Source organism: Altererythrobacter aquiaggeris (assembly GCF_037154015.1).
Taxonomy (GTDB): domain Bacteria; phylum Pseudomonadota; class Alphaproteobacteria; order Sphingomonadales; family Sphingomonadaceae; genus Aestuarierythrobacter; species Aestuarierythrobacter aquiaggeris.
Map to the genome: position 1 here is coordinate 1995927 of NZ_JBANRL010000001.1, position 54938 is coordinate 2050864.

Here is a 54938-nt window from a genome sequence, read left to right on the forward strand (position 1 = left end):
TGGTCTGCGCAGGGGGAAGAACCACCGCCAGGCCGGCGAGCGCCGGATCAATTGCGGCGCCATTTTCAATTCGCGACAGGATCGGCGTTCTGTTGCCGATGGTCGGAGTAGTCTTGGGGTCTTTCTTGCCGACAATGCCGCAGCCCGTGACAGCGAATGCAAGCGTGAGCGCGGCTGTGGCCTGCGCTAATGTTTTGACAGCTTTACGGCTAATCATACGATATTCCTTAGAAAGTTCCGGCTCAGGATTCAGGCTGCGGGGCGACAGGGACTGCCGCACCCCCGGCATTATCCAGTACATCATCAACATCGTCGATCGCATCTACGCCCAGCAGACCCGCCAGTTGCCGCGCCCGGCTGCGGATAGTATCAGGCACGGTTTCATCGCGCGCCATCGAAGCAAACAAAGTGCCCGCCTCGGCATTTTGGCCCTGCTCCATATAGGCAATGGCGAGCAACTCACCCGCGCTCCCGAAAAACGGGGCGCCCGGTACAGCCAGCGGTCGCAGTTTTGCAACAATGTCTGCCGGCTTCATCGCATCGAAATTACTGGCGACTTCGCGAATGCGCGCAATCGATCGATAGGCTTCGGGGGCATCTTCGTCATTCGCCACAGCGGCAAACAATTTGACGGCCTCAGCCTTTTTGCCCTGCTCGAGCGCAAGGCTCGCGCTTAGCATTTGAGCTGCGGATTTGGTTGCCCCCGAACCGTCAGCGATTAGTGGCTGCAATGCATCATTACCGCTTTGCAAATTGCGCGCCTCGATCTGGTCGAGCGCCTGCACCAGCTGTTCGCTGCGCTTTTCGTCATTGCCCGCGCGCTGTCCTTGCCAGAACAGATAGCCGGCAAACGCCGCCAGGCCGAGCACCAGCAGGGCTATTGCAGGCGCGCCATAGCGTTTGGCCGCAGTGGCATATTGGTCCTGCCTGACAGCATCATCGACTTCGCGCAGCAACACATCTTCCGATGCTGCCTGCTTCTCAGCCAGTTTTTCTTCGCGGGATTTAGTTTCTGGTTTCTTGGCCACGCGGCGCTTTCCGATTGGTCTTAAGGGATTGGCGGCTGTTTAGCCTATGGTAGGCGCGATGCAATGCGCGATTGCCTGAGTGTCCCCGGTAGCGTGAACAGGCAATTAAGCGTTACAGCCACGTTATACAGCCAATCCGGTAATGCCCAACCAGCGACCGTATAATCTGCCATAAGCGCGAATCATTTCCTTCTCGTCGAAAGACTCCCGTGCCCTGGCCTGGTTTGCCGCCCCGATCGTTTTGCGCAGCCCGGTATCTTCCGCCAGCGCGAACAGGCTTTGCGACAGGTCCGCATCGCTTCCGGCTGGAGTGATGAAGCGTTTGTTTTCAGCGGACACAATCTGCCTGACATCGCCGACATCCGGGGATGCAACGGGTAAACCCGCTGCCATCGCCTCGACCACCGAGAGCGGGAACTGCTCGCTATCGGATGACAGTGCAAAAATGTCGAACAGGCCGGCGGCGATTGACGGGTCACTGATAAAACCGGGCAAATGCACCCGGTGCGAAACACCCAGCGCATCGGCGGCATCCCTGATTGCCTGTCTTTCCGGCCCTTCCCCGACAATGACGAGTTGCCAATTGGCGGGAAGCGGCGCGAATGCGCGGACGAGCCGGGGCAGGTTTTTTACCTCTCTCAAGCCCGCAACGGTGCCCACCCAAAACTCGCCCTTGCGTTTCACAACCCCGCGAATCGCGTCCACCCGCGGCCTTTTCGTATATTCACCGGTCGCGATACCATTGGGGATGCGGGTGACGCGGCCAATGGGTTGCTGCCAGTCAGTCAGCGCAATTGCCTCCAACCGTTCTGACGGAACCACCAGTGTCGCGGTTCTGCCCAAGGCGATCCGGCGAAACCACGTTCGCGTCAGCTTCAATTTATCCATCTCGTCGGCATTAAATCCGTCTTCGTGGTGAACCAGCGGGGGTAGCGCCATGCTTTCTGCGAAAAGCGTATGCGCCAGAACGGCATCCATTGCCCCCCAATTATAGGTCAGCACAAGATCGTACGCTTTCATGGCTTTTGCCATTTTGAGCAACCGGCCCGGTAGCGGCTTGCCTTTCAATGGCGGGAAATCGGCGGGGTAATCAACCCGGATCGCCCGATCGATCCGCTGGGCCGCCTCAAAATGGTCAGGCTCCCCCGAAACGAGCGAATGGTTCAATTTGCGGCCAAAAGCGTTCATCAGCCGGACTGCCCGCAACTCCTTGCCGCCGGCGTTGAATGTGGAATGGAGATGGAGAACACGCGGCACGCTATCGCCGGTCGGGCTCACCGCACACGCTCTAGCAGACGATCAATCGCTGCGACCGACGCCGGCTCATCCAGAAACGGTGCATGGCCAACGCGCGGCACGGTAACGCAGTCGGCGTCCGCGATACGGCGGCACATATCCTCGAAGGTTTGCTGCGAGAACAAGTCGGACAATTCGCCGCGCAGGATTGTAACCGGCCGCCCGGACAACGCTTCATAAGCGGGCCAGAGGTCTGGCGGAGCAGCGTTGCTCTTGTCGGCAGCGATCGGCTCGGCGATTTTCATGTCATAATCAAAAGCAATCCTGCCATTGCTGCCGACGCACATGTTTCGCTTCGCCATTGTGAGCCAGTCATTGATGTCGAAATCAGGAAACAGGTCGCCCTGCCCGACTCCCAATGCGCGCGCAGCATGCATCCAAGTCTCGAAGCTGCGGCCTTGTCCCACATAACCACTGATGCGCGCCAACCCTGCCGGATCAAGCTCCGGTCCGATATCGTTGAGCAGGACCCCCGCCAGCCTGGACGGGTCCATCGCCGCCAGCAGCATCGTCATCAATCCGCCCAGCGACGTGCCGATAGATACGAATTTTGTAATCCGTTCCTGTTCCAGCAGCGCCAAAAGATCACTCACATAGGTCACCGGATTGTAAGTCGCGCTGTCTTTGGCATAATCGCTTTCGGCGCGGCCGCGATTATCGACGCAGATTACTCGCCAGTCGCCCGAAATACGATCGGCTAGGTCGGCGAAGTCACGCGCATTGCGTGTCAGACCGGGCAAGCAGATGACCGGCGGCCTGTCTTCCCGGCCAGGATAATCACGGAAATGCAGCTTCAGCCCGTCGGGACTTGTCCAGAAACCGTCGGTATATTTTTGATCCATCGCTAGGCCTACATCCCTGTTGCGCTTGACGCGGCTTGCTTAGTGCGCTGCTTGGCCCCACTTATCGCCTTATGCCCTGCGAACCGCAAGCCGCCGATTATATCCCTGACCCGGCAATTTCAGAAATTTCCGATTGGCTCGCCGATCCGGTGAAAGCTGCAGTATTTCCAGAGACGCGGCTGCGGTTCCGCAACCGGCGGTGGGACAAGGCGGTCGGTCTGGGAGATTTTTCCGACGAACAATTTGTCAGGCATTTCGGTTGCTTCGAACCACTTGAACAGAATCTACCCGAACCGCTTGCCATGCGTTATCACGGCCATCAGTTCCGCACATACAATCCCGACATCGGCGATGGGCGCGGCTTCCTGTTCGGGCAGCTGCGCGATGGATCAGGCCGTCTGCTCGATCTTGGAACCAAGGGATCAGGAACCACGCCTTACAGCCGGACCGCGGACGGGCGTCTTACTCTCAAGGGCGGCGTGCGCGAAATTCTTGCTACCGAAATGCTTGAGGCATTGGGTGTAAATACCTCCAAAACACTTGCAATTATCGAAACCGGTGAAGAATTGGAACGCGGCGACGAACCTTCGCCAACACGCTCTGCAGTTATGACGCGGCTGAGCCACGGACATATCAGGATCGGCAGCTTTCAGCGCCTTTTCGTGCTGCAGGAAGAAAATCATCTGCGCGAATTGATCAGCTATTGCGTCAAGCAATACCCCGGCTCTCTGCCGCCAGCCGAATCTGCCGGCGGAGATGAACCCGCGATAATCTTGCTGCATCAGGTCGTTGAACGCATGGCCGATCTGGCGGCAGCTTATATGGTGGCCGGTTTTGTTCACGGCGTCCTCAATACCGATAATATGAATATCAGCGGTGAAAGTTTCGATTACGGGCCGTGGCGCTGGCTGCCAAGTTGGAACCCCGGCTTTACCGCGGCATATTTCGATCAAACCGGGCTGTATTCGTTTGCGCGCCAGCCCGAGGCCATTCATTGGAACTGCGGCCAGTTGGCAATTGCTTTCAGCCAGGTTGCGCCGCGCGACGGATTGGCGATGGCTCTGCAGCGGTTTGGCCCGCTTTACCAGGCAGCGATGGGCCGCCGATGGATCTGGCGGCTGGGTCTGATATCGCGGGGCGCCACAAACGACGCAACGGTCCTCGAAGCATCGGAACAGACCATGCGCGAAAGCCGTATCGGACCTGACGAGTTTTTCTTCCGGCACCGCGGCGGCCGCGATGCGGCAGGAGCTCTGGCCCGAGCAATAGCCGGTTATGAAGCTGTCAGCGATACGCATGATTACTGGTCTGGCGGAGCGCCGCAATCCATGCTGATCGACGAGGTTGAAACAATCTGGAGCGCAATTGCGGATCGGGACGACTGGGGTCCGCTAAATGCCAAGGTGGAGGCGGTACGCGCCATGGGATACGCGATGGGCGATAGCCCCGCACTGTCAACTAGAGAATAATTCCAGCGCATTTATCGCCGCCGCACTGGTGAAATACCTTTACCATCGCTATCAGCCTTTGACGAAGTCTCTGTTGCGAAATTTTCCAACCCGTAGGGCGTATCTTTAGATGAGCGACAATCTTATCATCTCTTCGGAGCCTGCCACCGGTGTCGAGCTGTGGCGAGCGCCCAGGGGCGATGTCGAAGCTACGGTTGACCGGGCGCGGCGCGCGTGGCCAGCATGGGCTGCCCAGTCGCTGACAACCCGGATGGAACTGATGCGTCGCTTCGCGAATGAAGTGCGCAAGGAAAACGAAAAACTGGCCGAACTGATTGCCCGCGAGACGGGTAAGCCGATGTGGGAAGCCCGCACCGAAGTCGAAGCGGTGGTCAACAAGGTCGAGATATCAATTCGCGCCTATTCGGACCGGACGGGACAAAAAAAGCTCGACAGTGCGCTGCAAGGCACCGCCGCACTGCGCCACAAACCGCACGGCGTGATGGCTGTTCTTGGGCCGTATAATTTTCCTGCCCATTTGCCCAATGGTCACATTGTTCCGGCATTGATCGCCGGTAATGCGGTGATTTTCAAACCCAGCGAAAAAACCCCCGCGGTCGGTGAATTGCTGCTGCAGTGTTTCCACCGTGCAGGCGTTTCGTCAGCCGTGGTCCAACTGCTGGTCGGCGGCCCGGATGAAGGCAAGGCGCTGGTCGCGCATCGCGGCGTTGACGGCGTGTTGTTCACCGGCTCTGCACAGGCCGGAATTGCCATCAACAAAAAGCTGGCCAGCCAGCCGGGCAAAATTGTCGCGCTGGAAATGGGCGGCAATAATCCGATCGTCGTGTGGGACACGCCAAAAATCAGCGATGTCGCTGCTTTGGTTATCCAATCGGCATTCACTACGGCCGGCCAGCGGTGCAGCGCCGCGCGGCGTCTGATTGTCAAATCGACCATGTATGATTCGGTGATTGAGGAGGTGAAAAAGCTCGCCGACCGCATCATCGTGGGCGCACCGTTTGATGAACCGCAACCTTACATGGGGCCGGTGATCGATAACAATGCAGCCGATCAATTGACCGAGAGCTTTCTTTATCTGTTGTCCAATGGCGGCAAGGCCATCAAACATATGCGCAAGGCAGACGATAAATTGCCCTTCCTGTCGCCCGCGATCATCGACACGACCGCGATGAAGGACCGCCCCGACGTCGAACTTTTCGGACCGCTCCTGCAGGTCATAAGAGTTGACGATTTCGATGCGGCAATCGCGGAGGCAAACAACACCCGGTTCGGCCTTGCGGCTTCGCTGGTCGGCGGCAGTCCGCAGGAATACAACCGGTTCTGGGCAAATATCCGTGCCGGCATCGTAAACTGGAACAGGCCGACCAACGGCGCATCATCAGCAGCGCCGTTTGGCGGTGTTGGCCTGTCGGGCAACCACCGTCCAAGCGCGTTCTACGCCGCGGATTATTGTGCCTACCCCGTCGCCAGCACCGAAATGGAACAGCCCCGCGCAACGGTTGGCGTGGGTTTCAGGGAATCCTGACCGGGGTTATTCGCCCTTCATTTCACCCGTCATTTCGCCCGGTGAACCAGATCGACTTCGGTCAAACCGTTCGCCAGTGTGTCGGCATACATCGCAAACATTGCGCTGCCTTTTGTGGCGCTGAGAACAATAGTATCCCCCTGCATAATCACACCGGGTGAAAAGCCCGCTGCGCGCGCGGTGGTAAAGTAGAAATCCACGACCTCGCCCCGCGGTACTGGCGTTCTGAATTTGACAGCCTGGAAATCACAGCCCTCGAAATTTGCGCCGGAGGCCGCCTGCACAGCGCCGCGCGGATAAATCTGCGGCGTATCGGGCAATCGCGCTGCCCAGATCGCACGGTTACTTGCCCTGTCCGTGCAATTATCGCTCAAATCCAGCAGCACCTGTGCACGGGCCAGCACAGTGATCCGGTGATGCAGCGGCGCAATATCTTCGGCTCTTGCAGGTGCCGGCGCCGCCAGCATTTCGGTAGTTCCACCAACCAGTGCGGCGGCGTCTGCCCGCGCACGGCCGATCGCATCCGGCGATATGTCCAGCAGCGGCACAGAGCCATCGGCCAACCCGTCGGAAATTACCGAATTGGCCCGGTTTTGTCCGGTCAGATCGGGATCGGACATCAAATTTTCATTGAGTGCCGCAGATACCATAGGATCGACGTCCGTAGTGGACGCCTGGTCCACCGGATCGCCGCCGCAGCCCGCCAGCAGGCCATATCCCGCGAAAGCCAGTATGGGCCGCAAGAGGTTAAACGAAAATCTGGCCATACTTCCAACTATACATCCGGAAACGGTTAAGGAAGCGGTGTATCCGTGTCAGCCCGCCTCCACGCAACGAAGAAGGCGCCCCGCTCCAGAGGAGAGAGACGCCTTCACACGGATGGTGCAGTCCGCGTAACCGGCCCTACGGTGGCGTATGACCGGAAACTTGTATTTAGCGGCAGCGCGAATTGCTGCGGTCGATCGAACGTCCGAGGATCGCGCCCCCGGCAGCGCCGATAATCGCGCCCAGCGTCCGGTCGCCGCGGCCGGCCACTTCATTGCCGATCAATCCGCCTACCGCAGCGCCGATCAACAGGCCGGTCGTGCCGTTTTCGCGGCGGCAGTAATAACGGCCGTCATCGCCGCGCCAGATACGCGTGTCACGGTAAACCGGTTCGCCGTAAGTGCGATAATCGCGGTTGTAATCCCTATTGCCATATGCGTGACCATGTCCGCGGTTTCGCTTCCAGCGTTTGTCCTTGCGTCCATGCTCAAAGATTTCGGTGCCAAGGACCGACGCAGATTGCGCTGGTGCGTGGGTTACCGCAGCCGCGTGCTGCGCGGGCTGGATTGCAGTGGCGGCGGCCGCAGGCATTGCCAACGCAAGGCAGGGTGCGGCCAGGGTCAGCGCAACTGCTCTAATTTTAATGGTGCTCATAATAATTCCCTTTCTGCACTTCGCCCGGAGGTCTCAAAATGCTTGGCTTCAATCGACCTGTTCATTCTTAGGGTTACTTTCCTGAACGGTTCGCAACCGAAAATACAGGAAAGAAATTTGGCGACGAGTTGTGCCGTTCCAGCCGACGAAGCGAGTGTTGCCGGGTGATTTCGCAGCGCCTAAGCGCTGATATCGCCGTTGGAGTTTCCCATTTGCCGCTTTCAGTTGCCGCGAATCACCAAACAGGACCGGATCGCCGCGGACTGTTTGCAGCGTTTGGTGCTTATCTCATGTGGGGCTTCCTGCCGCTGTACCTCATTCTGGTGCAAGCTGTCCCATCGGCTGAATTCGTCGCGTGGCGGATAATCTTCACTGTGCCGATCTGCCTGCTCATTATCATGGTGAGAAAACAGATGCCCGAGATCCGCGCCGCTATGGCCAACCGGCGTGTCCTTCTCACACTGTTTTGCACCGCCATTCTGATTGCGATTAACTGGTTTGTATATGTCTGGGCGATCCAGAACGGCCATGTTTATGCGGCCAGTCTTGGCTATTATATCAACCCGCTGCTGAATGTCGTTCTGGGGACATTCTTTCTGGGCGAAACACTTTCGCGCCGGCAGTGGTTTGCCGTAGCACTGGCCGCTTCGGGGATTGCGCTGTTGCTGGGCGGTGCGCTTACGACCTTGTGGATCAGCCTGACGCTGGCCAGCAGCTTTGCAACGTACGGATTGCTGCGCAAGACGGTCGCGGTCGGATCGCTACCCGGCCTGACCATCGAATCGGTGCTGCTGCTTCCCCTCGCTTTCGGCATAGCCTGGGTATTTGCGTCCGGCGCTTCAGGCTCAGCCATAACAGTCAGCCCGGAACTCACCACCGCAATATTTCTTGGCGGCGTATTGACTGCTGTTCCGCTTCTTCTATTCGCCATCGCGGCGCGGATGATGGATTATTCGACGCTTGGCTTCATCCAGTTTCTGGCACCGACGATTGTCTTTATCCTCGGCCTAACGGTTTTTGGTGAAGAGCTTCAGATGCTGCAACTGGCGTGCTTTGTCATGATCTGGAGTGCCGCGGCGATTTTCGTATGGGATCTGGTTCAGCGGAGCAGGCGCCCGGCCTAGCTTTTCAGCCGCCAGGCTATTTCCTCGCCCGCGTGAAACGGAACGACCGGGGTGCCATTGGCGTCAATCACGTCCGGCACCGTGTGCGAAACTCGCTCCAGCGTCACCGTATCCTGATTGGGCGGCATCCCGTAAAATCCGGGCCCGTGTTCGCTGGCAAACCCTTCGAACTTGTCGAGCGCGTTTTCTTCATCGAATACGCTAGCGTAGCTTTCCAGTGCATAGGGCGCATTGAAAATACCTGCGCATCCGCAGGCGCTCTGCTTCGCTTCCACAGAGTGCGGTGCGCTGTCGGTCCCCAGAAAGTATTTGCGCGAACCGGATGTAGCTGCAGCACGCAACGCCAGCCGATGCCGTTCGCGTTTTGCCACAGGCAGGCAATAGGCATGCGGCCGGATACCGCCCACCAGCATGGCATTGCGATTGATGTGCAGATGCTGGGGCGTAATCGTGGCCGCGACCAGCGGACCGCAATCATCAATAAACTGGACGGCATCGGCAGTCGTAATATGCTCGAAGACCACTTTGAGCGCCGGGAAGTCGCGGATGATCCCGCGCATGGTGCGTTCGATGAATACTGCCTCGCGGTCAAAGATATCTACATCCTCGTCCGTCACCTCGCCGTGTACCAGCAATGGCATGCCGATTTCCTGCATTTTTTCCAGTGCAGGCCGGGTTGCGGCGATGTTGCTTACGCCTTGCGCGGAATTCGTCGTCGCATTGGCGGGATACAGTTTGGCGGCCACAAACGCGCCATCGGCGTAACCTTCCGCAATGTCTGCCGGATCGCTGGAATCTGTCAGATAACAGGTCATCAGCGGCGTAAAACCCGCATCCGGCGCAATCGCAGCGCGGATTCTGGCGCCGTAATCACGCGCCGCTGCGGCGCTGGTCACCGGGGGCGACAGGTTCGGCATCACGATGGCGCGCGCAAACTGGCTGGCGGTGAACCCGACAACGCCCTTCATGATTTTCCCGTCGCGCAGATGGACGTGCCAATCGTCGGGACGGCGCAGAGTGATCGAATCTTTTGCGATAAGGGCCATACCCTTCCCTTAAGGTCCCGCACACCTATCTGTCACCTATGACTGCAACCCGACTGCTCAATCGCGCCGTAATTCGCATCGCTCCTCAGGAGGATAGCGAGAATGTCGCGGATTTTCTGCAAGGGTTGGTAACCAACGACGTTACAGGCATATTGCCGGTTTGGGCCGCCTTGCTGACACCGCAGGGAAAAGCCCTTTTCGATTTTATCATCTGGCCGGGCGAAAGCGGCACGCTGTTGCTTGATTGCGAAGCGCAGGCCGCACCTGCACTGGTCAGGCGGCTGTCGCTGTACCGTTTGCGGCGCAAAATTTCGATCCTGGTGGACCCCTTGGTTAGTGTGCATTGGCAAAGGGGCCCGGGCGATGCCGGCGCGCCGGATCCACGTCTGGCCGTATTGGGAACACGATGGCTGGCAGCAGCCTCTGACCAGGACCAGCACCACGACCAGGGCGCGGATCGGGAATGGCTGGCACACCGGCTGTCGCTAGGTGTGGCGGAGGGCAGCGCCGAACTGGGCGACGGACAGACATTGTGGCTGGAATGCAATGCAGCGGAACTTCAAGGCGTGAGTTTCGACAAGGGATGCTACGTCGGTCAGGAAAATACCGCGCGGATGAACTGGCGGCAAAAAATAACCAGGCGGTTGATTGTCGTGCCGCTGGAGAAGTCAGATGAGAATCGCCGCCGGATGGCCTATCCAGAATTGGGCTATGCGGTCGATCACTTGCAGGTGGCCAAAATCGAGGCGGCGCTCTTGCCAAGCTGGCTCGAACTCTAGCCGATCAGCAGACCGTTTTCCTCGATTGACCGATCCAGCATTGCTTCGGCAGCCTTGCGTGCCTCATCTCGCGGCAGCCCCAGCGCCTGCGACATCGCAGACCCCATCAGCGCATCGCCCAGTGCCATCAAAACCAGCGTAAGCGTCGTCTTGTGAAGCCCGGCAGTCCCCTCGTGCCCGCCGGCCAGCTCGTCTACCAGTTCGTGGATGGTTTCTACAATCGGATCGAGCGCATCCTCATTGCCCGATATCTGCATCCACGAAGCAAGCGCCCCGCCCCCCTCCCGGTCAAACGCATCGAATGTCAGATCGACAATTTCCCTCGGGCTGCCAAGTCCGGCGCGCTGGGCCAGAACCGCTTCGCGGATTGTCGAACAGATCGACGCGGCGAGATGTTTTGCCAGCGCCTTTTGCAAACCCGACGCAGACCCGAAATGGTGCAAAAGATTTGCGTGGGTCCGGCCGATCCGCGCTGCAACAGCTTTAAGCGTGACCGACTGGGGGCCGGTTTCGATCAGCAATGCGCGCGACGCCTCCAAAGCGGCCTTGCGGCTTTCTTCAGGGCTCAAGCGTCGGCGGCTAGACATTTTGTTCCATACCTAATAAATTGTTAACATGGCCGAACATAAAACCGTCGATCAAGTTGAAGCCGGGGAACTAGAACGCCCCGTTACCGCCCGCAAGGGCGCAGGCACCCCTGAAGAACATCTGTTGATTGTCCGTGACGACCGGCATTGCCGCGTTGACGACATTCCGCGGTGGTGGATGAATAATGATCCGGTGGCCACTGCCTGGTATAATTCGGTCAGTGCCAGCCTTCCTCGCGGTGAGGCATTTTTCGTCGAGACAATGCGGTATTTCAAAGATCACGTCCCACCCAGGATGGCGCAGGAATTGCGTAGTTTTATCCGGCAGGAAGTGAACCATTCGCGCGAACATATCGCGTTCAACCGGATGGCGCAGGACCATGGCTACGATATCGAGAGTATCGACAAGGGCATTCGCGAAATGTTGGCTTTGACCGAAGGCCGCGACATCGAGCTGAATCTGGCCGTCACGATAACGCTGGAACATTTTGCTGCCTGCATCAGCCACGAACTGCTGTCCGATCCGCGCTATCTGGAGAAGGCTGATCCGCGGGTGGCGGAAATGTGGCGCTGGCATTCAGCCGAAGAAATCGAACATAAGGGCATCACTTACGATGTGTGGACCCATGCGACGCGCGACTGGACAGCGTGGCGCCGCTGGAAAGTGAAAGCACTGATCGGCGGGCTGATAACGCTGAAATATTTCAAAAACCGCCGCAAGGATGCGTATCACCTTATGGCGCAGGACGGTATCGGACCGGTGCGCGCAAGATGGGAATTGTTCAGGCATCTCTGGATAGAGCCGGGCATGATGCGCAAAATGTTGCCCGCCGTTTTGTCGCAATTCCTTCCCGGATTTCACCCCTGGAAACACGACAATCGCAAATTGATCGGACTTTACGAAAGTCCGTATTCCGATGCCGTCATGCCGGCTGAATAAGCGTGATTTGCAAAACTGCGCGCGGTGTTTAAGCCGCGCGCGTCGCCTCACACTCATCTGCGACCTCATCCAGAAAACATTCGTAATGCAGACTTGGCGCCTCCTCCCCGCGTGCGCAGCTGAATAGCGGGCTGATTTCTCCGGTCGAGCGGAAGCCCAGTTTCAGCAGAACCCTGCCAGACGCCGGGTTGTCCAAGAAATGGCCCGCAAAAATCCGTCTGTGTCCCAGCATATGCGCAGCGCGAAGTATTGCAGCCCCGGCTTCACTGGCGATCCCTCGGCCCCAATATGGGCGTGCAATCCAGTATCCAAGCTGTGTTTCCTCGCCGTGTGCATCAGGGTTCAAGCCCAGCCCGATCTGGCCAACGATCGGCGCGCCGGCCGAATCGGGCATCGTGATGACGAATCCGGGCCGCCATGGATCCTGTGCCCGAGCGGCGAATATCTTCGCATCACTGGCACGGTAAGGCCACGGCGCGCGCGCCAGATTACGCACGATCCCCTCGTCGGCTATACGGTCATACATCGCTTCCCAGTCCTCTGAAAAAGAGGGCCGGAGAAACAACCTTTCGGTACGGATAAACACTTCTTCACTCCTTCCCGCATCGCATCTGCGCGGATAACGCAACTGCGTGACGGTTTCATTGCGAGGGAGCCTGAAATGCGGCGAGGGAGACAGGTCACCCTCCAAAGGTGGCCCCATCTCCCTCGCAGCGCCAATTCGTTGATCGGCGGGGCCATCCTGTGGACGGCCCTGTTTTGGGTCGTCCGGTTATTCGGCGGCTTGCGCCATCACATCGACAGACACGAATTTGCGACCAAGTTTGCCCTTGTGGAATCGCACGCGGCCACCGGAAAGCGCGAACAAGGTATGGTCCTTGCCCATGCCGACATTGGTGCCGGGATAGAATTTGGTTCCGCGCTGGCGCACGATAATGTTGCCTGGAATCACTTCCTGGCTGCCGAATTTCTTTACGCCAAGGCGGCGGCCTGCCGAATCGCGACCGTTACGCGATGAGCCGCCTGCTTTTTTATGTGCCATTGCAAAATGCTCCGAATTCTATTGAGGCCTCAATCGGCCTTCTTTTTGGCTGCGGTTTTCTTCGCGGCCGGTTTCTTGGCTGCGGCCTTCTCTGGCGCGGCTTCCTTCTTGGGAGCGGCCTTCTTGGCTGCCGGCTTGTCGTCAGCCTTGGGTGCCGTTTTTTTCGCTGGCGCCTTTTTGGCTGCTTCCTTCTTGGGAGCAGCATCTTTCTTCGGCGCAGAAGCGTTCGCGTCCTTTTCAGGAGCTTTTTCGGGCTTCTCAGCAGCAGCCTTCTTCGGGGCCTTCGAATCGCCCACAGACATGATCCGCAGCAAGGTCATCTGCTGGCGGTGTCCGGCTTTCCGGCGATAATTGTGACGGCGACGTTTTTTGAAAACGATCACCTTCTCGCTTTTCGCCTGGGCGATAATTTCGGCCGACACGGCAACCTTGGCCGCGTCCTTAACGCCGTCACCGTCGCCAGCCATCAGTACGTCGCCCAGCGATATGGTGTCGCCCGCTTCACCTGCCAGCTTTTCAACTGCGATTTTGTCTCCGGCAGCAACCCGATATTGTTTGCCGCCCGTGCGCACTACTGCGAACATGGTGTTCTATCCGTTCATTGTCGTGTGTCGCACTATCCAGCAAAACGAACCTTACGATGCGTTTCGCGCAGACAATGCGCCAGCAGCCCGCAAAGGGTGCCGGAAAGATGGGAGCCGATAAGCGAAGCTACCCGGTGTGTCAACTTTAGCGGGCAGATTTCATGCCCTCTTTTTCGTGCTGCTGGCATGATGGGTCAAGCCTGCTATGCAATTCGCATGATACACAAAGTTCTTTTGATTGGCAGCATTCTTTCTTTGACCGCATGTTCCGGCGATCAAAGCCGCTACCCTTCGCTGGCGATCCGCGATGTTGAAAGGGTCGGCGGGGCATTTGGTCCAGCTAGCGGGCCAACCGATATTACGCCCGCCGAACAGCCCGGCGCGGAAACATTGGACAGGTTGGAAGGCCTGCGCGAATCGGCAATTGCCATCCACCGGGAATTCGTCGCCGCCCGGCCTGTAACTGCCCGCACCGTCACTTCTGCGCGCAGCGCCGATGTGGCAAGTGATCGCTGGGCAAGTGCGCAAGTGGCCCTATCCGATCTGGAATCGATTCGCAGCCGCGCCGCGGTGGCGCTGGCTGATATCGATTTGCTGTATGTCGATGCCACAACAGACGGTAGGCAGCTTGACCGGATTTCCCAGGCAAGAGCCGATGTGCTGGCCTTGATCGACGATGAGGACGCCGCACTTGGCGTCCTTCGGGCTCAAATGGCCCGGTAAGTGAAACGGATATGAGCCTTGCCTGCGAAACTTGTCCGGTCAGGGACAGCGCAGCATGTGCCGTGCTGAGCGATGCAGAACGCCGCGCGCTGTCCGCAGCAGGGCGAACGCGTATTCTGGAACGCGGCGAAACCCTGTTTGCCGCCGGCGATACCAATGCCGCCTGTGCGACGCTGATTTCCGGGGCGCTTAAAATCAGCTCGACAGATATCGACGGAAATGAACGAATTCTGGCCCTGGTCCACCCGTCGGGGTTCGTGGGCGAGATGTTTTCGCCTTTTGCGCATTACGATGTGATCGCGCTGACCGGCAGTGAATTATGCACGTTTGCGAAGACAGATCTGGCGAACGCGCTGGAAATCTACCCGGCGCTCGCTCGCGCGTTGCTGCGCCGTTCGCAAGAGGATCTCCACGCAAGCCGCGAGTTGATCGAAATGTCCGGCAAAAACAGCGCAAAAGACACCGTCGGCACTTTTCTCTTGGCGTTGGCCAGTGCAGCCAGTGCATCGCCCTGTCATCCCGCCGACCAGTTCGACATCCCGCTTAGCCGCGGCGACATGGCCAATATGCTCGGCTTGACTATCGAAACCGTCAGCCGGCAAATCACCGGATTTGAAAAAGCGGGGGCCATCAGGCGCAAAGGGGGGCGCCGCATAGAACTGCTCGATCCTGCGCTGCTGACCCGCGACTGACGAGCGCGCCCAAATGCCGTTTCAAACCAGTGCGACAATCAATGAAACGGCCAAACCCCAGACGACTATCAGCACCGGCAACATCACCATCTGGACCGCAGCTTCGTGTCCGGCAAGATGGCCGGTGTTGGTCATGATCCCGCGGGCCTTCAGCTGACCCCAGCTCTTGGCAAGGCCGCCCGATTCGGGGGTTTGGCGTAAGATAACGGTCGGGGCAGCGAAGAACATCCCGATAAAAACGGTACAGATACCCAGCGGTACGATCAGCCCGGGGCTCGCAACCGTGGCCGCCATGATTGCAAGGAAAGCAAGATAACAAAACGCCGTCACCAGATAGAGACCGCGGGGCGATTCGAAACTGCGGTCGGGTCCCTGAAATCCGCGAACGACGCTGCGATCGTGGATCTTTGCTTGACGGGCGATTACTTCGCTATGTGTACGCTGCGACATCTGGCATCTCCTCAATGATGCCGCGATTATGTGTCCGCGTTCGATAGTTTGCTTTGATCCAGATCAAACCGGATCGATTTTTTTGCTCCATCTTGCAAGGTCGGCGTGATCTTGCGCGCGCGGCTCAATCCAGTGCCAGCCATCCGCCCGCAATTCGCGTTTCCAGAACCAGGCGCGGCTTTTGAGATGATCCATGCAGAAGTCGGTTGCCTGAATCGCGCAGCGCCGATGGACCGAGGCAGCCGACACACAGACAATCGGCTCGCCGGGATAAAGCCGGCCAACCCGGTGAACCATGAGCAGGCCCGTCAAATCGAACCGATCAAGCGCCTGATCGGCAAGTTCGTTCATGCCCGGCAAGGTGATCGGTCCGTAATGCGACAATTCCAGCGCTTCGACGCCCCCGGCCCCGTCATTACCGCGGACTTCACCCACGAAGGTGCAAATCCCGCCCGCTCGGGGATTGGCCTGCGAAAACGGGCCGATCAACAGTCCGGGCGCGAAAGGCGCGGTCAACAATCGGATATCGCGCATCGCCGTCCGCCTATCCGCCACTTACCGGCGGAAGAAGCGCGACCTCGTCACCGTCTATCGCAGCCAAAGCCGTCTTGTCTGCCAGAACGATGCCGCGGCAGGCGACATTTACTCGTGAAAGTTCAAGCTGTTCAGCGACGCCCGCGGGTACCGCTGCGATTAGCCTCTCCCAGTCGAGCGGCGCCTCGGCCTTGCTTTCTGCACATCCCGCAATATCGGCGAGTGGGCCAAGAAACAGGATGCGGACAGGCATCTCAGTCAGCTGCCACAAGCGGAAGCAGTTGTCCGGTAATTCCCGGTGCCTGCGCCAGCCACGCCAGCGATGCCTCCATCGCGGCATCATCCCCTCCGCTGAGTATGTTGACCCGAACCGGTGCCGCCGCCCGCGCAAGATCCTGCGCTGCGGCACGGCGCCATGCAGTATGGTCATGTGGTGCGCCGGGGAGCACTATTGCCAGAGCATCGGTCGCATCAGCCAGCTGTTTGCGCGCCATGGGAACATACTCCGCATAAAATAACGCGGCGGCCTCAACTGCCTCGGCGGGGAGGGAATCGATGCGGAAAACTGCCTGCATGATATTTAACGCCGGTGCCTGCGCAGGGTTATACCAATCTGTTCGTCGTGTTCGGCGATTGCCAGTTTCACGATCTTGACCGACACCGCCAATACGCCGTCGTTCTGGGCAAACAGCGTGTTGCAGACGTGGTCGGCGACAGCCTCGATCAATTTGAAATGCACATCTTCGGGCAGCGCCGAAGTGACCGCGTCCTTCAAATCCATATAGTTTTTGCTGTCGGTCAGCGGTGTTTCAGCTTGGTAGCCGGCCGCAGGCGTCATTTCGGCCTGAATTGTGAATCGCAGCGGCTGCGCCTTGCCGGTCTCTTCGGAATAGATTCCGGTCAGCACATCGTGTTCGAGATCCGCAACTTCGAGAATGAGGGTGTCGGCCATGTCGGCTCCGGGTTCTGGGACAAGTCGCGGCACTGGCACTGCGCCGCAGGATTCGCAAGACCGTGTTCAGTCGTTGCGCCAGCGGGCGAAAATGGCGGTTGGCAGCAGTCTTGCGCCCTCACCAACCTCTCGCACCGCCAGTTCGCCGTGCTCGATCTTGCCTGAAAGGCCCGCCAGTTTCTCCGATAGCAGCCCGCCTAAAGCCAGGCTGGACATACGGACAGCATAAGCGGTGAGAAACAGAAATCTGCTGTCTTCGTCCAGCAGTGCACCGCAATCAGCCACCAGATCGGGCAGCCCGGTTTCAATGCGCCAAACTTCCCCCCCCGGGCCACGGCCGAATTTGGGAGGATCCAGAATAATCCCGTCATACCGCTTCTCGCGCCGTACTTCGCGCGCGGTGAATTTGGCTGCATCATCCACAAGCCAGCGGATCGGGCGGTCATCCATCCCCGATAGCGCAGCATTTTCGCGGGCCTGGTTCACCGATTTCTTCGAGGCATCGACATGGGTTACGGGCCCGCATTCGCTAAGCGCAAGGCTACCAACACCGGTGTAGCCGAACAGGTTGAGCGAAGATGCAGCGGGCTTGCCGGCCAATTGCGACCGCATCCAATCCCAGACCGGGGCCATGTCGGGGAAAAAGCCGAGGTGGCGAAAGGGAGTGCATTGCGCCGCGAAGCGAACATCACGCCAGCCGATCGGCCAGCCGCTGGGCACCCGCTCGCTGTAATTCCAGCGTCCGCCGCCATCTTCATCGGAACCGGGCACAAACTCGCCCGATGCATCCCAGGTATCAAGCCGCGGTGACCACATGGCCTGCGCTTCGGGCCGGATGAAGCTGCGGTCGCCATATTGTTCCAGTTTTCGCCCGTCGCCGCTATCGACCAGCCGGTAGGAATCCCAGCCTTCGCCGATCATCAACACCGGATCGGTAATCAGTTCGGCCATTATCGCGGGGTCGCATGTTGAGTGACGAAGCTGACGATAGCATCGTAATCGCCTGACAAGGTAGTGAAGCGTTCCTCACGTTCGAACAGTTCGCCAACGCGGCTTGGAAGCGAGGGCCGCTGCCCGGTGGAACGCTCGACTGCATCGCGAAACTTCGCCGGATGCGCCGTAGCCAGCGTGACAACCGGCACATTGGCATCCCGTTCTATCGCGCGCGCCGCGTGCAATCCGATGGCTGTATGGGGATCGATAATCTGCCGTGCATGTTCATTGGCCCAGCGCATGGCCTGCGCCAGCTCTGCCGCATCGCACCGCCTGCTTGTGAACAGACCTGCCGCTTTACCCTGCTGGGCATTGGTAAGGCGCATCGCGCGTGTTTTTTCGAAGCCTGCCATCTGCGCGGCCATCGCTGCACCATCGCGTCCGCCCAAATCGAACAGAAGCCGTTCAAAATTCGAACTGACCTGTATATCCATCGACGGGGCAGCTGTCGGTGTCACCGTGCCAGCCGAATAATCGCCGTCGGTCAACGCACGATGAAGAATGTCATTGATGTTTGTCGCCACGATCAGCTGATGGATCGGCAGCCCCATCTGCGCCGCAACATATCCCGCAAATACATCGCCGAAATTTCCGGTCGGCACCGAAAATGCAACCTCGCGCCTTGGCGCGCCCAATTGCAGGGCTGCGGCGAAATAATATACCACCTGCGCCATCAGACGCGCCCAGTTGATCGAATTGACCGCGCCGATATTGAAGCGGCCTGTGACGGCATCATCGTTGAACATCCGCTTTACCGAAGCCTGCGCGTCGTCAAAACTGCCGTCGATGGCGATATTATAGACATTGGGCGCGATGACAGTAGTCATCTGGCGGCGCTGGACATCACTGATGCGGCCAGCAGGATGGAGCATGAAAATATTGATTCGTTCGCGCCCGGCAACTGCGTCGATTGCCGCCGATCCGGTGTCTCCGCTGGTGGCGCCGACGATGGTCAGTTCGTCACCGCTGCGGCCCAGAAACTCCTGGAAGAGCAGCCCCAGCAACTGGAGAGCGACGTCTTTGAACGCGAGGGTTGGACCATGAAACAATTCCAGCAGCCAGTGCTGGTGATCAAGCTGGACCAGCGGCGTTACCGCGTCATGGGCGAAGCGGCCATATGCCTGCTCGCACAGCTGCAACAGACGCTCCGGCGTCAGACTGTCCCCGACAAATGGCTGCATCACGCGCTGTGCCAGCTGGGCATAAGGGAGGCCGGCCATTGCGGCGATTTCCGCCTCGCCGAATTTGGGCCACCGGACGGGGACATACAGGCCGCCATCGGGCGCAAGCCCCGCCAGCGTCACCTCTTCGAACGATAGCGCTTCTGCGCTGCCCCGGGTCGATTGATATTGCATGGTGTCGGGGCGGTTAGCCTTCGCTTGCGGGCCTAGCAAGCCGCTTGCGGACAGCCAGCCAGTAAACCCCGAGCGCTGTAAGGGCGAAGAAAAACCACTGGCCCGCATAAGCCAGGTGGTTGTTCGGCATATCGTTGGGGTCGGGCAATGCAAGCGGTTGCAGGTCCGCTTGCGCTGGCGGCGATGCGACCAGCCTTACGCCCCTGCCAGCAGGCCCGATGAAACCGCTCACCGGCCCACCGGTCCATTGCTGCGGGTTGGGGTCGCGCGAAAATCCCAACGCAACGTCTGCCCGGGTTCCATCGGCCAAGCGGCAGCGCGCAATATGCGCCCAGCCCCTTGCGCCGGATTTGCTTGCCGCACCTTTGGAATCCATCGCGGTAACATCGACGCAGTCGATCGAGGAACGCCGGTAGAGTGCCTGCTGGTTCTCGGCAGCATTGCGAGGGAATTCCACACTCGCGGACAGCGTCTGCGACTGTGTATAACGCGCTATCAGTGCCTCTTTCTCGTCCATCCGGCCAATCTGCCAGATACCCAGGCCGACCATGGTTGCAGCGGCAATCAGCACGAAGATTGTCGAAAAAAAGGGTAACTGCCTCATCATGCCTCGTCGCTCCGCGCTTCGCCCGCTCGGTTGCGGTATTCAGCCTGCAACAGCGCCGCTTTCGCCATCCGCAGGCCCACAACCACAGCAATTGCCGTCAGCGGGATCCAGACAATCGCATGGATCCAGAACGGCGGGGTAACCGCAACTTCCAGCCAGATCGCCAGGCCGGTTATCAATGCGCCGATGATCAGGGTCAGAAAACCTGCAGGCCCGTCACCAACATTGAACGTGCCGAAATCAAGCCCGCAGTGCGAACAACGCGCCGCAAACGCGACCGGCCCGTCGAACAGGCTGCGTTCAAAACATTTCGGGCAACAACCAAAAAGGGCAGCCGCGGCGGAACCGGGCTGCCCCTTGGATTTCGGATTAACCGGCGGCATCAGTGAATTTCAGCACCCCAGCCGCCCCAGACGTAGATAACGATGAACAGGAACAACCAAACCACATCGACAAAGTGCCAATACCAGGCAGCCGCTTCGAAACCGAAATGCTGCCGCGGTGTGAAGTGGCCCTTATACGTGCGGGCAAGACAGACGATCAGGAAGATCGTTCCGACCAGAACGTGGAATCCGTGAAATCCGGTCGCCATGTAAAATGCCGAGCTGTAGGTATTGCCGCCAAATGCGAACGGCGCGTGGCTGTATTCATATGCCTGGATCGCGGTGAACAGGATACCGAGCAGGATTGTCGCCCAAAGGCCCTTTTTCAAACCGTCGCGGTCGCCGTGAATCAGCGAATGGTGCGCCCATGTGACCGTGGTGCCCGAACACAGCAGGATCAGCGTGTTGAGCAGTGGAAGATCGAACGGATCTAACACCGCTTCGATTGCCTTGGGCGGCCATTCGCCCGCAACCACTTCGGACATTACCGACGGGAATAGCGAGAAATCGAACCAGCTCCAGAACCAGCCGACAAAGAACATGACTTCGGACGCGATGAACAAAATCATCCCGTAACGCATGTGCAACTGGACCACCGGCGTATGATCTCCGCCCTCAGCCTCTTTCACGATATTGGCAAACCAACTGTAAAAAGTCGCGATCAGTCCGGCGATGCCGATGCCCAGAATGAGATAGGCGTTGGCCATATCGTGCATATAGAACACCATGCCGACAAAGAATGTCAGCGCCGATACAGCGCCGATGAACGGCCAGATGTCGGGCGGAAGAATATGATAGTCGTGGTTTTTAGCGCCAGCCATGAAATCGGGTCCTGAACATGTGTTTACGCCGCCCGCCTTAATGGCGCAGCGCGGCTTGGTCTAGTGGGTTAGGACGCGGGAGCATCCGTCCTGTGGAATGTGTAACTCAAAGTAATCTGTTCGACGTCGCGGGCGTTTTCGTCATTCTTGATCGCAGGATCAATGTAATAGAGCACCGGCATTCGCATCTCCTGACCGGGTTGCAGCGTTTGCTCGGTAAAACAGAAACATTGTATCTTGTTGAAATACTTGCCCGTTTGCTCCGGCTCGACATTGAAACTTGCGGTGCCGGTAATCGTTTCGTTCGAATCGTTCCTGGCAATGTAGATGGCCATATCGCGGCCACCGATGCTGACATTGTCGGTCGATTGTTCGGGCCGGAAAGACCAGGGCATGTCACGCCCGACATTGGCATCAAAGCGGATAGAGATGACCTTATCGGTCACCGCGACCGTGGCTGCCTCTGCTTGCGTCACCCGCTGTGTGGTTCCGCCAAATCCGGTAACCCGGCAAAACATATCGTATAAAGGAACGGCGGCAAACCCGAGCCCGAGCATTGCCAGCGCGCCAAGCAGCGCGATCATCCCCGTACGGAGGTTGCGATCAGTAAGTGAGGGACCAGCCAGCGAAGACATGGTTCAAGTCCTGACAATCGTTATTGCATAAAACAGTCCGGCCATCGCGAGCAAAATAAGTCCCAAAACCCAATTCCGGGATTTCTGACGACGGCGATATTCGGTTTCTTCTTCGGGTGTCATGGGCATGTTTGCGGGCTCCTATCCCAGAATCAACCGGTCGGCGACCAGGATTCCAAAGAGAACAAAAAGGTAGAGGATGCTGAAGGCGAACAGGCGTTTTTCAGGTTTCATGCCGTCGCCTTCAGCGGAGGTTCTGAATGCAACCGGCACGGTGAATGCCAGAAACAATCCCGATAAAATCAAGGCGCTCACGCCATAGATTGCACCCGTCCCGCCAATAAACCATGGCGCCGCAGACAGGGGGAGCAGCAGGACCGAATAAATCAGTATCTGTTTACGGGTAGCCGCTTCGCCCGCCACAACAGGTAGCATGGGAATACCGACTTTTGCATAATCGGTTTTGACGAACAGCGCGAGCGCCCAGAAATGCGGCGGTGTCCACATGAAGATGATCGCGAACAAAAGTACGGGCATTGCCGTTATGTCACCCGTCACAGCCACCCAGCCGATAACCGGTGGAAATGCGCCGGCACCCCCGCCGATAACGATGTTTTGCGGCGTGCGCGGCTTTAGCCACATCGTGTAGATAACCGCGTAATAAAAGATCGAAAACGCCAGAATTCCGGCGGCCAGCCAGCCCACTGCAAGGCCTAATATTCCGACGGAGGCACATGACAGGACAATACCGAAATCGCGCGCGTCATCGCGGTTCATTCTACCGCCGGGAATTGGCCTGCCCTGCGTCCGCTTCATGCCGGCATCGATATCAGATTCCCACCACATGTTGAGTGCAGCGGAGCCGCCAGCCCCGATAGCAATGCACAAAATCGCCGTGAAACCTATGACCGGATGAATATCACCCGGCGCGGCCAGCAATCCGCACAGGCCGGTAAAGATGACCAGGCTCATCACGCGCGGTTTGGTAAGCGCAAAAAAATCGCGCCACTCTGTCGGCATTACGTGCGGTGCGGGGTGAGCGATCGTCATATCATTTGCCGGGCCTGCGCCTGCTTCGATCCTTTTTGCAAACAGGGGCGCACCGTTACCGGCACGCCCCCACCCAATTTAATTCCGGCCCTTCCGTTCGGGAAGGCGCCAATACCGATCAGGATTCGACTGGCCGGTGATCGTGGTAATCGTGGTGGTCTTCGATGACCGGAAGCGTTTCGAACTGGTGGAAGGGCGGCGGACTGGACAATGTCCATTCCAGCGTCGTGGCACCTTCACCCCAGTAATTGCCTTCTGCCTTGCGGCCCGCAACCAGCGCGTAGGCAATGTTCACGAAGAAAACGACCATCGATGCAGCCATGATGACATAGCCAATCGACGAGATCTCGTTCCAGAAAGCATATGCTTCCGTGTAATCGGGATAACGCCGCGGCATGCCCTGCAATCCGAGGAAGTGCTGCGGGAAGAAGATCACGTTCACACCGATGAAGAAGCCCCAGAAGTGGAGGTGCGACAAAAGCTCCGAATGCCACCGTCCGCTCATTTTCGGGAACCAGTAATAGAACCCGGCAAACAGCGAGAAAACCGCGCCCATCGACAATACGTAATGGAAATGGGCCACCACATAATAGCTGTCGTGAAGGTTATCATCCACACCGCCGTTGGCCAGAACGACCCCGGTGACACCGCCGACTGTGAACAGGAAGATAAAGCCCATCGCCCACACCATCGGTGATTTGAAGCTGATGCTGCCGCCCCACATCGTGGCGATCCAGCTGAATATCTTCACTCCGGTGGGTACAGCGATAACCATCGTTGCGGCGGTGAAATACATCTTCGTGTTAACGTCGAGGCCCACCGTGTACATGTGGTGCGCCCAGACGATAAATCCGACAACACCGATCGCGACCATTGCATAAGCCATGCCGAGATAGCCGAACACGGGCTTGCGGCTGAAGGTCGCCACGATCTGGCTGACAATACCGAAGCCCGGCAAAATCATAATGTAAACTTCAGGATGACCGAAGAACCAGAACAGGTGCTGGTAAAGCACCGGATCGCCGCCGCCGGACGGATCGAAGAAGGTTGTTCCGAAATTACGGTCCGTCAATAGCATGGTGATCGCAGCCGCGAGCACAGGGAGCGCGAGCAATAGCAGAAATGCCGTCACCAGCATCGACCATACGAACAGCGGCATCTTGTGCAGCGTCATACCCGGTGCGCGCATGTTGAAAATGGTCGTGATGAAGTTGGTCGCGCCGAGAATCGAGCCGGCGCCAGCCAGGTGGAGCGAGAAGATCGCGAAATCAACCGCCGGGCCAACCGAACCGCTGGTCGAAAGCGGTGCATAAACCGTCCAGCCAGTGCCCGCGCCATTGCCGCTAGTGCCCCCAGGTACAAACATGGAGAACATCAGGCTGACAAAGCCGGCCACCGTCAACCAGAACGAAACATTATTCATCCGCGGGAACGCCATATCGGGCGCGCCGATCATCAGCGGAACGAACCAGTTGCCGAAACCGCCGATAAGGGCCGGCATCACCATGAAAAAGACCATGATCAGGCCATGCGCGGTAATGAACACGTTCCACATATGGCCGGTTGAATTCATATCCACCGCTGCACCGCCGCCAAGCAGTTCGACCCACCAGCCCAGATACTGGATGCCCGGAGCGGCAAGCTCCATCCGCATAATACCCGAAATGGCACCACCGATGATTCCCGCGAAAATTGCGAAAATCAGGTACAGCGTACCGATATCCTTGTGGTTTGTGGACATGAACCAGCGGGCGAAGAAGCCCGGTTTGTGATCCGCATCATGCGCATGATCATGCGCGTCTGCGTGGCCCTGGAAGTGATCGGCGGTTGTTGCCATGATACGTCTTTCGTCCGTGTCTATCTGAATCGCGGCTTAAACAGCCGGTGCTTGGTTAGCGGTTGCATCGGCCGCGTCGTCGGCAGCCTCCGCATCATCCGCTGCCTTCACTCCTGCCGCAACGGGAGCGGCAACAGCTTTTTCGACTTTAATGCCGGCTGGATTTCCGCCTTGCGAGCGTACCCAAGCATCAAACTGGGGCCGCGGCAATGCTTCGACCACAATCGGCATGTAACCATGCCGCGCGCCGCACAGTTCCATACACTGGCCGTAATAAACGCCGGGCTCCTCAATCAGGACGGTGCGTTCGTTCAAACGGCCGGGCACGGCGTCCATCTTCACCCATAGCGAGGGCACTGCAAAAGAGTGGATTACATCCGCGCCGGTAATTTGAAGGCGGATCGTTTCGCCAACCGGCACAACCATACGGTTATCGACGGCCAGCTGATGCGGTTCGCCCGATGCCTTCGCAGCATTTACGTCGAGCATGTTCGAGACATATTCCTCGACACCAAGATCCGGATAAGAATATCCCCAATACCACTGATAACCGGTAACCTTGACCGTCACGGCGTCTTCCGGCGGCGATTCGTATTGCCTCGCCAAGAGGGTAATCGACGGAATTGCAATGCCGACCAGCACCAGAACCGGAATAAGCGTCCAAGCGACTTCAATCGCGGTATTATGTGTGGTTTTCGAAGGTGTCTTGTTCGCACGCCGGTTATATCGCGCCACGACCCACAGCAGCAGACCAAGCACAAACAGGCTGATGGCGAAAATGACCGGGATCAGAATCGCATCATGCATCCACTGGGCATATTTGCCGTTGGGCGAATATTGGTCCTGAAACCCAAAAGCACCGTCAATCGGCATACCCTTGCCCTGCGTCGGCTTCATCGGGGTGTAAGCGGCATCACCCGCCGGAACGGCCGGAACGGCTGCTTCCACTTCAGCAGTGTCCCCGATTGCGACGGGCGCCGGTGCTTCCAGCGGAGCTGCGTCCTGTGCAAAGGCCGCCGAACTCGCGAAAGCGAGACCAATGGCGAGCATGGCCGCGATCACAGCGCGGTAAAATGTCGGGGCGTTGATGCCGATGGTCATGTCAGAGTTGCTTTCCGCATATCCGCTTGAGTGTAATGACACTGAAATCTCGCAGCCATTCCGGTGCAGCCATTCAGCTTTGAGAAGGCCTATACGCATGGTTGCCCCCCGTCTCAAGCGCTTCTAGGGAGAAAAATAAGCAACCAGGGTTGCATAGTATGCAATTACTATCGTTTTGACGCTACGGAGCAGCCGGAAAGATCATGACAGAAGACGAAGTTCTCGCTGAATTCCGCGCCAGTGGCGCTCTGCTCGAAGGGCACTTTCTGCTCTCGTCCGGGCGGCATAGCGCGCATTATTTGCAATGTGCGCGCGTTTTGATGGACCCGATGCGGGCCAGCCGACTCGCGTCAGCCATGGCGTCAAACCTCCCGCGCGAGCTGCGCACGGAAATCGACGTTGTAGTGTCACCTGCAATGGGCGGCGTCATCATCGGTCACGAAATGGGTCGCGCTCTGGGCAAGGAAGCGATGTTTCTCGAACGACCAGAAGGCGAATTCCATTTCCGCAGGGGTTTCGCGCTTGGCGATGGCGCCCGGGTGTTGCTGGTCGAAGATGTCGTGACCACCGGACTTTCTTCGGCCGAAGCGATCACAGCCGTCGAACAGGCAGGCGGAACGGTTCTTGCACTTACCTGCATGGTTGACCGGACCGGCGGCGAAGTAACGTTCGCTGTGCCTTTCCTGCCGCTTGTTCAGATTACCTTCCCGACTTACGCCGCGAATGAAATTCCCGCCGTGCTCGCTGCGACCGAAATCACCAAACCGGGCAGCCGGAAGTGACGGCGACGGTCCATCTCCGCCTCGGGGTCAATATCGATCACGTTGCGACCATCCGGAATGCGCGCGGCGGTGATCATCCCGATCCGGTCCGCGCTGCAAAAATCGTTGCGGCTGTCGGGGGCGACGGGATCACCGCACATTTGCGCGAAGATCGCCGCCATATCCGCGATGATGATCTTTCGCGCATCCAGTCGGCAACCGATTTGCCGCTGAACCTCGAGATGGCCGCGACGGACGAGATGCTGGCTATCGCTTTGCGCCACCGTCCGCACGCCGCGTGCATAGTGCCCGAAAGACGCGAGGAACGCACAACCGAGGGCGGTCTTGACGCTGCCGGCCAGCATAACCGGATTGCGCCGATCGTAACGCGGCTGGCCGACGCCGGCATCCGCGTCAGCCTGTTTATCGCCCCCGATGAACGTCAGCTCGAAGCTGCCATGCGCCTGCGCGTGCCGGTGGTGGAATTTCACACGGGCGAATATGCCCATGCCGAGGGCGAGGCCCGCGCGGTAGAATTGCGCCGCCTTGCAGATATGGCAGCATTGGCGGTCAAAATCGGTATCGAGCCCCATGCCGGCCATGGATTGACTTATGAAAATGTCCAGCCGGTTGCAGCAATTCCCCAGATCGCCGAACTGAACATCGGACATTACCTTGTCGGTGAAGCAGTCTTCGTCGGCCTCGAGGCTGCGGTAAAACGGATGCGCAATCTGATGGACGATGCCAGATGAGGGCTGACCTTTGATCATCGGAATGGGCAGCGACCTGTGCAATATCGAACGCATCGAGAAGGCACTGAACCGCCACGGAGAGCGGTTTGAAAAGCGCAGCTTCACCGAAATCGAGCGCGCCAAGGCCGCCAAGCGTCCCTTCACCCGCGCGGGGACTTATGCGAAAAGGTTTGCCGCCAAGGAAGCCTTCTCCAAGGCGGTCGGTACCGGTTTTCATGGCGGCGTATATATGAAGGATATCGGCGTGGTGAATGCCAAGTCAGGCGCACCCACGCTCGCGCTGACTAACGGCGCTGCAAAGCGTCTTGCAGAACTCACGCCGGAGGGCCATGAGGCCATCGTTCATCTCACTCTCACCGATGATCATCCATGGGCCATGGCTCACGTGGTGATCGAGGCCCGACCAAAACCATAATGTCCATCTCCGGTAATCCCCCCATGTCGCAAGCCAGCGAAAAAGAAGACGACTCCGACAGCATCAACTGGTTCGTGGAAATTCGCGGACTGGCTCTCATGCTGCTTGCGGTATTGGCATTTCACAGCCTGATTGCGAAACCGTTCTATATACCCAGCACATCGATGATGCCCAATTTGCTGGTTGGTGACCGGTTGGTGGTGACGAAATATCCCTATGGCTGGAGCTGGGTATCTGCGAGCTTCCACGTATTGCCGCGCGGCACCTGGCGGATCATGCCTGCTACGCCCGAATATGGCGATATTGTCGTGCCTGTCCCTCCCGGCAGCGACGAGGATTATATCAAGCGCGTGGTCGCACTGCCCGGTGACAGAATTGCGGTGATCGACGGCCAGATTGTTCTGAATGGCGAGCCTGTACCGCAAGAGGTCGTGCCTGCGGTGCAAATTTCGGCTGAGGACAGCCACCACTGTAACGGATCCGACTGCCTTTCGAATTACGAACAATTTCGCACCAGGCTGCCCAATGGCCGGCAGGTATATGAAATTCCGACATATCGCGAAACGTTGCCAAATGGTGCATCCTATCTGATTTTTGATTACGAAGACCAGATCTTGGACAATATGTCTGAAATAGCAGTTCCAGCAGGCCATGTATTCGTAATGGGCGATAATCGCGACGATTCGGCGGATAGCCGCGCTTCGGAAGCAGAGCGCGGACTGGACGGCCCCATCCCGCTTGAAAATATCGGCGGGCGGGCCGAGTTCATTACATTTTCGCTAGACGGATCAACCACCTGGAACCCCGCCACATGGTGGCAATCCTTGCGTGAAGGCCGCGCTTGGACCACACTGCGCCCAACGGTCGACAGCCAGATAAGCGGATCAGGGACAGCCGATGACGACAACCAGTGAACAGGGCGGCGCGAAGGCTCCCGGAAAACCGGCGCCGGACAAGGACGAAATAGAGGCCATAGGCAACAGTCCGACCCGGTTCCGCAATCCCGAACTTCGGCGCGAGGCCTGGAAAGCGATCGTCTGGGTCAGTGTCGTCGGCGGTGTCGCGCTTGCCGTTTATCTGGCGCAATCGCTTCTGGTAATCTTTGGCGCGATCGTATTCGCGTCGATGATTGACGGCGGCGCCCGCTTGCTTGGCCGTGCTCTCAACATCGGGCGCGGCTGGCGCGTGGCCATCGTGATGGCGCTGGCTGTGGCATTCATGGTCTGGCTGACCATTTTCGCGGGATCACAGATTTCGCGCGAAGCGGCAGAGTTTCCCCGAATTGTAACCGAGCAGATTCAGGTCCTGTTATCATGGGCGGAGTCTCAAGGATTCGCAGTGGACCAGAAGGAACTTTCGACACTTTCAGGCAATCTGATGAGCGGTGTCGGGACAATCACGCGCGCAATTGGCGGGCTGTTTGGCGGACTGACCACGTTGGTTCTGATTGCGATAATCGGCGTCTATCTGGCGGTAGAGCCCAACCTTTATGAGCGCGGCGTAGCCTGGATGCTCCCCAGCGCTCACCGGGAAAATTTCTACCATACGGTTTCAAATATGGGCTTTGCGATGCGGCGGCTGCTGTTCGGCAGAATCATCGGTATGGTCATCGAAGGCCTGTTCACGTGGATGATGCTGGCATTGTGGGGCGTGCCCATGGCCGCGTTGCTTGGCCTGCTGACCGGTCTGCTCGCATTCATTCCCAATATCGGAGCGCTGATTTCCGGCGCGCTGATGGTTCTGGTCGGTTTTTCCGGCGGGGTCGACATGGGCATCTATACGATTTTCGTATATTTCTTCGTCCAGACGATTGATGGCTATTTGCTGGTACCGATGATCGCGCGCAAAGCGGTTGATCTTGCGCCTGCACTTGTGCTTGCGGCGCAGCTGATCCTTGGCGTGCTGTTCGGTATTCTGGGACTGGCGCTCGCCGACCCGCTGATGGCGATGATCAAGACCGGCCTCGAAAGCCGCGCTGACAGGCTCGACGAAGACGCCGCAGAAAATTAGGATCCTACCGGAATATGGCTCGCAAGTTTCTCTACATTATCGTTTTTCTAACTATCCTGATTATCGGCGCCTTGTTTGCGCTGAACATCTGGCAGCGCGAAGCGACTGAATACGCGTTTATTCCCAGGTCCGAATTTGTCGAACAGGCACCGCTTGAACGCAATGCCTATGAAGATCCGGCGATGTGGTATTCGCGGCCGGGGATCGGGATATCCGACCCGTCGCGCTGGCAGCCCGCACCTGCCGAGGTGACACAGCCGCCATCTCCGCAAAATCCGGCGACGCAGGTCAGGGCGCAGGCTCCGCCCGCTGCGGTCAGGGCTGAAGTCAATGCAATGATCGTTCCCGAAGCTGCACAGTTTGCAGTTTTTTTCGTTCATCCTACCAGCTATTTGCCGCTCGGCCTGTCCAGCGATACGCAGTGGAATGCCTCGCTTGGCGACGAGACAGCCGAAACGCGCGCGCGGATGTTCCTTCGCGGGCTGGCCAGTCCGTTCAACGCTGCTAACGAGATCTGGGCACCGAAATACCGTCAGGCCGCAGTAGGGACGTTCCTGACCGATAAACCCGAAGCCGCCATGGCGATCGACGCTGCCTACCGCGATGTCGAACAGGCATTTGCCTATTTCCTGGACAGCATCGATGCGGACAAACCAATCGTCCTAGCGGGTCACAGTCAGGGCGCGCTGCATATCATCCGCTTGTTGGAGCAAAAAATCGCCGGCACGCCGCTGCAATCGCGCGTGGCCGCAGTTTATCCGATTGGCTGGCCGATTTCGGTCGAACATGATTTGCCGGCACTGGGCTTGCCTGCTTGCGCCACTGGAGCGCAATCGGGTTGCATCGTCAGCTGGTCCAGCTTCGCCGAGCCGGCCGATCCGGCGATGTTGCTGGAACGCTACAGTTCCTCGACGGGTCTGGACGGAAAAATTCGCGGCAACAGCCAAATCCTGTGCACCAACCCGCTGACCGGCCAGTTAAACGGTGATGCACCCGCATCTGCCAATCTGGGGACGCTCGTTCCAGACGGGTCGATGGAAACAGCCGAATTGATTGAAAAAGCCGTTCCTGCACGCTGCGATGAACGCGGATTGCTACTGATCGGCGACCCTCCGCAGCTTGGTTCCGCAGTGCTGCCGGGCAACAATTACCACGTTTATGACATACCGTTATTCTGGCGAAACCTGCAGGAAGATGTTGCCCGCCGCGTCAGCGCCTGGGCCAAGGCGCGGTAAGCGGCTGTGCCGTCCGCCCCGATTTATGACACAGCGGCGCCATTTCGTGACGCGCTGCCCGATGGCGGCGCGCTGATGGCGCTCGACCTCGGGACCAAGACAATCGGCACCGCGTTTTGCGATGCAGGCTGGCGGTTCGCGACCGCGGGCAAAACCCTGCCGCGTGGCAAATTTACGCGCGACCGGGCTGCTCTGGAGGGACTGTTGAAGGAACGCAGTGTTGCAGCGATAATAATCGGATTGCCGCTCAATATGGACGGCAGCGAAGGCCCGCGTGCGCAGGCAAGCCGTGCCTATGGCCGCAACCTTGCCGAAATCGGGTTGCCAATTCTGATGTGGGACGAACGGCTTTCGACGGCCAGCGCGGAGCGCGGGTTGATCGCCCAGGATTTCAGCCGGGCGAAGCGTGCCGAACGGATCGATTCGCACGCCGCGGCGGTTATCCTGCAGGCTGCGATCGATGCCCTATCCGGTAATGCGTTCTAGCGTTTCGCCAATTCGGCCCTGCGCGCCCTGGCTTCCATCATGACCATCCGGCTTCCGGACTGTTCGGCATCACGCCATAAATCGTCTTGTATGGCAGGTTCGCAGGCCAGCCCCGCCCTGGCTTCGTAACACGCCAGCCTCATCCGGTCGCTCGGGTGACTTTTTCCAAACCGCTGCGCCAGATCGATTGCTTCTTCGCCGCCGAATCCCACTGCGCAGCGTAAGAATATTTCTCCCGAACCGGGGCTGAGAATGCCCGCAATCTCGTCCTTTTCGACATCGAAGCGGTATTGATCGAGCCACCCCTTGGCGGGGTCCGATTTCATGATGTTGAGTGATACCGAGAGCGATTTCGGTGGCAACTGGCGATGCACGTCCCGGTGCGCGCGGTAGTGCATGATCTTGCCTTCACCAAGCGCGCTGCGTTCAATGAATCTCAAGCCGGCTTTCTCGCCCCGATATCCATCGATCGCCGCGAAATCATATTCGTAATAGTCGCTTTCATAACCGGGGCCGAAATAGCCCACCGTCAAAAAATCGAAATTGTGATCGTGCGGCACATCGTAAACAAACGATGCACCGCCGCTTGCGCGGTAAGTGTGCTCGCACGGCGATGGCCAAAGATTGGCCCGCATGAAATATTCGCCATTGGGCTGTGACAGCATGATCACCTGCGGACCATATGCATTGCCCGCATCGCTCGCTTTGTGGCGATCTCGCAGCTCGTTGACGATCATATCGCCAAGAAATGACTTGTTCTGACCCAGCCTGGCGAGCCAACCGGCGGCGGACAGCAAGCTGTCTTCGTCGGAAGGATCGAATTTCGACTTGTCCAGCGCGGCGATACATTCCTGAAGTGCACAGGGCTCGCGCAGGCCAACGTCAATCACGCGGGGCATAGCGGATTATCCTGTACGAATCTGGCCAAATCAGGAAAGCGCGAGATTAGTTGATCCCGCAATTTTGCGGCATGTTCGGACAAGCCGTCCCCGTCGGTATCCGCCACCGTCAACAAAGCAGAAAATCCCCGCGACGTATCCAGCGCCAGGCATTCACGCAGTGCCTGCCAGCGCAGGTGATCACTGCCCTCGGCGCTCATTTCCGCGATAATCGGCGCTGCATCCAACCGGCCCATTCGGCCCAGCAGCGCAATCATCAATTCATGACGGCTATCGTCCTGCGACCCGGCGGCCTGATGCACCAGCTCGCCCGTGGCAAGGGCAATTTCCTGCGCGGGTTTGATTGCCTGATGCGGGCGCGAAAGCCGCAGCCGCATCAGGCGGCCAGCGACTGCACCCAGGATTGATGCTTGACGCTCGCAATCCAGCGCAAACGCGCTGCCGCGTTTCAGATCATAAGGAATTTGCGTGGGCGGGGCTCCTGCCTGCCTTTCGACCACACGCATTTTCGCTGCCCCGGCGACCACGATTTCATAGCGTTCGATGCTGGAAAAACGCACGGTCGTTTGATCTGCCTGATCTTTGGGCAGCGATCCGTCATTCAGAACCAGGGTCAGCATGGCTTCACCGCTTCGCCCCAGCACCAGCACCGATCTGCCAGCGCTGTGATCGTAACGGAACGGGAGTTGCGCGAGGCAATGTTCGTCCAGCACGGGCAAAAAATAGCCAAACATCCTCTCCAGCAACCGTTCGGCATTACCGCTTGCGCAAAGCAGCGAATTCAAGGCCGCGCGTTCATCCAGCGCGGCACCTTGCGCGAAGTGCGCCAAATCCGTTTGTATCCGCACATTCAGCGGATCAAGGGTCCATTCGGTTTGTGCCCGCGATACGCGCGCTTGAGCGATGCGCTGCAAAACCGGCGAGCGGCGCAGACTGCACAGGGGTTGACGGACAATCACCGGTCGGCGCGCCCTTACAGAATCGAGCTTGGTGGGATCAGATCGTAAATATAAACCATAATCACAACAATCCGGTCATCATGTTCGACAACTTTAAGATCGGACAAACTACCGAATACGCCGGTTAATGTGTCAAGATCGGGCAATGACGATAAATCGATTTTGGGTAGGTTCACGCGAACTCTCCTGCTGCGACGCAAATTGCGACGACCTGTCTGTGGCAGTCCGGTCCACCGGTTGTGAAATTAACATATTGTAATGCCGGCAATTGGTCCGCACAGAACTGGGTATGACAACCACCCCAAGCCTATTTGATCCGAGCAAGGCGGCAATCCTGCTCCGGCATGGCCATTCCGGCTGGCTGGGAACCCAATATAATGCGCATGGATCGGACTGGGTCGAATTATCGTTGCCTTGGCAGGAAAAGCTGGTCGGGCAACCTGACACCGACATTATCGCGTCAGGCCCGATTATCGCGATGATGGATATGGCAACGGCACTGGCTGCATGGACTAGGCGCGGTAAATTCGTGGGTCAGGCAACGCTCGACCTGCGGGTGGATTACACACGCCCCGCCCGGCCTCGCCATACCGTTATCGGCCACGGTGAATGTTACAAACTTACCAGGTCTGCCGCGTTTGTACGCGGAACCGCCCATGACGGTGATCCTGCCGATCCCATCGCCCACGTTGCAGGCGTATTCATGACACTGGAGGCACCCAGAACATGAGCATCGCCCAGCCAAGCCCTCTACCCCCTTATGCCGCCGCTATGGGGATAGTATATTCCGCCGAGGAGAACGGTGTGCCGATCCTTGCGATGCCTTTTGGCGATCACGTCCAGGGCCGGCCGGGTTATTTGCATGGCGGCGCGATCAGCGGTCTGCTTGAAATGGCAGCCTTCGCGACACTTCGCGCCCACCTCGATGCGAAAGACAGCGACCGGACGCTCAAGCCGATAAACGTCTCGATCCAGTTCCTGCGCGGCGGCAAATCACAAACAACGCTCGCCGCTGGCCGTATCCACCGTCTCGGACGCCGCAATGCACATGTTCTGGTGGAAGCCTGGCAGGATGATCGCGAAAGTCCGATCGCCAGTGCAGTCATGAATGTCCTGATCGCGCCGCCAGCCGGCTAGGCACGCCGGATGACCACCGTCAGCCCCTGGCAGGTCGCGGCATCTTCGGCCGGCGAAATTCTTGCAGCATCGGCCCGTGCGCGCGCAACGATGGCGGGTGGTATTTCGGGCCCGAAAATTATCGTGTCTGCGCGGCCAAGCAGCCGTGCTTGCCGCAAGGTCAGTTCATCCGGATCATCGCTGGCAACGGTGATCGTGAGGCGCTCCGCCGGCTGTGGAGCGTCGGCATTTTCAAGCCATTGCTTGACCGCGTCTGCAGCGACGTCTTGCAAAGGGTCCAACGGGCCGCCTTCCGCCAGCGCGTGGTCCAGCGCCTGGCGACGGTCAGCACCGGAGGAAAATTTTTCACGCAAACCGGACCGCGCCGATGACAAAGCATTTGCCAGATCGCCCAGCCTCGCAGGCAGCAACGCTTCCAGCCGCAACCGGATATGTTTGGCCAGCCCGGCTGATGCACCGCCGGTGCCCACTGCGATCAAAACCGGATCACGATCTACGAGTGCGGGCGTGGTGAATTCGCAAAGCGCAGGTCGGTCAACCACATTTACGAGCAGCCCCATCCGGCCCAGCCGCAAAGCAGCAGCCCTCGCCCCGGCCTCGTCCTCTATCCCCACAAATGCCAGTTTGGCCTGATGCGCTTCGGGCTCGCCCACGCAAATACCGCCGGCATTTTCAACCAGGCGGCGTTTGGCGGCAGCTTCTTCCCCGTCGCCCAGAACCACCACTTTCGTGCCCGCGATCTTGTGAAACAGAGGGAGCGTTTTCATGCCAGCCAATCGGGAATATGTTCCGCGTCCATAATCGCACCCGCGCCAAGCCGGTCCGCAACAACTGCGAACCGGTCATCATCGACCAGCACTTCGGCGACAAATCCGCGGCTGTTGTAACTGCTGGCCATCGTTGCGCCATATGCGCCCGCCGTGCGGAAAACGGCAAGTTCGCCCGAAACCAGCAAATCGGTTTCGCGCCCCATTGCGAACGTATCGCCGGTTTCGCAGATCGGACCAACGATATTCGCCGTCATGCGTTGGCCGCCGGGTTCGACCGCATCGAAATCGTGCCACGATCCATAAAGCGCCGGACGCGCCAGATCGTTCATCGCCGCATCGACAATGACGAAGGGATCCTTGATGCCGCGCTTCACGCGGATAACCTTGGTAAGCAGCACGCCCGCATTGCCTGCAATAACGCGTCCCGGTTCGAAGCTGAGTCGCACATCCCAGTCATTGGTAACCCGCGCCACCATCTCGCCATATTGCGCGGGTGTGGGCGGGTGCTCACCCTGCCTGTAAGGGACCCCCAACCCGCCGCCAAGGTCGATATGCGTGACCTGGTGGCCTGCGCCGCGCAATTCGCCAAGCAATGCGCCAAGGCGGGTAAACGCTCTTTCCAGCGGCGCAAGGTCGAGCAGCTGGCTGCCGATGTGCACCGCCAGTCCGCGCATATCGAGGCCGGGCAATTTGCTCAGGCCAGCGTAAATTTCGCCCGCCAGACCAATCGGCACGCCAAATTTGTTATCAGCCTTACCGGTCGAAATCTTGTCATGCGTGCCGGCATCCACATCAGGATTAATCCGTAACGCCGCAGCTGCGCGCAGCCCCCGTGCGGCGGCGATTTCGGACAGTTCCTCGCCCTCTTCGCGCGATTCCAGATTAAACTGGCCGATCTCGCTATCCAAACCGAACTCCAGCTCCGCGCGGGTTTTCCCCACTCCGGAGAATACAATGTCGGAGGGGGCCATATCGGCTGCCAACGCGCGGGCCAGCTCGCCGCCCGATACCACATCGGCGCCGTAGCCCTCGGCTTGCAAAACCTTCAGGACGGCCAGATTGGGGTTTGCCTTGACCGCGAAGTGGATCAGCGGCCGGTCAATTGCGGACAAGCCATCGCGAAACACGCGCGCGTGCCGCGCCAGCGTAGCGCGCGAATAGACATAAACGGGTGTACCGACCTGCGCTGCGATAGCGGGCAGGGGCACATTCTCGCAGTGCAGCACGCCGCCTTTGATCTGAAAATGGTCCATATAATGCGCCGGATTATTCGGGAGGAAGGTCGAAAGGATCGTCTTCACGTTCTTCCGAACGTTTGCGCAGTTCGACGCTTCGTTCAGGCACCGCAAGCGTATCTGGCTCGAGCAATTCGTCAGCCGAAGCCGGCCGCGCCTCGCCATAAGCTGCGGGCGGCAATGATCTGCCTTCGACAGGTTTTAAATCGGATTTCTGGCCGCAGGCAGATAACGACGCTGCAACCACCACCAGTGCGAGATAACGCATTATTCCTCCATCCCCAGCGCGAGCCGCGCTTCGGCGACGCGCTGCCTTACTTCGCTTGGCGCAGTTCCGCCATAGGAAGCTCTGGCTGCAACCGAGGCATCGATTGAAAGGGCGGAAAAAACCCGTTCGTCAATCCGCGCGTCGATGGCTTTGAGATCGGACAGGGCTAATTCGCCTAGCGCCTTGCCTTGTTGCTCCGCCAGACGAACCGCTTCGCCGGTGATGTGGTGCGCCTCGCGGAACGGGATATCGGCTTTGGTCACCAGCCAATCCGCAAGATCGGTCGCCGTTGCATAGCCGCGTTCAGCAGCTGCGCGCATATTATCGACATTGAACTGCGTCTCGGCAATCATCGCGGCCATAGCGGCCAGCGACAATTCGAGCAGGCTTGCAGCCTCGAATACAGGGGGCTTATCGTTCTGCATATCCTTCGAATAGGCGAGCGGCAGCCCCTTCATCGTTACCATCAATGCAGTCGCTGCGCCGATAATCCGCCCCGAATGGCCCCGTACCAGTTCAGCCGCATCGGGGTTTTTCTTCTGCGGCATGATCGAACTGCCGGTGCTGAGAGCATCAGGCAGCCGAATAAAGCCGAACAGCTGGCTGGCCCACAGGACCAGTTCTTCAGCCAGACGTGACAGATGCAGCGAACATTGCGCCGCTGCCATCAGGTAATCGAGCGCAAAATCGCGGTCGGACACGGCGTCCAGACTGTTGGCTGTCGGATTGTCGAAACCCAGAGCCCGCGCGGTTGCATCGCGGTCGATCGGAAAACCGGTTCCCGCCAATGCCGCGCTGCCCAGCGGGGACTGGTTCAGCCTGACTCTGGCATCGGCAAATCGCGACCGGTCGCGGCGGATCATTTCATAATAGGCCATCAGATGATGGCCCAGCGTCACCGGCTGCGCTGTTTGCAAGTGTGTGAAGCCGGGCATCACGCTCCCCGCGTGTTCGCCGGCGCGTGTGACCAGCGCCCGCTGCAAATTCTCCAGCCCCTTGTCGGCAACTGCGATGGCATCCCTGACCCACATCTTGAAATCGGTCGCGACCTGATCGTTGCGGCTTCGGGCAGTGTGCAATCTCCCGGCAACCGGACCGATCAGTTCGGTCAGCCGGCTTTCGGTCGTCATATGAATGTCTTCCAGATCCCAGTCTTCACGGACGCCGTTCTGTTCATATTCGGCTGCAATCTGTGCGAGCCCTTGCAAGATCGCCTCTGCATCGGTGCCGGTAATGATTGACTGCGCTGCGAGCATGGCGACGTGCGCCTTGCTGGCGGTGATGTCCTGCTTCCACAGGACCTTGTCGAACGGTATGGAAGCGTTAATCTCACGCATGATTGCAGACGGACCGCCCGCGAACCGTCCACCCCACATCTGGTTGGAGCCTTCCTTGCCCTTTAGAATGTCTTTGTCGCTCACGCTTGGCTTCCTGACGCTGTCTCTGGCTTCATGCGATAGGGGCCAGCAAGAAACCACGCAACCGGATAGCGCCGAGGTAAACCCTGCTTCTCTGACAGGAAAACTTGACCGAAGTTTTGCGGGCGAACTTATGCCGGCGATCGCGATAAGCGATCCCGGTGGCCGCCAGCTTAATACGGCAGCACTGCAAAATGCGCCGGTACTGCTTAATTTGTGGGCGACATGGTGCGCGCCGTGCGTCGAAGAAATGCCCATGCTCGATGCGCTGGCAAGCGATTATGGTGACCGGTTGCGCGTTTTGACGGTGAGCCAGGATTTGCAAGGCGCCGACAAGGTGCCTGCATTTTTTGCCAAGAACGACTTTGCCAATCTGGAACCCTGGCTCGATCCGGACAATTCGCTCAGTTTTCATTACGGCGCGAATACGGTGCTACCGATGACTGTGCTGTATGATGCGCAGGGTATGGAAATCTGGCGGATGGTTGGCGGATACGACTGGAGTGCACCCGAGGCGCGCGGATTGATTGACGAAGCGCTTGGCGCTGAATGACCACACAATAGCCGGGTGTGTTTGGGGAAAAGTGACGCCGCCAGTAACGCCGCAAGTCGCCGAAAATTGATTGGCCGGTTAAAAATTTTATCCGGCACAGCAATGGTCTGCGGATCATTTTCGCTGCAAATAATGGTGGGCGGTAACGGGTTCGAACCGCTGACCCTCTCGGTGTAAACGAGATGCTCTACCAGCTGAGCTAACCGCCCCACTATGGCGCACTGGATACTGCGCTGCGGGCCATTTAGCGCGTTTTCGGCCTATGTCCATATCATGCAGCGGTATCGGTGCAGAAAAATCACGCCAATGTTACCGAACCGCGGCCGAGTTCGACAAAATAGCGCGCCATGGCATCGGAGGCTTTGTCGGTCAGTGCGATGAATGCACGGCGTTTGTCAGCTTCGTCTTCCACCCTTTCAAGCAGGCCGGCGTCGGTCAGTTGATTGATCCAGCGCAGGGCCGTGGTCGGGGGGACGCCCGATGCGATGCACAGCGATGTCACTGATACACGGACGTGTTCGGCGCGCGCGGCTGTCAGATCAAGCAGGATATCCCACGCCGGATCGGCGAACATTTCGCTATCGAAAAAGCGCCCGCGCAATTGGCGTTGCCGAATCATCTGCCGAACCAGCCGCGGGTCCGGCAGTGGAGGACGGGCCTGACGCACCAGCCGTTCATTGCCGTCAGCCGGCCCGCTTGCCTCACCGTTAAAGTCCGGCTTGGGCGATTCGAACCGGAAGGCACCGCCGCTTTCGCTTTGCCCTTTCATGGAAAGCGATTCGAGCCGTCCGGCAATTTCACCGACCTGCTCCGTCAATCTGAGCAAAGTCCGGCGATCATCTTCGGACAGTTCCCTGACCCTCAAGCCGGGAATTTGTGCCAGAACCCGGCCCAATGCCACGATCCGGTCGCCGCGTTCGGGATCAACCAGTATTTGCGGTGTCGACCGGTCCATGCAGGCAAACACTTCATCAAGCGTGTCCACGGCGGTGGAGACAACCACATATGCCCCGGCCTGCGCGGCGCGGACATCCATACGCGACAATGCCGCAGCCGAGGCCGCGTCCAGAACCGGACAGTCGAGCAGAACAACTTCGCCGATCGGGCGAGCATTACCCCCCAACAGCGAAGCGACATCGCCAACTTCATGGATGCGAAAGCCGGCCTCTTCGGCATCTTCGCGCATTATATCACGAATATGCGGCCGATTTGCGAAAACCGAAACCGAAACGCCGAGTTCGAGGTCGTTTGCAGATTGCGTGTCGTAACTGAAATCTGCCTGACCCATGATTCGCTCCTCCGTATATAGGAACATACGTAGAACAAATTTGGTTGCTGTCAACAAATCAGCGTGTAACGGGTGGATCGGGAGCGTGCTAGCCGGGCTTCATCGGCGTATTTCAATCACAGTTCCATCGGGGACCGCTTGCCACAGTTCGGCAATTTCCGCGTTGGTGACTGCAATACAGCCATCGGTCCAGTCGCCTGGCACTCTGCCCGCAGGCAGCGCGTTGGGTTGACCGTGAATGAAGATATCGCCGCCGGGCGAGCGGCCCTGCCGGGCTGCAAATTCGCGGTCCGCTGCGTTGGGATAGGATATTCGCAGTGACAGATGGTAGGCGCTGCGGGGATTGCGCGTATCGATCGTATAGCGGCCTTCGGGAGTGCGTTCGTCACCTTCGAATTGCTTATGTCCGATCGGTGCATCGCCAAACTGGATGCCGGAATAAGTCCTGATCAGCTTGCTTTCTGCATAAAGCGATATCGTGCGCTCGGACTTATCGACCAAAACAAAATCGGCTTGCGGTAACGGCGTCCCGATTTTGGGAGCGCACGCTGCCAGCAGTACCAGGGCCATCGACGCGACAAGTTTTCTCACCCGGCCACCATACGCACGGTAAATCCCCGGCTCAATCCATGAACGGATCGCGCACCAGAATCGTGTCTTCGCGTTCGGGGCTGGTCGAAACCAGCGCAATCGGCGTTTCGATCAATTCCTGCACCCGCTGGATATATTTGATCGCATTCGCCGGAAGATCGGCCCAGCTCCGCGCGCCCGCAGTGGTTTCGCTCCAACCCTCCAGCTCTTCGTAAATCGGTTCGACCTCGGCCTGATCGGCTGCATGGGCAGGCAGATAATCCATTACCTTGCCGCGCAGGCGGTACCCGGTACATATCTTGACCGTATCAAATCCGTCGAGCACATCGATCTTGGTCAGCGCAATTCCGTTGACGCCGGAAATCGCGCAGCTCTGGCGGACAATAACCGCGTCGAACCAGCCAACCCGCCGTTTCCGTCCGGTGACCACCCCAAACTCGTGCCCCCGTTCCCCCAGTGTCTCGCCCACGTCGTCTTCAAGTTCGGTCGGGAACGGCCCGCTACCCACGCGGGTGGTGTAGGCTTTGACGATCCCCAGCACGAACCCGGTCGAACCGGGCCCAAGTCCAGATCCGCTGGCCGCTGTCCCGCTGACCGTGTTGGAGCTTGTCACAAACGGATACGTGCCGTGATCGACGTCCAGCAACACGCCCTGTGCACCCTCGAACAGGATCTTCGCGCCGGCCTTGCGAACTTTCTTCAGCCGTTTCCACACCGGCTGCGCGTATTTGAGTACGAAGGGCGCAATTTCCTTCAGATCCGACAGCAGCCGTTCACGGTCCACCGGCGGTTCGCCAAATCCGGCACGCAGCGCGTCATGGTGCGCGCACAACCGGTCCAGCTGGGGGTCGAGCTTATCCAGATGTGCCAGATCGCAGACGCGGATTGCGCGGCGACCAACCTTGTCTTCGTAAGCCGGTCCGATCCCGCGTCCGGTCGTGCCGATTTTGCCGCTGCCGGCAGCGGTTTCGCGCAAGCCGTCAAGATCGCGGTGGATGGGCAGGATCAGCGGGCAATTATCCGCGACAGCCAGATTGTCGTCATTGATCGTGACGCCCTGCGCCTCGACCTTGGCAATCTCGTCGCGCAGCGCCCACGGGTCGAGCACCACGCCGTTGCCAATCACCGACAGTGTGCCGCTGACGATGCCTGATGGAAGCAGGCTCAATTTGTAGGTTTTGCCATCAATAACCAGAGTATGTCCGGCGTTATGACCGCCCTGAAATCGCACCACTGCGTCTGCCCGGCTGGCGAGCCAGTCCACGATTTTGCCTTTGCCTTCGTCACCCCACTGGGCGCCGATTACGGTTACGTTGGCCATTCCAGGTCCTTACAGTTTTCGGGCTTCAGAGCCGCTGAGTTCATGGGTGCAGCCAGCGGCCGCAGCATTGTCCTGATCGGATAGTGCGGCAACGGTGCGCCAGCCGATTGTCCGCAACCGCGCAGCAACGCCTTCATCATGCCCGAGCGGCAGGAACAATCTGTCGCGCGTTCCGGTATCGGGCATCGCAGCCATCAGCGGATCGGCAAATAAGGAGAATCCCGTCGCAGCTTCATCACTGCCGCCGATCCGGTACGTACCGCCCCGCCCCAATGCGCCGCGCACGCCATCCGCGTGGATCGTAAAGCCGAACCAGCTTTGGTATTCGAAGCCGTGACGTTCTGTCGGGTCAAGCGTCACGCGGGCACGGTCACCCACACGCTCGGCAATCTGCTCCAGCCCCGCGATCCGGCTTGCCAAAGCACCGCCGGCATCAATTGCGCGCAAACGTTCGATTGCATCGGCAAACGGTCCGGTCGCATACAGTAGCGGCAGATAAGCCTCGCCGCCCGCCGCCTTGAGCCCGCCGGCATCCTTTGTATCGAGTTCGCGGCGTACGGCAGCGATCTTGTCAGGGGCCAGCGGGAGAGCCTGTTCGGCCAGCGTATCGACCAGATCAGGCAAAGTCAGATCAACCGAAATTCCCTGCGCTCCGGCAGCCTCCAGAGCCTCGATCGCGAGCGAGACAATCTCGCCTGCAGCAGCGACCGTGTCGCTTCCGATCAGTTCTGCACCAAGCTGGAGGCGCTGGCGCGCCGGGTCGAGCTGGTCCGCACGCATCACCGCGACATCGCCCGCATAACAAAGCCGCAAGGGCCGAGGCGCGCCTGCCATGACTGTTGCTGCAATCCTCCCGACCTGCACCGTGATATCCGAACGAAGCGCCAGAGTGCGCAGGCTAGACGGGTCGGTAAAGCGGAACATCTTGCGGGTGCTGATCCCTTCGCCGTCCTGCGCCATCCGCGTAGCCAGCGATTTTTCAAATTCGACCAGCGGCGGAATAACGCGGTCGTAACCGTGCGCATCCATCGTATCCAGAACGGCCCGCATGATTCGCGCGGTTTTGGCCGCATCTGCAGGCAGGCGGTCTTCCAACCCTTCGGGCAGCAAGTCACTGGTCGAATCTGTCATGACATCATCATTCATTTGCGCGCCGCGCTTGCCCTACCTTTCATCAGAATTCCAGCGCCTTCACGGTGCGAACGCCCTGAAGGTTGCAGGCCTTGTCGAGAATTTCGGGCGAAATTGCCTGATCGACCGACAGCAGCAGCACCGCTTCACCGCCGGCTTCGCGGCGGCCAAGGTGGAATGTGCCGATGTTTACGCCCGCTTCGCCCAGCAGCGAACCGATTCGCCCGATAAAGCCCGGCGCATCATCATTGACGATATACAGCATATGTCCCGCCAGTTCGGCTTCGATCCCGATCCCGAAGATCGAGACGAGCCGCGCCTCTTCCTTACCGAACAACGTGCCCGCAACCGAACGGTCGCCTTGGCTGGTCGCCACGGTCACGCGGATCAGCGTATTATATGCGCCGTCACGCTCGTTACGGATTTCGCGCACTTCCATGCCGCGTTCCTTGGCCAGATAGGGCGCATTGACCATGTTCACCGCATCCGAATACTGGCCCATCAGACCTGCCAGAACCGCTCCGGTGATAGGCTTGCCATTCAGGTCGGCGGCCGCACCCTCGCGCTCGATGCTGATCTTGGCAAGATTGCCGTGGGCCAACTGACCGACAAGCGAACCAAGCCGCTCCGCAAGTTTCATGTAAGGGCGCAGCTTTGGCGCTTCTTCAGCGCTCAGGCTCGGCATGTTAAGCGCATTGGCGACCCCGCCGTTGACGAGATAGTCGGACAACTGTTCGGCAACCTGCAACGCGACATTGACCTGCGCTTCGTTGGTGGACGCCCCCAGATGCGGGGTGCAAATAAAATTGGGCGTGCCGAACAGCGGGCTGTCCTTCGCCGGTTCATCGGCAAACACGTCCAGCGCCGCGCCGGCAACCTGCCCGCTTTCGAGCATATCTTTCAGCGCTGCCTCGTCGATCAGTCCGCCGCGCGCACAATTGACGATGCGAATACCGGGCTTGGCTTTTTCCAGCCGCTCCCGGCTCAGGATGTTGCGGGTCTGATCGGTCAGGGGAGTGTGCAGGCTGACAAAATCCGCGCGGGCAAGCAGATCTTCCAGATCAACCTTTTCGATGCCCAGTTCGATACCGCGTTCGGCGGTGAGGAAGGGGTCATAGGCGATCACTTTCATTTTCAAACCCTGCGCGCGGCTGGCCACGATCGAGCCGATGTTTCCGGCGCCAATCAAGCCAAGAGTTTTGCCGGTCACTTCGATACCCATGAAGGCGCTTTTGGGCCATTCGCCAGCCTGTGTGCGCGCATCGGCAGCCGGGATCTGGCGGGCGAGCGCCATGATCAGCGCAATCGCGTGTTCGGCCGTCGTGATCGAATTGCCGAACGGTGTGTTCATCACCACCACGCCCTTTGACGAGGCATAGGGGATATCGACATTGTCGACCCCGATGCCGGCACGGCCAATCACTTTCAAATTGGTCGCCGCGTCAAGGATTTCAGGCGTTACCGTGGTCGATGAACGGATGGCGAGGCCATCATATTTGCCGATGATTTCTTTGAGCTGTTCGGACGTCTGGCCGGTGATGACATCCGCTTCGCAGCCGCGCTCTTCGAAAATGCGGACGGCGTTTGGGTCCATCTGGTCGGAAATAAGCACTTTGGGTTTCTGGGACATGATGTGTCTCCTTCGTCATCCCGGCGCACCCCGGGATAGCTAACAATATTGGGGGGAATGTTACGCAAACGGTCCCGGCTTTCGCCGGGACGACGCTTTATTTTTGAATCTCGGCGTAAGCCCATTCGATCCACGGCAGCAGACGTTTCAGATCCTCCTGCTCTACGGTTCCGCCGCACCAGATTCGCAGGCTCGGCGGGGCGTCGCGATATCCGTTGAAGTCGTATCCGACATCGCGCTCATCCAGCATTTTGGCGATGGTGGCAGGCACTTTCGCCTGATCTTCCGGTGACAGGCCATCATAATAATCGCCCTGGAATACGAAGCAGACACCGGTGTTCGTGCGCTTCGCAGGATCGGGCACCATATTGCGCAGCCACGGGGTGGCCTCGATCCAGTCGGTCACGATTTTCGCATTGGCATCCGCGCGGGCAAACATGGCCTGCCGGCCGCCGAGCGATTTGGCCCATTCCAATGCCAAGATGTAATCTTCTGTCGCCAGCAGACTGGGGGTGTTGATAGTCGCGCCCTCGAAAATCGTCCGGTTCAGCTGATCGCCCTTCTTCAGGCGGAAAAGTTTGGGCAATGGCCATTCGGGGTTGTAACTTTCAATCCGCGCAACGGCTTTCGGGCTCAGGATCAGAATGCCGTGCTGCGCCTCGCTGCCCATGACTTTCTGCCAGCTGAAAGTGGTGGCATCGAGTTTCGGCCAGTCCATCTCCTGCGCGAATACCGCGCTGGTGGCGTCGTTGATCGTGATCCCGCTGCGCCCTTCTTCCAGCCAGTCGGTATTGGCGATCCTGGCGCCCGAAGTCGTGCCGTTCCAGGTGAACACCACATCATTATCCTGCGGGATGACCGCCAAATCGGGGATTTCGCCATAGTCGGCGTCCAGCACGGTGAGGTCTTTCAGCTTCAGCTGTTTGACAGCATCCTGAATCCAGACGTTGCCGAAGCTTTCCCATGCGGCGACCGTTACGGGGCCTGTGCCCAGCATCGTCCACATCGCGCATTCGAGCGCACCGGTATCGCTGCCCGGCATAATCCCTACCAGATAGTCATCCGGCACACCCAACAGCTCGCGCGTCAGATCAATGGCATATTTCAGCCGTGCCTTCCCTACCACCGAACGGTGCGAACGGCCAAGTGCTTCGGTCTTGAGATCATTTGCCGACCAGCCCGGAAATTTGGCAGTCGGGCCGGACGAAAAGAAAGGACGCTCCGGTTTAAGAGCGGGTACGTTAGTCATGTATTCTCTCCTCACAGAGAGCTCGCGCGGCGTTGGGGCCGCGTGGCCCACGGGCGGCAATAATGTTGCGCTGCAACAAGTCAAGCATATGCATTCGCATTATGGTGGACGGGTTTCAGTGCAGGATGGTGCGCGTTAGCGTCTGGTTAACCATCAACTGCCACACTGGTCGACATGTTCCGCACGGCTGTCATTTTATCCGTCTCGGCCCTGTTGGGCGCGTGCAGCGTGCTGCCAGGCAGTGACAATGATCGCACATCCGCGCGCCCTGCGGCAGGCAAAACAATCGCCGCGTCTCCGGCATCACGACAATGTCTGGGCCAGTTGGACGCAGCGGGGGCACATTTTATCGTCAAGCCCGATCGCTACGCGGGCAATGGCTGTTCGGCGATCAACATTGTCAGCCTGAATGCCATGCGCGGGGACATTGCGAAATTCACCGTGACCAATCTGGCCACGGTGTCGTGTCCGGTGGCCACCACGTTTGCCGCATGGTCGCGGTACGGGGTGGACCGTGCAGCACGGCAAATCCTGGGCAGTCCGATCGAACGCGTCGAAACGATGGGCAGTTATGCGTGCCGCAACGTCGCGGGTACCGGCCGCAGATCGGCTCACTCGACAGCCGATGCCGTAGATGTATCCGCTTTCGTGCTTAAGGATGGCCGCCGGATCAGCCTGGCATCGGGTTGGAAATCGCCTGACGCGCGCGAGCGGGAATTTCTCAGGACAGTGCACCAAAGTGCGTGCAAACGGTTCGGCACAGTCCTTGGACCGGACTACAACTCCGCCCACCACGACCATTTGCATCTCGAGCGCGGCGATGGCACCTTCTGCCGTTAATCATGTGCCGGTGGACCTTCCGAGCCGCGAATCCAGGCTCATCCTCACGGCATGAGCGGCGTGTTTGGCGCCCAGCTTGTTCATCATGTTGGACCGGTGGATTTCCACTGTCCGCGGGCTGATTTTAAGCATTCCGGCGATGTCCTTGTTGCTGCTGCCCTTGGTCAGCCAATCCAGCACTTCGCGTTCGCGGGCTGACAAGTTTTCTATCCGGTTGCGCGCATCGATCATCCGGCGGCGCGCGTCCGCCCGGTCTGCCGCCTCTTCCGCAGTGCCGGTCAGCGATGCGCCGAGACTGTCTTCATCAAGCGGGAGCGGCAGATAATCAAGCGCCCCGGCCTTGATTGCCATGACCACTTTATGCACCGCACGCTGTTCGTGAACCGCTAGCAAAGGCAGCCAGACACCCGCCTCCGCCAGATCTTCCAGAATATGCGATATCCCGCCAGCAGCGTCATCATCGTGAGCAATTATTATGCCGCCGCGCGGCGGATGGCGGATCAGTTCCGCGACATCATTATAGACTTCTGCGTGATGGCCCAGTGACATGGCCAGCCGCGAAAGTTCCGCTCGGTTGCGCGAAGAACGATCGATTATGTGGAGTGTGGTTCGCTGTATCATGACCACGGGTTTGCGCGTATCCGCGCAAATACGCATTGCAAACACCCACCGGATCAGATGGTTAACGCAGCGCAAACCATAGGTAATCTCGCGTATTTTCAGGGGCTGCCACCACCAGCCGCGATCCCTCCGGAATGGACCTAATTCGCGGGTCCGACCTTAGGTAAAAGGCCTAGCGCCGCAGCCATGTGACTATTTTTCCCTGGCGAAGGAGAAATCTGGCAGTGAATGAAATGCGGTGCGCAGGGCGTCGCCCCAACTTGATGACACCGACTGAAAATAGGGGTCGTCCTGCGGGATACGGTGGTGATGCGTGGGCGCGAACGTGCCGCGTTCGATAACCATCATGTCGAGCGGCATCCCGACAGACAGATTCGCCTTGAGCGTGGAATCAAACGACACCAGCAACAATTTGACAGAGTCCTCGAAACTCATGGTGCGGTCGTATCCGCGCAAGATAATCGGGCGTCCGTATTTGGTTTCGCCGATCTGGAAAAACGGTGTGTCCAGGCTGGCTTCGATGAAATTGCCTTCCGGATAAATCATGAACAGGCGCGGTTCCATACCGTCGATTTGTCCTGCCAGGATGATGGAAGCTGTAAAGCGCCCCTTGCCCCGAATTCCGTTGGCTTCTTGCCGTTTGTGGATGACACTTCGCAGCAGCTTGCCGATGTCGGTCGCGACCTGGAACATGGTCGGCGCCTTCATCAGCGAATTATCGCGGTCGTCGGGCGCTTTCGTGCGTTCTTCCAGTAGGCTGACCACCGCCTGCGTCGTGGCGAGGTTCCCCGCTGTCATAACCGCAATCATCCGTTCGCCGGGAACTTGCCAATGGAACATTTTCCGGAAGACAGAAATATTGTCGACCCCGGAATTCGTACGGGTATCGCTCATCAGAACGAGGCCCTTATCGACCATCATTCCTACACAGTAAGTCATAAACTATTGTTCCGTTTGTTGTTGTTCGACAGCTACGTCGACATAGAGGTCTTCGCGCAGCGTGCCGAAGGAAATACCTGTGATTGGCGCTGCATCGCGGTAATCACGTCCGGTTGCCACACGGACATAGCGCGGATCGGGGCTGATGCCGTTCGAAATATCGAACCCGACCCAGCCCAGTCCCTCGACATGGGCTTCCGCCCAGGCATGCGTGGCATCCTGATCAATCCGGTCATTCATCATCAGATAGCCCGAGACATATCGCGCGGGAATATCCATCGCGCGTGCAGCACCAAGGAAAATATGCGCATGGTCCTGACATACACCTTCGCCGCCGACAGTCGCTTCTTCGGCTGTCGTACTAGGGTTGGTGGAGCCGGTTTTATAGACCACGCCGTCACGAATTGCAGCCGACAGCGCGTGAAGCCTTGCGACCGGATCGGTTTCCGCTTGTTGCAAACGCTCGATCATGGCGGTCATCCGGGGGCCCGGCTTTGTCAGCTCCGTCTGGCTGAGAAAGCTCCATAGCGGCATGTGTCCGGAATGTTTGCCGATCACCCCAGAATTATCTTCTGTATCGACGGTGCCGTGACACACGATAACGACTTCGCGCGCGCCAGGTTCGATCGAAACCAGCGTCACGGTGTTGAAGTGCTGGTCTTCATATTCGAGTTCGGGGACCGCGTTTTCATATTCCATCGTCCAGCTCGCGATCTGCTGACCCTGAGTGCTTTTGGGGGTCAGTCGCAGCCGCTGGAGCGCGTGGACGACAGGTGCGTCGAATTTGTAGCGAGTGGTATGGCGAATAGAGAGGCGCATGGTGTTCTGTCCTCAGCTCACAAACCGGTAATCGTTAGAAATCGCAGCGGCAATTGCGCGGTTCTGAACGATGTAGCTGGTGAGAAAATGGTGCAATCCCGTGTCGAGAATATCTTCGATCGAGGTGTTCGAAAGCTGTTGGTCTGCCTCGCGCATCAGCGCATTGCTGTCACCTTCGGTCCCGTGCAAGCGGGCAAGTTCCGCCAGATTTGCACGCAGTTCGGAAAAACAGAACGCAAGGCTGCGCGGGAAACGGTCATCAAGTACCAGAAATTCCATGATGCCGCGCGAATCGATGCGGGCGGCGTGGATCGAGCGGAAGGCACGGTTGCCCGACACCGAACGCAGCACATTGTCCCACTGCCCGGTATCGAGGCTGGAGCCGACATGCGCCAGTGATGGAAGAAGCAGGTAATATTTGATGTCGAGAATTCGCGCGGTGTTGTCCGCCCGTTCGACAAACGTGCCCGCACGCGCAAAAGCATAGCCCTCGTCGCGCAGCATGGTACCCTCCAGCGAGCCCTGCACAAGGGTGCCGGTGTTTCTGACCATTGCGAGCGCATCACCCAGATTGCGCTGGCTGATGGGTTTTGAAAACAGCTGTTTGATTCCCATCCAGCTTTCGTTGAGCCCTTCCCACAATTCCTCGCTGATCGCATTTCTTGCAAGACGTGCATTGGTCCGCACATTATCGATCATGTCCATCACGCTGAGCGGGTTGGCCTTGTCTCGGAGGATGAAATTCCAAACCTGAATGCCGGAATAGGAAACGTTCGATTTTTCGTAATCGGCTTTCAAACCAGCGGTCTGAATGACCGAGCGCCATTCTTCCTCCGATGTGACCAGATCGCGCGTCAATGCCATCCGGAAACCTGCATCAAGCAGACGAACGGTGTTTTCCGCGCGTTCGAGATAGCGGAACATCCAGTATATGCCGTGGGCCGTACGTCCTAACATCAATCGTCCAGCACCCAGGTATCCTTGGTGCCTCCGCCTTGACTTGAATTTACCACAAGAGAACCTTCCTTCATGGCAACTCTGGTCAAGCCGCCCGGTGTAATGTCGATGCTGTCCGGAGATACCAGAACGAACGGCCGCAGATCGACATGGCGCGGTGCCAATCCCTTTTTCTGGTAAATCGGGACTGTCGAAAGCGCGAGTGTCGGCTGCGCGATGTAATTTTCCGGATTGTTTTCAAGTTTATGGCGAAACTCGCTGATTTCCTTCTTGGAGGATGTCGGGCCGATCAGCATCCCGTATCCACCCGAACCGTGAACCTCTTTCACCACCAGTTCTTCCAGATTGTCGAGCACATATTTCAAACTGTCGGCATCGGCGCAGCGAAACGTTTCGACGTTAGGAAGCAGCGGCTTCTCGCCCGTATAGAATTCGACAATTTCGGGCATGAAACTGTATATCGCCTTGTCATCGGAAATGCCCGTACCTGGCGCATTGGCAATCGTTATTCCCCCTGCGCGGTACACATCCATGATGCCCGGTATCCCCAGAATCGAATCGTGTCTGAATGTCAGCGGATCGAGATAATCATCATCCACACGGCGATAAATAACATCAATCGGCTCATATCCGCGGGTGGTGCGCATGGCCACGCGCCCGTCAATCACACGCAGATCGCTACCTTCCACCAATTCTGCGCCCATCTGGTCCGCCAGAAATGCGTGTTCGAAATAGGCGCTGTTGAAAATGCCCGGCGTCAGCACCGCTACAACCGCTTTGTCGCCGGCAGCGGGTGGCGCGCACGCAGCCAGACTGCTGGCCAGCCTGCGCGGATAATTGGCAACCGGTGCCACTTGCACCTGTGTGAACAGTTCAGGGAACATCGCCATCATCGTCTCGCGATTTTCCAGCATATAGCTGACCCCAGATGGCGTGCGGGCATTGTCTTCCAGCACCATGAACTCGTCAGGTCCGGTGCGAACAAGATCAATTCCCACAATATGGGTGTAAACCCCGCCCGGCGGCGTAAACCCGACCATGTGCGGCAACCATGCGACATTGTCGCGGAACAATCGCTGCGGCAGTCTGCCCGAACGGATAATCTCCTGCCGGTGATACAGATCGTGCATGAATGCGTTGAGCGCGCGCACCCGCTGCTCTATCCCTTTGGAAACACGGCGCCATTCCTGTCCCGAAATAATCCGCGGCACCTGGTCAAACGGTATCAGCCGTTCTTCGGCGTCATCTTCGCCATAGACATTGAATGTGATACCCGTCCGCCGAAATTCATGGTCTGCGTCGCGCTGCTTGCGCTCCAGATATTTGGGTGCTTGCTTGTGCAGCCACTCGCAATACCCGGCATAGGGCTCGCGCACGTCTCCACCAGCGGGATTTGCCGAACCGAACATTTCATCAAATTTTTCGTCGCTCATATAGCGTCCTTGTCGAGAGCGCGAAGCACGGCGGAAATAGCCTCGCCCGAATTGGCGAAGCCCAAATGCGTGCAGCGAAGCGCCTCAGCGCGATCGCGCTCGAAGGGCTTACCGCATGCTGAGCGCGGCGCAACTATTCCGTCGCGGGCAGACCACAAAGCCACGGTCGGCACAGGCGGCTTTTGCGAAACCGTGCCGGCCAAAGGTGCTTGCTCCACAGTGTGGCCGGCGATCAATTCATACGCCCGCCAGGCATTATTATCATGAGGATCGCCCGAAAACGGGGATCCCATAGTCACGACCAGCGAAACCGCGTCCGTTTCGCGCTTGGCCATCTCGCGGGCAAACAAGCCGCCAAGGCTCCACCCAACCAAAGCAACCTTGCCGCGCTCCTTCCGGTGGAATCTGCGCAAATTTTCCTGCAACGCATCAATCCGTTCGGGTGACGGGCGCAGGTTCCAGCCAAGGCCCCAGTCAATCACGCGGTGGCCGGCCTCTTCCAGCTTGGCGCCCATATATCTCATCCGTATGGGATGGGTTCCAAATCCGGGTAGCAGCATGACGGGCCGCGAAATCGCCGCCTTCTCCACGTGAAATTCGCCATTTCTTAATCGCCTGATAGGTTCTGCCCAAGCGGAGATTTCACCTACTAAATGCCTTAGAGGCGGCCCGCCCGAACGTGGCGCGGCAGGCGCAGGTAGCCCCTTTTCGGGACCGCTGCTGTCATGCCTGTCACCCCTGTTCACAAAGCTGCCCTGTCCGTTCACACAACCCTAACGGGCGGCGCATTGCTTGTTTCCCGAAAACCTCTGGCCGGTGCTCAGGTGCAATCGCCAAGCCGCTCATTGGTTACTTCCATCGTCATATTGACTGCACCGCCCGGCATTTGCGAGCCGCTCTGCTTCATTTTCATGACCATGACTTGCTTTTCAGGGGTCATCACTCCGGTCATCGCGATCTGTGCGCCAACGCCGCGATCGCCGGTACAACTCATTTGCGCATCGAGATTGCCGCCATCGGCAGAAAACCGGTCGAACTTGCAGTCGGCCCCGTCAGCGGCCCTGTTCATTTTTCTGGTCATCTCTTCCCAGCCATCCTGCACTTCATCGGCAGAGAGACAATATTCGTTAGCCTGTTTTTCGACACCCGCCATCATGCCGCGCATCTGTTCGGCCTGCTTTGGGGGAATCCCGGGGATCTCAAACTCGATCAGTTTAACAGTGCTACGGTATTTTCCCGGCATCGGCTTGTTCAGGTCGCCAGCCTCTCTGGCCACTTCGGCGAGCGATTTTCCGTCGGTCGGTGCGTCTTGCGCCTCCCCCCCGCAAGCAGCGAGCATGCCACAGCATGCCAGCGTGAAAATGATCGTCTGGCGCATAAGAAAATCCTCGATATCTTCAATTCGGACGCCTTCGTAACAAGCATGAACAATATTGCCAAATGGGTCCATTGCGATTGCGCATTCTGTGCCCCATATGTTCGCTCATGGCTGAATTAGTTATCCGTCGCGGGCTGGAAGAACCCGATACTTCAGACGATTTCAAACCGCACAAACCCGCCCGGCCCAAAAAATCGATGCCGGGTAAACGCTTCGAACTGGTGAGCGAGTATGAGCCTGCCGGCGACCAGCCGACGGCAATCAGCGAACTTGTCGGCAGCGCGCGCGAGGATGAACAGACGCAGGTGCTGCTGGGTGTGACCGGTAGCGGCAAAACTTTCACTATGGCAAAAGTGATCGAGACGCTGCAGCGCCCTGCGCTGATTCTGGCGCCAAACAAGATACTCGCCGCGCAGCTATACGGCGAGTTCAAAAGTTTTTTCCCGCACAACGCTGTCGAATATTTTGTCAGCTACTACGATTACTACCAGCCCGAAGCGTATGTTCCGCGCAGCGATACCTATATCGAGAAAGAAAGCAGCGTTAACGAGCAGATCGACCGGATGCGCCATTCGGCCACGCGTTCCCTGCTTGAACGCGATGATGTGATCATCGTTGCATCCGTATCCTGCCTTTACGGTATCGGCTCGGTTGAAACATATTCGGCGATGATTTTCGATTTGCAGAAGGACACTTCGGCTGACCAGCGCGAATTGATCCGCAAGCTGGTGGCGCTACAATATAAACGCAACGACACTGCTTTCCAGCGCGGCACTTTCCGCGTGCGGGGCGATAACCTGGAGATCTTCCCTAGCCACTACGAAGACATGGCATGGCGGATCAGCTTTTTCGGTGACGATATCGAGGAGATCAGCGAATTTGATCCTTTGACGGGTAAAAAAGGCGCCAGCCTCGACAAGGTCCGCGTCTATGCAAATTCGCATTATGTCACGCCGGGCCCGACGATGAAGCAGGCGGCGCAGGCAATTAAGTTCGAACTGGCCGAACGGCTCAAAGAACTGGAGGCCGAGGGCCTGCTGCTCGAAGCGCAGCGGCTGGAGCAGCGGACGAATTTCGATCTGGAGATGATTGCCGCAACCGGATCGTGTGCGGGTATCGAGAATTACTCACGCTTCCTGACAGGCCGCCTGCCCGGCGAGCCGCCGCCCACACTATTCGAATATCTGCCTGAAAATGCGTTGCTATTCGTCGATGAAAGCCACCAGACGGTTCCGCAAATCGGCGCGATGTCGAAGGGCGACCATCGGCGGAAAATCACCCTGGCGGAACACGGATTCCGCCTGCCCAGCTGTATCGACAATCGCCCGCTGCGATTCAACGAATGGGATGCCATGCGCCCGCAGACCTTTGCGGTAAGCGCCACACCGGGACCATGGGAAATGGAACAGACCGGCGGCGTATTTGCCGAACAGGTGATCCGCCCGACCGGCCTGATCGACCCGCCCGTAGAAATACGCCCGGTTGAAGATCAGGTGCAGGACTGCATCGACCAGTGCCGCCAGACGGCCGAAAAAGGGTATCGAACACTGGTGACCACGCTGACCAAGCGGATGGCGGAAGACCTGACCGAGTTTATGCACGAGGCCGGGCTGAAAGTGCGCTATATGCATTCGGACGTGGAAACGCTGGAGCGTATCGAACTTATCCGCGACCTGCGCCTCGGCGTTTATGACGTGCTGGTGGGCATAAACCTCCTGCGCGAAGGGCTAGACATTCCCGAATGCGGGCTGGTCGCGATCCTCGACGCCGACAAGGAAGGTTTCCTGCGCAGCGAAACATCGCTGATCCAGACCATCGGACGCGCAGCGCGTAACGTGGACGGCAAGGTTATTTTGTATGCTGACCGCATGACGGGCAGTATGGAACGCGCGATTGCCGAAACCGATCGCCGCCGCGAACGCCAGAACGCCTATAACCTCGAGCATGGCATCACGCCGACAACTATCAAGCGAAACATCCAGGATATTGTCGCGCACACCGCCAGCCAGGACGGGGTAACCGTCGATCT

General features: G+C 58.5%; 65 protein-coding genes and 1 tRNA gene (2 of these 66 cut by a window edge). 19 read left to right on the forward strand and 47 right to left on the reverse strand.

Translation table 11 applies throughout. The annotated features are described in order from the left end of the window. The 4 genes from WFP06_RS09735 to WFP06_RS09750 all read right to left on the reverse strand — a co-directional run. Positions 1 to 217, reverse strand: the 5' end (the start) of a protein-coding gene (locus WFP06_RS09735; protein WP_336986974.1) for a PQQ-like beta-propeller repeat protein. The gene continues 1130 nt to the left of window position 1, outside the view; 217 of the gene's 1347 nt are visible here — the first part of the coding sequence; it begins with the start codon at positions 215 to 217; its stop codon lies off the left edge, out of view. A 25-nt stretch (positions 218 to 242) separates the two neighbouring features. Then, positions 243 to 1028, reverse strand: coding sequence for a tetratricopeptide repeat protein (locus tag WFP06_RS09740; protein ID WP_336986975.1), 786 nt, complete (start codon positions 1026 to 1028; stop codon positions 243 to 245). A gap of 123 nt (positions 1029 to 1151) precedes the next feature. Then, positions 1152 to 2306, reverse strand: coding sequence for a glycosyltransferase family 4 protein (locus tag WFP06_RS09745; protein WP_336986976.1), 1155 nt, complete (start codon positions 2304 to 2306; stop codon positions 1152 to 1154). Beyond that, positions 2303 to 3166 (reverse strand): alpha/beta fold hydrolase, encoded by an 864-nt coding sequence (locus tag WFP06_RS09750; protein WP_336986977.1) that lies wholly within the window; start codon positions 3164 to 3166, stop codon positions 2303 to 2305. Before WFP06_RS09750 ends, WFP06_RS09745 begins: the two co-directional genes overlap by 4 nt. Before the next feature lie 71 nt (positions 3167 to 3237). Here WFP06_RS09750 and WFP06_RS09755 point away from each other — a divergent pair, with 71 nt between their 5' ends. Next, entirely contained in the window at positions 3238 to 4635 is a 1398-nt protein-coding gene (locus tag WFP06_RS09755; protein WP_336986978.1) for a protein adenylyltransferase SelO family protein, read from the forward strand. Positions 4636 to 4744: 109 nt separating this feature from the next. Beyond that, a complete protein-coding gene (astD, locus tag WFP06_RS09760; protein WP_336986979.1) occupies positions 4745 to 6160 on the forward strand; it encodes a succinylglutamate-semialdehyde dehydrogenase in 1416 nt (471 codons plus the stop codon). A gap of 29 nt (positions 6161 to 6189) precedes the next feature. Here astD and WFP06_RS09765 read toward each other — a convergent pair whose 3' ends face one another. Next, on the reverse strand, positions 6190 to 6927 hold the full coding sequence (locus WFP06_RS09765; protein ID WP_336986980.1) for a hypothetical protein: 738 nt from the start codon (positions 6925 to 6927) through the stop codon (positions 6190 to 6192). Positions 6928 to 7093: 166 nt separating this feature from the next. Then, entirely contained in the window at positions 7094 to 7579 is a 486-nt protein-coding gene (locus WFP06_RS09770; protein WP_336986981.1) for a glycine zipper 2TM domain-containing protein, read from the reverse strand. A 212-nt stretch (positions 7580 to 7791) separates the two neighbouring features. Here WFP06_RS09770 and rarD point away from each other — a divergent pair, with 212 nt between their 5' ends. Then, a complete protein-coding gene (gene rarD / locus WFP06_RS09775) occupies positions 7792 to 8703 on the forward strand; it encodes an EamA family transporter RarD (RefSeq protein WP_419716223.1) in 912 nt (303 codons plus the stop codon). Here rarD and pyrC read toward each other — a convergent pair. Then, positions 8700 to 9749 carry a dihydroorotase gene (gene pyrC / locus WFP06_RS09780; protein ID WP_336986982.1) on the reverse strand — a complete coding sequence of 350 codons (1050 nt, stop codon included), beginning with the start codon at positions 9747 to 9749 and terminating at the stop codon, positions 8700 to 8702. The genes rarD and pyrC overlap by 4 nt on opposite strands. 38 nt (positions 9750 to 9787) lie before the next feature. Between pyrC and ygfZ the strand changes: the two genes are divergently transcribed. Continuing rightward, positions 9788 to 10528: a CAF17-like 4Fe-4S cluster assembly/insertion protein YgfZ gene (gene ygfZ / locus WFP06_RS09785; protein ID WP_336986983.1), complete on the forward strand. Its 741-nt coding sequence runs from the start codon at positions 9788 to 9790 to the stop codon at positions 10526 to 10528. On the opposite strand, the gene WFP06_RS09790 is transcribed toward ygfZ, so the two are convergent. Further along, positions 10525 to 11115, reverse strand: a complete 591-nt coding sequence (locus WFP06_RS09790; RefSeq protein WP_336986984.1) for a TetR/AcrR family transcriptional regulator — start codon at positions 11113 to 11115, stop codon at positions 10525 to 10527. The two genes, ygfZ and WFP06_RS09790, sit on opposite strands and share 4 nt — an antisense overlap. Positions 11116 to 11143: 28 nt before the next feature. Between WFP06_RS09790 and WFP06_RS09795 the strand changes: the two genes are divergently transcribed. Then, the gene (locus WFP06_RS09795; protein ID WP_336986985.1) at positions 11144 to 12055 is read left to right on the forward strand and encodes a metal-dependent hydrolase; all 912 of its coding nucleotides are present in this window, start codon (positions 11144 to 11146) and stop codon (positions 12053 to 12055) included. Between the two features lie 28 nt (positions 12056 to 12083). Here WFP06_RS09795 and WFP06_RS09800 read toward each other — a convergent pair whose 3' ends face one another. The 3 genes from WFP06_RS09800 to rplU form a co-directional block, all read right to left on the reverse strand. Then, on the reverse strand, positions 12084 to 12641 hold the full coding sequence (locus WFP06_RS09800) for a GNAT family N-acetyltransferase (protein ID WP_336986986.1): 558 nt from the start codon (positions 12639 to 12641) through the stop codon (positions 12084 to 12086). Positions 12642 to 12827: 186 nt separating this feature from the next. Beyond that, positions 12828 to 13097, reverse strand: coding sequence for a 50S ribosomal protein L27 (rpmA, locus tag WFP06_RS09805; protein WP_336986987.1), 270 nt, complete (start codon positions 13095 to 13097; stop codon positions 12828 to 12830). Positions 13098 to 13126: 29 nt separating this feature from the next. Further along, positions 13127 to 13681, reverse strand: a complete 555-nt coding sequence (gene rplU / locus WFP06_RS09810) for a 50S ribosomal protein L21 (RefSeq protein ID WP_336986988.1) — start codon at positions 13679 to 13681, stop codon at positions 13127 to 13129. A 255-nt stretch (positions 13682 to 13936) separates the two neighbouring features. Between rplU and WFP06_RS09815 the strand changes: the two genes are divergently transcribed. Then, positions 13937 to 14404: a hypothetical protein gene (locus WFP06_RS09815; protein WP_336986989.1), complete on the forward strand. Its 468-nt coding sequence runs from the start codon at positions 13937 to 13939 to the stop codon at positions 14402 to 14404. Positions 14405 to 14415: 11 nt separating this feature from the next. Then, positions 14416 to 15096 (forward strand): Crp/Fnr family transcriptional regulator, encoded by a 681-nt coding sequence (locus WFP06_RS09820; RefSeq protein WP_336986990.1) that lies wholly within the window; start codon positions 14416 to 14418, stop codon positions 15094 to 15096. 21 nt (positions 15097 to 15117) lie between these two features. Here the strand turns inward: WFP06_RS09820 and WFP06_RS09825 are convergent, their stop codons facing one another. From WFP06_RS09825 to coxB, 15 genes are all read right to left on the reverse strand, one after another. Next, positions 15118 to 15546 carry a hypothetical protein gene (locus WFP06_RS09825; protein WP_336986991.1) on the reverse strand — a complete coding sequence of 143 codons (429 nt, stop codon included), beginning with the start codon at positions 15544 to 15546 and terminating at the stop codon, positions 15118 to 15120. 63 nt (positions 15547 to 15609) lie between these two features. Then, positions 15610 to 16080, reverse strand: coding sequence for a molybdenum cofactor biosynthesis protein MoaE (locus WFP06_RS09830; protein ID WP_336986992.1), 471 nt, complete (start codon positions 16078 to 16080; stop codon positions 15610 to 15612). A 10-nt stretch (positions 16081 to 16090) separates the two neighbouring features. Next, positions 16091 to 16333, reverse strand: a complete 243-nt coding sequence (locus WFP06_RS09835; RefSeq protein WP_336986993.1) for a MoaD/ThiS family protein — start codon at positions 16331 to 16333, stop codon at positions 16091 to 16093. A gap of 1 nt (position 16334) precedes the next feature. Next, positions 16335 to 16655 (reverse strand): Rossmann fold domain-containing protein, encoded by a 321-nt coding sequence (locus WFP06_RS09840; protein ID WP_336986994.1) that lies wholly within the window; start codon positions 16653 to 16655, stop codon positions 16335 to 16337. 5 nt (positions 16656 to 16660) lie between these two features. Next, entirely contained in the window at positions 16661 to 17032 is a 372-nt protein-coding gene (locus WFP06_RS09845; RefSeq protein WP_336986995.1) for a dihydroneopterin aldolase, read from the reverse strand. Between the two features lie 66 nt (positions 17033 to 17098). Beyond that, positions 17099 to 17983, reverse strand: coding sequence for a class I SAM-dependent methyltransferase (locus WFP06_RS09850; protein WP_336986996.1), 885 nt, complete (start codon positions 17981 to 17983; stop codon positions 17099 to 17101). Further along, a complete protein-coding gene (gene thrC / locus WFP06_RS09855) occupies positions 17983 to 19380 on the reverse strand; it encodes a threonine synthase (protein ID WP_336986997.1) in 1398 nt (465 codons plus the stop codon). The genes WFP06_RS09850 and thrC overlap by 1 nt, the downstream gene beginning before the upstream one ends. Before the next feature lie 13 nt (positions 19381 to 19393). Further along, entirely contained in the window at positions 19394 to 19987 is a 594-nt protein-coding gene (locus tag WFP06_RS09860) for an SURF1 family protein (protein WP_336986998.1), read from the reverse strand. Next, positions 19984 to 20370 carry a DUF983 domain-containing protein gene (locus WFP06_RS09865; protein WP_336986999.1) on the reverse strand — a complete coding sequence of 129 codons (387 nt, stop codon included), beginning with the start codon at positions 20368 to 20370 and terminating at the stop codon, positions 19984 to 19986. The genes WFP06_RS09860 and WFP06_RS09865 overlap by 4 nt, the downstream gene beginning before the upstream one ends. Continuing rightward, the gene (locus tag WFP06_RS09870; RefSeq protein WP_336987000.1) at positions 20370 to 21191 is read right to left on the reverse strand and encodes a cytochrome c oxidase subunit 3; all 822 of its coding nucleotides are present in this window, start codon (positions 21189 to 21191) and stop codon (positions 20370 to 20372) included. The genes WFP06_RS09865 and WFP06_RS09870 overlap by 1 nt, the downstream gene beginning before the upstream one ends. A 68-nt stretch (positions 21192 to 21259) precedes the next feature. Next, complete coding sequence (locus tag WFP06_RS09875; RefSeq protein WP_336987001.1) at positions 21260 to 21826, reverse strand: cytochrome c oxidase assembly protein; 567 nt, start codon at positions 21824 to 21826, stop codon at positions 21260 to 21262. A 3-nt stretch (positions 21827 to 21829) separates the two neighbouring features. Further along, positions 21830 to 21955: a hypothetical protein gene (locus WFP06_RS09880; protein WP_336987704.1), complete on the reverse strand. Its 126-nt coding sequence runs from the start codon at positions 21953 to 21955 to the stop codon at positions 21830 to 21832. 12 nt (positions 21956 to 21967) lie between these two features. Further along, positions 21968 to 22876 carry a heme o synthase gene (locus WFP06_RS09885; RefSeq protein ID WP_336987002.1) on the reverse strand — a complete coding sequence of 303 codons (909 nt, stop codon included), beginning with the start codon at positions 22874 to 22876 and terminating at the stop codon, positions 21968 to 21970. A gap of 118 nt (positions 22877 to 22994) precedes the next feature. Next, on the reverse strand, positions 22995 to 24713 hold the full coding sequence (gene ctaD / locus WFP06_RS09890) for a cytochrome c oxidase subunit I (protein ID WP_336987003.1): 1719 nt from the start codon (positions 24711 to 24713) through the stop codon (positions 22995 to 22997). 36 nt (positions 24714 to 24749) lie between these two features. After that, positions 24750 to 25814, reverse strand: coding sequence for a cytochrome c oxidase subunit II (gene coxB / locus WFP06_RS09895; protein WP_419716245.1), 1065 nt, complete (start codon positions 25812 to 25814; stop codon positions 24750 to 24752). Between the two features lie 203 nt (positions 25815 to 26017). Between coxB and pyrE the strand changes: the two genes are divergently transcribed. The 7 genes from pyrE (at position 26018) to ruvX (ending at position 31473) form a co-directional block, all read left to right on the forward strand. Then, positions 26018 to 26596, forward strand: coding sequence for an orotate phosphoribosyltransferase (gene pyrE / locus WFP06_RS09900; protein WP_336987005.1), 579 nt, complete (start codon positions 26018 to 26020; stop codon positions 26594 to 26596). Continuing rightward, a complete protein-coding gene (locus WFP06_RS09905) occupies positions 26593 to 27327 on the forward strand; it encodes a pyridoxine 5'-phosphate synthase (protein WP_336987006.1) in 735 nt (244 codons plus the stop codon). Before pyrE ends, WFP06_RS09905 begins: the two co-directional genes overlap by 4 nt. A 10-nt stretch (positions 27328 to 27337) precedes the next feature. Next, a complete protein-coding gene (gene acpS / locus WFP06_RS09910; RefSeq protein WP_336987007.1) occupies positions 27338 to 27742 on the forward strand; it encodes a holo-ACP synthase in 405 nt (134 codons plus the stop codon). A gap of 23 nt (positions 27743 to 27765) precedes the next feature. Next, complete coding sequence (gene lepB, locus WFP06_RS09915; RefSeq protein WP_336987008.1) at positions 27766 to 28656, forward strand: signal peptidase I; 891 nt, start codon at positions 27766 to 27768, stop codon at positions 28654 to 28656. After that, entirely contained in the window at positions 28640 to 29752 is a 1113-nt protein-coding gene (locus WFP06_RS09920; protein WP_336987009.1) for an AI-2E family transporter, read from the forward strand. The genes lepB and WFP06_RS09920 overlap by 17 nt, the downstream gene beginning before the upstream one ends. Positions 29753 to 29766: 14 nt before the next feature. Then, on the forward strand, positions 29767 to 30987 hold the full coding sequence (locus tag WFP06_RS09925) for a DUF3089 domain-containing protein (RefSeq protein WP_336987010.1): 1221 nt from the start codon (positions 29767 to 29769) through the stop codon (positions 30985 to 30987). Between the two features lie 75 nt (positions 30988 to 31062). Continuing rightward, the gene (gene ruvX, locus WFP06_RS09930; protein ID WP_336987675.1) at positions 31063 to 31473 is read left to right on the forward strand and encodes a Holliday junction resolvase RuvX; all 411 of its coding nucleotides are present in this window, start codon (positions 31063 to 31065) and stop codon (positions 31471 to 31473) included. On the opposite strand, the gene WFP06_RS09935 is transcribed toward ruvX, so the two are convergent. From WFP06_RS09935 to WFP06_RS09945, 3 genes are read right to left on the reverse strand one after another with little or no spacing between them, the layout of a single operon-like run. Beyond that, complete coding sequence (locus WFP06_RS09935) at positions 31470 to 32372, reverse strand: transposase (RefSeq protein WP_336987011.1); 903 nt, start codon at positions 32370 to 32372, stop codon at positions 31470 to 31472. The two genes, ruvX and WFP06_RS09935, sit on opposite strands and share 4 nt — an antisense overlap. Continuing rightward, positions 32360 to 33331 (reverse strand): hypothetical protein, encoded by a 972-nt coding sequence (locus tag WFP06_RS09940; RefSeq protein ID WP_336987012.1) that lies wholly within the window; start codon positions 33329 to 33331, stop codon positions 32360 to 32362. Before WFP06_RS09940 ends, WFP06_RS09935 begins: the two co-directional genes overlap by 13 nt. Before the next feature lie 14 nt (positions 33332 to 33345). After that, positions 33346 to 33507: a hypothetical protein gene (locus tag WFP06_RS09945; protein ID WP_336987013.1), complete on the reverse strand. Its 162-nt coding sequence runs from the start codon at positions 33505 to 33507 to the stop codon at positions 33346 to 33348. Between the two features lie 113 nt (positions 33508 to 33620). Here WFP06_RS09945 and WFP06_RS09950 point away from each other — a divergent pair, with 113 nt between their 5' ends. Then, positions 33621 to 34061: a PaaI family thioesterase gene (locus tag WFP06_RS09950; protein WP_336987014.1), complete on the forward strand. Its 441-nt coding sequence runs from the start codon at positions 33621 to 33623 to the stop codon at positions 34059 to 34061. Continuing rightward, entirely contained in the window at positions 34058 to 34468 is a 411-nt protein-coding gene (locus tag WFP06_RS09955; RefSeq protein WP_336987015.1) for a PaaI family thioesterase, read from the forward strand. The genes WFP06_RS09950 and WFP06_RS09955 overlap by 4 nt, the downstream gene beginning before the upstream one ends. Here WFP06_RS09955 and WFP06_RS09960 read toward each other — a convergent pair. The 4 genes from WFP06_RS09960 to argH are packed head-to-tail and all read right to left on the reverse strand — an operon-like array spanning position 34465 to position 38117. Further along, positions 34465 to 35235, reverse strand: coding sequence for a precorrin-2 dehydrogenase/sirohydrochlorin ferrochelatase family protein (locus WFP06_RS09960; protein WP_336987016.1), 771 nt, complete (start codon positions 35233 to 35235; stop codon positions 34465 to 34467). The two genes, WFP06_RS09955 and WFP06_RS09960, sit on opposite strands and share 4 nt — an antisense overlap. Beyond that, positions 35232 to 36491 carry a diaminopimelate decarboxylase gene (gene lysA, locus WFP06_RS09965; protein ID WP_336987017.1) on the reverse strand — a complete coding sequence of 420 codons (1260 nt, stop codon included), beginning with the start codon at positions 36489 to 36491 and terminating at the stop codon, positions 35232 to 35234. Before lysA ends, WFP06_RS09960 begins: the two co-directional genes overlap by 4 nt. 13 nt (positions 36492 to 36504) lie before the next feature. Beyond that, positions 36505 to 36741, reverse strand: a complete 237-nt coding sequence (locus WFP06_RS09970; RefSeq protein ID WP_336987018.1) for a lipoprotein — start codon at positions 36739 to 36741, stop codon at positions 36505 to 36507. After that, positions 36741 to 38117, reverse strand: coding sequence for an argininosuccinate lyase (gene argH, locus WFP06_RS09975; RefSeq protein WP_336987676.1), 1377 nt, complete (start codon positions 38115 to 38117; stop codon positions 36741 to 36743). The genes WFP06_RS09970 and argH overlap by 1 nt, the downstream gene beginning before the upstream one ends. Positions 38118 to 38145: 28 nt before the next feature. Between argH and WFP06_RS09980 the strand changes: the two genes are divergently transcribed. Beyond that, positions 38146 to 38712 (forward strand): TlpA family protein disulfide reductase, encoded by a 567-nt coding sequence (locus WFP06_RS09980; RefSeq protein WP_336987019.1) that lies wholly within the window; start codon positions 38146 to 38148, stop codon positions 38710 to 38712. Between the two features lie 133 nt (positions 38713 to 38845). Here the strand turns inward: WFP06_RS09980 and WFP06_RS09985 are convergent. The 7 genes from WFP06_RS09985 to WFP06_RS10015 all read right to left on the reverse strand — a co-directional run bounded on the left by WFP06_RS09985 (position 38846) and on the right by WFP06_RS10015 (position 45922). Then, positions 38846 to 38921 (reverse strand) — tRNA-Val (locus tag WFP06_RS09985). Between the two features lie 89 nt (positions 38922 to 39010). Then, positions 39011 to 40000 (reverse strand): winged helix DNA-binding protein, encoded by a 990-nt coding sequence (locus WFP06_RS09990; RefSeq protein ID WP_336987020.1) that lies wholly within the window; start codon positions 39998 to 40000, stop codon positions 39011 to 39013. A gap of 99 nt (positions 40001 to 40099) precedes the next feature. Next, on the reverse strand, positions 40100 to 40570 hold the full coding sequence (locus WFP06_RS09995) for a L,D-transpeptidase family protein (RefSeq protein WP_419716246.1): 471 nt from the start codon (positions 40568 to 40570) through the stop codon (positions 40100 to 40102). A 52-nt stretch (positions 40571 to 40622) separates the two neighbouring features. After that, a complete protein-coding gene (locus WFP06_RS10000) occupies positions 40623 to 41912 on the reverse strand; it encodes an adenylosuccinate synthase (protein WP_336987022.1) in 1290 nt (429 codons plus the stop codon). A gap of 9 nt (positions 41913 to 41921) precedes the next feature. Continuing rightward, positions 41922 to 43043 (reverse strand): ATP phosphoribosyltransferase regulatory subunit, encoded by a 1122-nt coding sequence (locus WFP06_RS10005; RefSeq protein WP_336987677.1) that lies wholly within the window; start codon positions 43041 to 43043, stop codon positions 41922 to 41924. Between the two features lie 43 nt (positions 43044 to 43086). Beyond that, a complete protein-coding gene (gene serA, locus WFP06_RS10010; RefSeq protein ID WP_336987023.1) occupies positions 43087 to 44673 on the reverse strand; it encodes a phosphoglycerate dehydrogenase in 1587 nt (528 codons plus the stop codon). A 97-nt stretch (positions 44674 to 44770) separates the two neighbouring features. Further along, positions 44771 to 45922, reverse strand: a complete 1152-nt coding sequence (locus tag WFP06_RS10015; protein WP_336987024.1) for a phosphoserine transaminase — start codon at positions 45920 to 45922, stop codon at positions 44771 to 44773. A gap of 174 nt (positions 45923 to 46096) precedes the next feature. Between WFP06_RS10015 and WFP06_RS10020 the strand changes: the two genes are divergently transcribed. Further along, the gene (locus tag WFP06_RS10020) at positions 46097 to 46762 is read left to right on the forward strand and encodes an extensin family protein (protein WP_336987025.1); all 666 of its coding nucleotides are present in this window, start codon (positions 46097 to 46099) and stop codon (positions 46760 to 46762) included. On the opposite strand, the gene WFP06_RS10025 is transcribed toward WFP06_RS10020, so the two are convergent. The 7 genes from WFP06_RS10025 to WFP06_RS10055 form a co-directional block, all read right to left on the reverse strand. Beyond that, on the reverse strand, positions 46763 to 47419 hold the full coding sequence (locus tag WFP06_RS10025; protein WP_336987026.1) for a response regulator transcription factor: 657 nt from the start codon (positions 47417 to 47419) through the stop codon (positions 46763 to 46765). Positions 47420 to 47575: 156 nt separating this feature from the next. After that, the gene (locus tag WFP06_RS10030) at positions 47576 to 48322 is read right to left on the reverse strand and encodes a proteasome-type protease (protein WP_336987027.1); all 747 of its coding nucleotides are present in this window, start codon (positions 48320 to 48322) and stop codon (positions 47576 to 47578) included. A gap of 3 nt (positions 48323 to 48325) precedes the next feature. After that, on the reverse strand, positions 48326 to 49141 hold the full coding sequence (locus WFP06_RS10035; RefSeq protein WP_336987028.1) for a transglutaminase family protein: 816 nt from the start codon (positions 49139 to 49141) through the stop codon (positions 48326 to 48328). 12 nt (positions 49142 to 49153) lie between these two features. Next, on the reverse strand, positions 49154 to 50098 hold the full coding sequence (locus WFP06_RS10040; protein WP_336987029.1) for an alpha-E domain-containing protein: 945 nt from the start codon (positions 50096 to 50098) through the stop codon (positions 49154 to 49156). After that, the gene (locus WFP06_RS10045; RefSeq protein WP_336987030.1) at positions 50098 to 51531 is read right to left on the reverse strand and encodes a circularly permuted type 2 ATP-grasp protein; all 1434 of its coding nucleotides are present in this window, start codon (positions 51529 to 51531) and stop codon (positions 50098 to 50100) included. The genes WFP06_RS10040 and WFP06_RS10045 overlap by 1 nt, the downstream gene beginning before the upstream one ends. Beyond that, entirely contained in the window at positions 51528 to 52091 is a 564-nt protein-coding gene (locus tag WFP06_RS10050; RefSeq protein ID WP_336987031.1) for an esterase/lipase family protein, read from the reverse strand. The genes WFP06_RS10045 and WFP06_RS10050 overlap by 4 nt, the downstream gene beginning before the upstream one ends. A 260-nt stretch (positions 52092 to 52351) precedes the next feature. Further along, positions 52352 to 52909, reverse strand: coding sequence for a DUF3617 domain-containing protein (locus WFP06_RS10055; RefSeq protein WP_336987032.1), 558 nt, complete (start codon positions 52907 to 52909; stop codon positions 52352 to 52354). A gap of 107 nt (positions 52910 to 53016) precedes the next feature. Here WFP06_RS10055 and uvrB point away from each other — a divergent pair, with 107 nt between their 5' ends. Further along, positions 53017 to 54938, forward strand: partial view of an excinuclease ABC subunit UvrB gene (uvrB, locus tag WFP06_RS10060; RefSeq protein ID WP_336987033.1) — the 5' portion only. It continues 265 nt past the right edge of the window; 1922 of the gene's 2187 nt are visible here — the first part of the coding sequence; the start codon lies at positions 53017 to 53019; its stop codon lies off the right edge, out of view.

Excerpts from the sequence above, each read along its gene's own strand:
- lepB (WP_336987008.1), top strand. The coding sequence starts at position 27,766 with ATGTCGCAAGCCAGCGAAAAAGAAGACGACTCCGACAGCATCAACTGG.
- WFP06_RS09770 (WP_336986981.1), bottom strand. The coding sequence starts at position 7,579 with ATGAGCACCATTAAAATTAGAGCAGTTGCGCTGACCCTGGCCGCACCC.
- WFP06_RS09990 (WP_336987020.1), bottom strand. The coding sequence starts at position 40,000 with ATGGGTCAGGCAGATTTCAGTTACGACACGCAATCTGCAAACGACCTC.
- WFP06_RS10015 (WP_336987024.1), bottom strand. The coding sequence starts at position 45,922 with ATGACTAACGTACCCGCTCTTAAACCGGAGCGTCCTTTCTTTTCGTCC.
- WFP06_RS09755 (WP_336986978.1), top strand. The coding sequence starts at position 3,238 with ATGCCCTGCGAACCGCAAGCCGCCGATTATATCCCTGACCCGGCAATT.
- WFP06_RS09935 (WP_336987011.1), bottom strand. The coding sequence starts at position 32,372 with ATGCCCCGCGTGATTGACGTTGGCCTGCGCGAGCCCTGTGCACTTCAG.
- WFP06_RS09995 (WP_419716246.1), bottom strand. The coding sequence starts at position 40,570 with ATGGCCCTGGTACTGCTGGCAGCGTGCGCTCCCAAAATCGGGACGCCG.
- WFP06_RS10020 (WP_336987025.1), top strand. The coding sequence starts at position 46,097 with ATGTTCCGCACGGCTGTCATTTTATCCGTCTCGGCCCTGTTGGGCGCG.
- WFP06_RS09875 (WP_336987001.1), bottom strand. The coding sequence starts at position 21,826 with ATGTCTTCGCTGGCTGGTCCCTCACTTACTGATCGCAACCTCCGTACG.
- WFP06_RS09880 (WP_336987704.1), bottom strand. The coding sequence starts at position 21,955 with ATGCCCATGACACCCGAAGAAGAAACCGAATATCGCCGTCGTCAGAAA.
- WFP06_RS09820 (WP_336986990.1), top strand. The coding sequence starts at position 14,416 with ATGAGCCTTGCCTGCGAAACTTGTCCGGTCAGGGACAGCGCAGCATGT.
- WFP06_RS10040 (WP_336987029.1), bottom strand. The coding sequence starts at position 50,098 with ATGTTAGGACGTACGGCCCACGGCATATACTGGATGTTCCGCTATCTC.
- ygfZ (WP_336986983.1), top strand. The coding sequence starts at position 9,788 with ATGACTGCAACCCGACTGCTCAATCGCGCCGTAATTCGCATCGCTCCT.
- WFP06_RS09860 (WP_336986998.1), bottom strand. The coding sequence starts at position 19,987 with ATGATGAGGCAGTTACCCTTTTTTTCGACAATCTTCGTGCTGATTGCC.
- WFP06_RS10005 (WP_336987677.1), bottom strand. The coding sequence starts at position 43,043 with ATGACAGATTCGACCAGTGACTTGCTGCCCGAAGGGTTGGAAGACCGC.
- WFP06_RS09830 (WP_336986992.1), bottom strand. The coding sequence starts at position 16,080 with ATGCGCGATATCCGATTGTTGACCGCGCCTTTCGCGCCCGGACTGTTG.
- WFP06_RS10055 (WP_336987032.1), bottom strand. The coding sequence starts at position 52,909 with ATGCGCCAGACGATCATTTTCACGCTGGCATGCTGTGGCATGCTCGCT.
- WFP06_RS09970 (WP_336987018.1), bottom strand. The coding sequence starts at position 36,741 with ATGCGTTATCTCGCACTGGTGGTGGTTGCAGCGTCGTTATCTGCCTGC.
- WFP06_RS09865 (WP_336986999.1), bottom strand. The coding sequence starts at position 20,370 with ATGCCGCCGGTTAATCCGAAATCCAAGGGGCAGCCCGGTTCCGCCGCG.
- coxB (WP_419716245.1), bottom strand. The coding sequence starts at position 25,814 with ATGACCATCGGCATCAACGCCCCGACATTTTACCGCGCTGTGATCGCG.
- pyrC (WP_336986982.1), bottom strand. The coding sequence starts at position 9,749 with ATGGCCCTTATCGCAAAAGATTCGATCACTCTGCGCCGTCCCGACGAT.
- WFP06_RS09840 (WP_336986994.1), bottom strand. The coding sequence starts at position 16,655 with ATGCAGGCAGTTTTCCGCATCGATTCCCTCCCCGCCGAGGCAGTTGAG.
- WFP06_RS09885 (WP_336987002.1), bottom strand. The coding sequence starts at position 22,876 with ATGACGATCGCTCACCCCGCACCGCACGTAATGCCGACAGAGTGGCGC.
- rplU (WP_336986988.1), bottom strand. The coding sequence starts at position 13,681 with ATGTTCGCAGTAGTGCGCACGGGCGGCAAACAATATCGGGTTGCTGCC.
- WFP06_RS09850 (WP_336986996.1), bottom strand. The coding sequence starts at position 17,983 with ATGGCCGAACTGATTACCGATCCGGTGTTGATGATCGGCGAAGGCTGG.
- thrC (WP_336986997.1), bottom strand. The coding sequence starts at position 19,380 with ATGCAATATCAATCGACCCGGGGCAGCGCAGAAGCGCTATCGTTCGAA.
- WFP06_RS10000 (WP_336987022.1), bottom strand. The coding sequence starts at position 41,912 with ATGGCCAACGTAACCGTAATCGGCGCCCAGTGGGGTGACGAAGGCAAA.
- WFP06_RS09950 (WP_336987014.1), top strand. The coding sequence starts at position 33,621 with ATGACAACCACCCCAAGCCTATTTGATCCGAGCAAGGCGGCAATCCTG.
- WFP06_RS09845 (WP_336986995.1), bottom strand. The coding sequence starts at position 17,032 with ATGGCCGACACCCTCATTCTCGAAGTTGCGGATCTCGAACACGATGTG.
- ctaD (WP_336987003.1), bottom strand. The coding sequence starts at position 24,713 with ATGGCAACAACCGCCGATCACTTCCAGGGCCACGCAGACGCGCATGAT.
- serA (WP_336987023.1), bottom strand. The coding sequence starts at position 44,673 with ATGTCCCAGAAACCCAAAGTGCTTATTTCCGACCAGATGGACCCAAAC.
- WFP06_RS09925 (WP_336987010.1), top strand. The coding sequence starts at position 29,767 with ATGGCTCGCAAGTTTCTCTACATTATCGTTTTTCTAACTATCCTGATT.
- argH (WP_336987676.1), bottom strand. The coding sequence starts at position 38,117 with ATGTGGGGTGGACGGTTCGCGGGCGGTCCGTCTGCAATCATGCGTGAG.
- WFP06_RS10025 (WP_336987026.1), bottom strand. The coding sequence starts at position 47,419 with ATGCGTATTTGCGCGGATACGCGCAAACCCGTGGTCATGATACAGCGA.
- WFP06_RS10030 (WP_336987027.1), bottom strand. The coding sequence starts at position 48,322 with ATGACTTACTGTGTAGGAATGATGGTCGATAAGGGCCTCGTTCTGATG.
- WFP06_RS09980 (WP_336987019.1), top strand. The coding sequence starts at position 38,146 with ATGTCTTTGTCGCTCACGCTTGGCTTCCTGACGCTGTCTCTGGCTTCA.
- WFP06_RS09750 (WP_336986977.1), bottom strand. The coding sequence starts at position 3,166 with ATGGATCAAAAATATACCGACGGTTTCTGGACAAGTCCCGACGGGCTG.
- WFP06_RS09955 (WP_336987015.1), top strand. The coding sequence starts at position 34,058 with ATGAGCATCGCCCAGCCAAGCCCTCTACCCCCTTATGCCGCCGCTATG.
- WFP06_RS09825 (WP_336986991.1), bottom strand. The coding sequence starts at position 15,546 with ATGTCGCAGCGTACACATAGCGAAGTAATCGCCCGTCAAGCAAAGATC.
- pyrE (WP_336987005.1), top strand. The coding sequence starts at position 26,018 with ATGACAGAAGACGAAGTTCTCGCTGAATTCCGCGCCAGTGGCGCTCTG.
- WFP06_RS09960 (WP_336987016.1), bottom strand. The coding sequence starts at position 35,235 with ATGAAAACGCTCCCTCTGTTTCACAAGATCGCGGGCACGAAAGTGGTG.
- WFP06_RS09835 (WP_336986993.1), bottom strand. The coding sequence starts at position 16,333 with ATGCCTGTCCGCATCCTGTTTCTTGGCCCACTCGCCGATATTGCGGGA.
- astD (WP_336986979.1), top strand. The coding sequence starts at position 4,745 with ATGAGCGACAATCTTATCATCTCTTCGGAGCCTGCCACCGGTGTCGAG.
- WFP06_RS09765 (WP_336986980.1), bottom strand. The coding sequence starts at position 6,927 with ATGGCCAGATTTTCGTTTAACCTCTTGCGGCCCATACTGGCTTTCGCG.
- WFP06_RS10035 (WP_336987028.1), bottom strand. The coding sequence starts at position 49,141 with ATGCGCCTCTCTATTCGCCATACCACTCGCTACAAATTCGACGCACCT.
- ruvX (WP_336987675.1), top strand. The coding sequence starts at position 31,063 with ATGGCGCTCGACCTCGGGACCAAGACAATCGGCACCGCGTTTTGCGAT.
- WFP06_RS10045 (WP_336987030.1), bottom strand. The coding sequence starts at position 51,531 with ATGAGCGACGAAAAATTTGATGAAATGTTCGGTTCGGCAAATCCCGCT.
- WFP06_RS10050 (WP_336987031.1), bottom strand. The coding sequence starts at position 52,091 with ATGCTGCTACCCGGATTTGGAACCCATCCCATACGGATGAGATATATG.
- WFP06_RS09790 (WP_336986984.1), bottom strand. The coding sequence starts at position 11,115 with ATGTCTAGCCGCCGACGCTTGAGCCCTGAAGAAAGCCGCAAGGCCGCT.
- lysA (WP_336987017.1), bottom strand. The coding sequence starts at position 36,491 with ATGGACCATTTTCAGATCAAAGGCGGCGTGCTGCACTGCGAGAATGTG.
- WFP06_RS09795 (WP_336986985.1), top strand. The coding sequence starts at position 11,144 with ATGGCCGAACATAAAACCGTCGATCAAGTTGAAGCCGGGGAACTAGAA.
- WFP06_RS09920 (WP_336987009.1), top strand. The coding sequence starts at position 28,640 with ATGACGACAACCAGTGAACAGGGCGGCGCGAAGGCTCCCGGAAAACCG.
- rpmA (WP_336986987.1), bottom strand. The coding sequence starts at position 13,097 with ATGGCACATAAAAAAGCAGGCGGCTCATCGCGTAACGGTCGCGATTCG.
- WFP06_RS09870 (WP_336987000.1), bottom strand. The coding sequence starts at position 21,191 with ATGGCTGGCGCTAAAAACCACGACTATCATATTCTTCCGCCCGACATC.